We start from the raw sequence: 57,671 nt of genomic DNA, 5'->3' as shown, positions 1-57,671 counted from the left end.
GTCTGGCCGGTCACGGTCAGGCAATCTCCGTGCAGCAGGCCCCGGTCCAGCAGCATCTTCATCAGCGGCTGGATACCGCCAATGGCCACCAGCTCTGACATCATGTAATGCCCGCTTGGCCGGAGGTCCGCCAGCACCGGCACCCGCTTGCCGATCTCTACGAAATCCTCCAGTCCCAGATCCACACCCACCGTGCTGGCCATGGCCAGAAGATGCAGCACCGCATTGGTGGAACCGCCCAGGGCAATCACCACGGTGATGGCATTCTCGAAGGCTTCCCGGGTCATGATGTCGCCGGGTTTGATGTCTTTCTCCAGCAGGTTCAGCACCGCCGCCCCGGCACCCCGGCAATCCGCCGCCTTGGTGTCCGACACGGCATTCTGGGCGGAACTGCCCGGCAGACTCATACCCATGGCTTCAATGGCCGACGCCATGGTGTTGGCGGTGTACATGCCGCCACAGGAGCCGGGCCCGGGAATCGCGGTTTCCTCGATCTGCTTGACCTCAATCAGGTCCAGATCGCCTCGGGCGTAGGCTCCAACAGCCTCGAACACCGAGATAATATCGGTGTGGTTCTCCCCGGGCATGATGGTGCCGCCATACACAAACACCGACGGCCGGTTCAGGCGAGCCAGTCCCATCATGCAGCCCGGCATGTTCTTGTCACAGCCACCAATGGCCACCAGACCATCAAACCCTTCACAGCCGGCCACGGTTTCAATGGAATCGGCAATCACCTCCCGGGACACCAGGGAGTACTTCATGCCCTCGGTGCCATTGGCGATGCCATCGGATACGGTGATGGTGTTAAAGATCAGCGACTTGCCGCCAGCTTCATCGGCACCGGCCGCCGACGCTTCGGCCAGCTGATTGATGTGCATGTTGCAGGGCGTGAGATTACTCCACGTAGACGCAATACCGATCTGGGGCTTCCTGAAATCCTCATCGGTAAACCCGACCGCCCGAAGCATGGCGCGACTGGCCGATTTGCCAATGCCATCGACCACGGGTGCCGAATATTTCCGGCGCTTGTCCTGATTCTTGTTTTGCGTCATGGGAGTCTCCTTTTCAGATGCCTTATCTGACCAGACTCTCAGAAACCATGACATTCGGCAACGGGAAGTCTATTCCCAGGCCTGGTGCAGGCCGGTGGGAAGCCCTGTCCAGAATCGTGGGAGCCATGGATGGCGGAGCCGAGCGTACAGGAACGTATTCACAGCGTATTTTGGACAGGGCTTCCCACCGACCTGCGCTCCCCCGGAGGCAAAAAGCTTTACAGGAAAGATGTATTTCCGACTGACCTGCATCAATGGCTTTACCCGGCGGTGGTCTTAAAATCCCCTGACATACTGACGCCATGGAGGCCTTTCGTGCCATCGCCAACTCAATCAGCACCGGTGGACAACACCGCTTCGGACTGCCCCGATTACCGGCGCTGGTGCGACGGCTATGGTGTTGTCCAGCACAGCGAAGCAACCAGACACCAGGTCAGGGTTCTGGCGGAGCATCTGGTCGCTGCCGGGCACCAGCCGGATGCGGCAACAGTGTATCGCCGGCTTGCGGATCTGGACCGGCTCACCAGCGCCGGGCTCTGGCTGGTGGTTCATATGACCTATGCCCGCCGGGTCGATGTCTCGGGACAGCCGCTGGCACCCCAGGATTTCAAGACCAATCCCGAAGGCCACACAGGCGGCGCGCTGAACATGGTGCCGGCTTATGCCGGTTATCTGGCGCTGAACAATTTGACCGGTCGGACCCGGAGCTGGCTGATGGGCCAGGGCCATTGCGTGGCGGCGGTGGATGCCCTGAATGTCCTCACAGGCAATCTTCATCCAGAACAAGCCGGGCGTTATCGCGGGCCGGACGGGCTCTCGGCGCTGGTGTCCGATTTCTACAGTTACCGCCAGAAGCCGGACGGAACCATGGCGGCGCCGCTAGGAAGCCATGTCAATCCGCATACAGCGGGCGGCATACTGGAAGGCGGCTATCTGGGGTTCGCCGAGCTTCAGTATGCCCATATGCCATTGCCCGGGGAATCGTTAGTGGCCTTCCTGTCAGACGGCGCCGCCGAGGAGCAACGGGGCAGCGACTGGATTCCCCGCTGGTGGCGTGCGGAAGACTGCGGCGCCGTGATGCCGGTGATGATTGCCAATGGCCGTCGCATTGAGCAGCGCACCGAACTGGGCACCCGCGAGGGCCTGGAGCGTTTTGAAGCCCATCTGGAGCATCGCGGTTTTGTACCCTTCCGTTTTGATGGCCGGGATCCGTCTGCCTTCGTTTGTACCCTGTATGAGATGGAGCAGGCACTTGCCGCCAATGGCGAGGCGGCCCAGAGAGGCGAAAGCCGTTACCCGGTGCGGGTGCCCTATGGTATTGCGGAGACGGTCAAGGGCTACGGTTTTTTCGGGGCCGGCAATAATGCTGCCCACAACCTCCCTCTTCCGGGCAACCCACGCATGGATGCCCGTGCCCGGGAACTGTTCAACGAACATTCCGCCCGTTTATGGGTGGCGCCGGATGTGCTCCATAACTGCATTGCCGCGCTGAATCAGCATGCGAAGCAGGCCCGTCCACTTGAGCGGGATCACCCGTTGGCAACCCGGAATCCGCCGGATCCGGTGATTCCAAAACTGCCAGCCAATCCGGACCGAACCTCGCCCATGAAGGCAGTGGATGACTTTTTCCAGGCACTCGTGGCAGAGAATCCCGGCCTGAGGCCCCGAGTGGGCAACCCGGATGAATTGGCCAGCAACCGACTCGGTGGGGTTCTGGACAGTCTGAAACACCGGGTGAACGATCCTGAGAGCGACCAGGAATCGGTCCACGGTAAAATTATCACCGCCCTTAACGAGGAAGCCGTGGTCTCCGCCTGTCTGGCCAACAAGGCCGGGCTTAACCTGGTAGCCAGCTACGAGGCCTTCTGCGTAAAAATGCTCGGCGCCATCCGCCAGGAGCTGATCTTTGCCCGGCACCAGAAAGAGGTGGGCCGGCCGGCATGCTGGCTTGGCCTGCCGGTCATTGCCACTTCCCATACCTGGGAAAACGGTAAGAACGAGCAATCCCATCAGGACACCACCTTCTGCGAGAGCCTGCTCGGCGAAATGAACGATGTATCCCGCGTTCTCTTTCCGGCCGATTACAACAGCACACTCGCCTCGCTGCCATCGGTGTTCAGCGAACGCGGCAAGATAAGCTGCATGGTGATCCCGAAGCGCGAACGGCCCTGCGTCTTTGACACCCGGGAAGCCGAACTGCTGGCACGACACGGTGCCCTGGTGGTGGACGAAGACACGTCTGCCGGCGAGCCGTTGCTCTTGATGGCCAACGGCGCCTACCAGTTGTCTGAAGCTATACGGGCCTGCGAACGCCTTCGGGAAACCGGCACGCCGTTCCGGCTGGTCTATATCCAGGAGCCCGGCCGCTTCCGGCAGCCACGGGATACCATGGAGGCCGAAAGCTGCCTGTCTGAATTTGAACGCGAGCGGCTGTTCCCCCATCGCATTCACCGCCGGGTTGCCCTCACCCACATGCGCCCGGAAGTGTTCCGCGGGCATCTGTATCCGCTGTTCCCGGAGCCTTCACGGGCACGGGTTCTCGGCTACATCAACCGGGGCGGCACCCTGAATGAGGCAGGCATGCTGTTCGCCAATGGCTGCTCCTGGGCCCATACCCTGGCCGCCTGCGCCAGCGTTATGGATAAGCCGCCCGGCGAGTGGCTGTCCAGTGCCGAACTGGCTGCGGTGGAAGGCCGGGGTGACCCGACCATGATTACCCGGGGCCTGCCCTGAGCAGACGTTTTCTCAACGCGGTCTCGATTTCCAGAATCACCAGAAGCGCTACTCCGGAGCCAACAGCAAACCCAAGCATGTCGGGGCTCAGCGCTTCGCTGCCAAAGGTACTGTTGAACCAGGGCAGGTAAGTAAACAACAGCTGTAACAGGACAACGGCTGCAACCGCCAGCAACACGACCGGTGTTCCCAGTACACCGCGCAGGGTAATCGACGCGCTGTCGAGATACCGGACCGCAAACAGGTAAAACATTTCCATCGCCACCAACGTATTGACCGCCAGGGTACGTGCCGTGGTTTCGCTGCCATAATGATGCATGGCCCAGTACCAGGCCGCGAAGATGCCTGCCAGGAATAGCAACGATACAAAGACCACCCGCCAGACCACGAACCCCCGAAGCAGCGATTCATCCCGGGCCCGGGGCGGATGTTTCATGACATCTGGCTCCGCCGGCTCGAACGCCAGGGTCATGGCGAGGACCACCGAGCTGACCATGTTGACCCAGAGAATCTGCAATGCGGAGATCGGCAGGGTCAGCCCCAGAAGCAGGGCAGTGATCAGGCTGATAGATTCACCGCCATTGATCGGCAGCATGAAGGCAATGCCTTTTTTCAGGTTGGTGTAAACGGTCCTGCCCTCGCGCACGGCTGCGGCAATGCTGGCAAAGTTGTCATCCAGCAACACCACGGAAGACGCCTCCCTGGCAGCCTCAGACCCCTTCACCCCCATGGCAATTCCCACGTCTGCCCGTTTCAGGGCCGGCGCATCGTTTACGCCATCACCGGTCATGGCCACCACACCGTGCAGAGCCTGAAGCGCTGTCACCAATCTCAGCTTGTGCTCGGGGCTGGTGCGGGCAAAGACATCCACCTCACCTACAAGCTCACGTAACTGGTTGTCGTCGAGCTGGTCCAGTTCTCTACCGGTCAGCACACGATCGGTATTTTTCAGGCCCAGCTTCCTGGCAATGGCGCCGGCCGTTACCCCATGGTCTCCGGTGATCATCTTGACCCGGATTCCGGCGTCGTGGCAGTCGGCTATGGCCCGGATCGCCTCCTGCCGGGGCGGATCCAGCAGCCCGACCAGCCCCAGCAGTTCTGCCCCCTGGCCCAGATCCTCAATCGTCAGTTCGCTGATACCCCGCTCTGCCGGTTTACGGGCGAGGGCCAACACCCTGAGCCCCCCGGATGCCATCTCGTCAATAACCTGCTCCCAGAGCGCCGGGTTCAGGGCCGTGGTCTCACCGGACTCCGTAACCTCGCTGGCACACATGTCGAGAATGCGCTCCGGCGCGCCTTTGAGGTAGATAACACTGTGGCCATGATGATCGTGGTTCAGCGTGGCCATGAAGCGATTCTGGGTATCGAAGGGGATTTCGTCTTTCCGGGGCCAGTCGGTGGCGCCGCTCTCGACATCAAACCCAGCTTTACGGGCAAACACCGAGAGCGCGGCTTCCATGGGATCGCCGTTGATACGGACCCGGCCGGAATCGTGGTGTACATGGGCATCGTTACACAGCGCCGCTGCCCGGGCCAGTTCATCCAGCAGGGGTGACTTCGCCAGCTGTCCCTGTTCGCTATTTACCGCACCACCAAGGTCATACCCTTCCCCGGTCACCTCCAGCCGAACACCAGACAACACCGCCCGGGTTACCATCATTTCGTTACGGGTCAGGGTTCCGGTTTTGTCGGAACAGATCACCGAGACCGCGCCCAGGGTCTCGATCACCGGCATGCGGCGAACGACCGCCTTACGGCGGGCCATCTGGCGCACGCCGATGGCCAGGGTGATGGTGAGAATGGCCGGCAAACCCTCAGGAATTGCGGCAACCGTCAGCCCCACCACGGCCATGAACAGCTCCCGGAATGGCAGGCCGCTGAACACCAGCCCGCCAAAGAAAATCGCAATGCCGGTAAGAATGACAATAATGGATAGTACCCGGGCGAACTTGTCCATCTGTTCCAGCAGTGGGGTTTTCAGGGTGGTGGTCTGGGCAAGCAGGCCGGAGATCCGGCCAATTTCAGTATTGGCGCCGGTACGAACCACGATGCCGCGACCGGTGCCGGTCGCTACCATGGTGCCGGAGAAGGCCATTCCGGCCTGGTCCCCAAGTGCCGCATCCGAAGGAACCGCCTCCGTCGATTTATCGACAGCCTCGGATTCACCGGTGAGGATGGCTTCATCGATTTTCAGGTTGTGGGATTTTTCCAGACGGAGATCGGCGGGCACCCGGTCGCCCGGCTCCAGCAGTACGGTATCGCCCGGAACGAGCCCGGCGGCGTCAATCTGATGCTGGCCATCGGCCCGCACCACCCGGGCCTTGGGCGCGAGCATGTGGCGGATGGCCGACAAAGCCTGTTCGGCCCTGCCTTCCTGAACAAAGCCCACCAGGGTCTGGATAACGACAACCGCCATAATGACTCCGGCGTCCACCCAGTGGCCGAGGCTGGCGGTAATCACTGCAGCCGATGCCAACACGTAGATCAGGAAATTCCTGAGTTGCCGGCCCAGCCTGGCCCAGGGCCCCTTGGCGCGGGCTTCGGGCAGCGCATTGGGCCCGTACCGGGCCAGTCGGCTCCCGGCTTCCTCTGCAGAAAGCGGACCGGCCGACTGTAGCCGGTTTCTGGCGCCCCCGGGTTCGAGCACGTGCCATTCAGCCTCCTGCTCAAGCTTCGCGCCATTTTTCCGTTCCACGGATTCTGCCATACCGTTTACACCTGCCTGCCCCTGCAATACCGCCATTAAACCCCGGGAACAACCCGGGGCGGCTTGCGCTGCATCAAGGACAGGACAGCTAACAGCAAGGACCGATTCCTTACCCCGCGGCTACGTTCTCGACGGTGCGATTGCCCTGCCCCGGCAACACCCTGCGGGATGAGGTTCGCGGGGCATCAACCTGATAATCCCGAGACTTGATGGTATCCACGAAATACCAGTCCGCCCGCGCCTCTTCCGGGGTAAAGGTCACCACCATATAACCCCGCTGATTCACGTTCAGGTAATCCAGATCATCCACCAGCAGACCAATGGCCTGTTCCGCGCCCGGAATCATGGCGTTGGGTATGCCCAGATACTCCTCAAGCCCTGGCGAGGTGACGGAGGAAGTGGCGAATTCGACGCCAACCTGATCACCGTTCCTGTCCTTCAGGTTATTAGCCCAGGCGTTGTGGGTATCACCGGCCAGCACAACAAGGTTCTTGTCGAGGGCCTTGGCGGTACCCAGCACCACTTCCCGCTCGTACTGGTAACCATCCCAGGCATCGAGGTTGTAGGGCGCAACCGTATTGATTCTGGCCAGCTCACCATCAGTCAGGCTCTGGTCACCCTGCAACGCGCGGACCTTGAGCTGAGCCAGCGCCGCCAGATTTTCCGGCAGGCCTTCCAACTGTTCGGTGGCAATCGCCACCAGCAATTCGGCGGGCAGATTCATCCGACCCATCAGCACCTGCTGGCCCAGGACCTGCCAGGTGGCACTGGAATAACTCAGGGAAGCCTGCAGCCAGAGCAGCTGCTCGGCGCCAAGCAGGGTTCGGTTCGGGCTGCCGACATCGGCAGTAAACCGGGCTGCATCCAGTCCTTCACCGGTAAAGTAATCCATGTAGTCCAGTTGCTGATCACGGCCGATGATACGGGTATCCAGCATGTGCAGATCCACCAGGTTACCAAACCGGAAGGTACGGAAAATGGCCTCGTCACTACCCTCAATCACCGGGCGGATCGGCATCCATTCAAAATAGGCCTTCAGGGCACTGAGTTTGCGCTCGGCAAAATCCCCTTCCCCGTCATTGTGATTCTCCGCGCCTTCCTTCCAGGTGTCGTTGGCCACTTCGTGGTCATCCCAGACCGCGATGAACGGCACCCTGGCGTGCAGGGACTGAAGGTCCTCGTCAGCCCGGTAGATGGCATAGCGCCGGCGGTAATCCTCCAGCTCAATCAGCTCCAGGTTGTTGTTCTCCGGAAAGGTTCGGCCCAGTGCTTCGGCATCACCGGCGCCGTAACTGCTGCTCTCGGAGCTGTATTCGTAGATGTAGTCACCCAGATGCACCACGGCATCGAGATCACTCTGCCTGCCGATCTCACGATAGACGTTGAAGTAACCGGCCGGGTAGTTGGCACAGGACACCACCGCAAGGCGGACGGATTCAACGCTGCCTTCCGGAAGTGTCCGGGTCATGCCGACCGTGGAACGGCTGCCAGTGGCCTGAAAACGATAGTAGTAGGTCTGCCCGGGCGCCAGTCCGCGGACATCCACCTTGATGGTAAAGTCATTGGCCTTTACCGCTTCGGCGGCACCTGAACGGACAAGGCGCTCAAAGGCCTCATCCGTGGCCACCTCCCAGGCCACCCCAACCGGGCGATCCTGGCCTGTCCCTGGCACCGCGCGGGTCCAGAGCACGACGCCGTCGGCGAGCGGATCACCACTTGCCACACCGTGAGTAAAACTGATGGCCCGTTCATCGGAGCTGTCCAGCACACAGCCGGCCAGACCGGTGGATACCACCACCGCCCCCATGCCCATGGCCGATGCCTTCAGAAAGTCCCGTCGCGTTAGTCGTTTCATTGCTATGTCATCCCCTGCGTTCGTCCTTTGTAGCATCGGCTTCCTGCGGTCCGCGCCGTTACTACTCCAACAGAAGAACCTAGTCGGGCTGCGTTAAGAACGCATTGCCAAATTACGACAGGGGGATGGCAAATCACGACAACTGCCCGGGATGTGCGCCAAGTACCACGAGGTGGCGGGTATATACTGGAATAGGTAAAACCGGAGACAAAGTGTGCAGAAACTTGCACAGCGACGTATAATGCACCTTAGCCCCTTAAAAGCATAGCCCCTTAAAAAAGAGTACACCTCAATGTTAGCTCTCGAGACGACAGAATCTGATCAGAGACCTGGCTCACCCGCTGAGGCTATCGGAGCCGCGTTTCGCAGCGCCCGAAATGCGCGTGGCATGTCAGGCGAGGCGCTGGCGTCTGCAACAGGTTTATCGCGAAGGACGATTATCAAGATCGAGCAAGGCGACGAGAGCGTGGCCTTTGGCAGTTACCGGGCAGTAGCTCAATGCCTCAATCTCGACTGGCTTCTGGATGCCTTTTGCACAGACGCCAACAAAAGCTCTCCTCATCTTCCGAGGTACTATTTGTCGGGGGCCTCCGCACTGTCATTGCCCCCCGAAGATGGTCGACCGCCAGCTCTCTGGTACTCCAGCAGTTTGAGCAACCCGAAGAATTGGCGGGTCGCCGGAAAACACCTAACCCATACCGGCGAGCTAATCGGCGTTATCGGTTTGTGGAACGCGACGAAAGCAATCTCCCTTTACGGAGTGACTGTGCCGTGTATGTGGGCCGCGAGCCCGGAACGTGCGGTATTCGACTTGTTAATCCATCACTGCGAGATTAAACGCAAAGCGGTCCCAAACATCCAGGCATCTGACATCGACGATGTTGTTGACCTAGAGCAAGTGATCAACTGGATTGGCCTCTGCAGGGCATTCCTATCCCGGGAGGGTGAAGAGAATATAGGTGACTGGCTCGAAGGCGTTTACTGATGAAGCTGACCAAACAGCAGGGCATACACCAAAAAATCATGCAGGCAATTTGTGAAGTCATCCATGATGAGAACAAACCATTGGTTCTTAAAGGCGGTACGGCTTTGTTGTTGGGATACGACCTGCAGCGGTTCAGTGAAGACCTGGATTTCGACCTTACGATGCCCCTTGAGGGGCATCTGAATGTCAAAAGCATCTGTAAAAGTGCTCTGAAAAAGCTAACAGGACAGGGCATCAGGGTAACTCTCACTGACTTCAAAGACCTGAAGAAAACCGAAACAACACACCGTTGTCGTCCGATTTTTTCTGCAGGAAAGGATGTTCCACCCATTTCGATCAAAATCGAAATATCCTCTCGTTCTGCCCTAAATCCCGAGTGCATCCGATCCATCAACGGCATTAGCGTCTACTCAGTAAGCGAGATCGCGCGCCTAAAACTCCTGGCTGCCCAGGAAGATGAATCACGCCGCTACCGCACAGCCGCACGTGACCTTCACGACCTTGCATTTATTGCCAGTAACTGGGAAGCCGATTTGCCGGCCAACATCGTTGACCAGCTGGAGAACTTCCTTTGCGACCCCGCGTATTTGATGGAACGTTACGCCACTGCCTACGAAGATGACCCGATCCTAAATGGACGCCTGTTTGAGGATCTCAGCATCATAGAAAACTGGATGGACAACAGAGGTGAGGAAGACACCCTCTCGATGTTTAAGCCGAGCTGATAACGCAAGAGCGCCGAAGGGCGCACTCACTCAATGAGGAGGATTTAGGCCTCGCGCTGCAAAACAGTATGATCCGATTCGTATCCAACATATTTGCCATCGCCTGAATGCCGGAGCTTGAAGATATGTTGCATGATAAAGGGCCGCAAGCCCCTGAGGCTGGCGAAAGCCAGACACAGCAAAAAGGGGAGCAGTGCGCTCCCCTTTTTGCCTTGTTATGGCCGGATTACACCGGATCTATCCGCTGATGAAGACCGGCCCTACGCCAAAGTTCCAGAGAATCACGGAACCAACCCGGGTGGAAACCAGGATGACCAGGGCCACGGTGAGCAAGGCGCCGGCGTACATGACCGCCCGCTCCTTCTCGATGCCCATGACAATCGGCAGGCCGTCGTACATGAGCCAGGCGCCATAACACGCAGCAATCAGGAACACGATAGCGTTGAACCAGGGTACCGGATAAAGCAGGGCAAAACCGGCCAGAAACAGTGGCGTGCAGGAATACGCTGCCAGGGCAATGCCGTTGGACGGCACATACTCTTCCTTGGCGCCATAGGTTTTCGCCATCCAGTTGATAGCGTACCCCAGCGCAAAGACACCGACGAGCATGGCCAGATAGGTCAGCACGCTGAGTTGCAATGCGCTGATTTCCGTCAGCTTGATCAGACGCTCATTGCCCACCGTCCAGCCGAAATAGGCTGTCGATATATAGGCACTGATGGGCGCAATGGCTGCCAGGATAAGGACATAGGCAACATAGACCCGGCGTGGTGTTTCATGTTCTTTTCGTATGGAAGCCCATTCTTCACCAGGATGGGTAAAGAGACCGAACGCATGTGACAGGAGCATGGACAACCCCCTTTCCTTGCTGTTGTTGGTATTTTGAAATACGAAAACCGGAAACGGTCGGACCAGCGACCGTCCCTTGTTCTTAACTATAGTCAAGAATGAAAGAGTGCAAAGGAGAATTGACTAAAAAGCGGCCTGATGATCAGGTCAGTCAGGGCGACCGGCAGACAGCGGCCGCCGGACATCAGGAATTGCGGGGGTCGGTCTCGGCAACCCAGGGGTAATCCTTGCGGCTGTCGCGGAACGCCAGGAGGCCTTCAACGCCCGTAAAATCCACAAGATCACGGAAATCCAGCCAGTCCACCATGCAGTGGAGGCAGATCGCCGGGTAGTTCCAGGTCTCGAACTGACCGTCTTCCACCATCGCCGCCAGAGTGCGAAGCGTGGTCATGATCCGCTCGCGCTGAAGGTTGTAGAACATCAGGTCCTGACTGGTATCAATCCCGGAACGTTCAGACAGAAGCATGGTAACCGCGGAGTCATTGGCACCGTCGATCATGGTCAGCTGGTTCTGCTGATCCCAGGTTAGCGGATCCCTGCCCTGCTTGGCACTGATGTAGCGGGCGATGATCCGGGAATCGTAGATTTCCTGGCCACCGTCTTCGAGAACCGGGATTTTCAGGGTCGGGTTGTGGCGTCTGAGTTCGTCCCGGTCTTCACCATAGATGTCGAGATTCAGGAATTCATAGCGCTCTTCATCCAGCAGAATCCGGATGCGCCTGACGTAAGGCGAGGTGGTGGAGCCGATCAGTTTCATGGTTTCTCCGAGTGTTTCCCGCTCAGGATCCCAACAGGGATTCGGGGTTTGTGTATGGGTGCCCGGTAGCTTCAGCCACTTCCCTGTAGGTCACCTTGCCTGCAGCCACGTTGAGCCCGGCCCTCAGGTGCGGATCTTCCTTCATTGCCCGGTCCGGGCCCTTGTTGGCCAGCGCCGCCACGAACGGCAGGGTCACGTTATTCAGGGCCAGTGTCGACGTACGCGCCACGGCGCCGGGCATGTTAGCCACGCAGTAATGTACCACACCATCAACGATATACGTGGGGTCATCGTGGGTTGTTGCCCTGGAGGTTTCGGCACAGCCACCCTGATCAATGGCCACATCCACGATCACGCTGCCCTCCGGCATACGCCGGATCATATCGCGGGTAATCAGCTTGGGCGCCGAGGCACCGGGGATAAGAACACTACCAATAACCAGATCCGATTCCGTCACCGCCAGGTCCAGGGTCCGGGCCGTGGAAAACAGGGTGGTTATCCGGTTGCCATAGAGATGATCCAGAAGCCGCAACACCTCCATATTGCGATCCAGCACCGTGACCTGGGCACCGAGCCCGACGGCCATGGCCACTGCATTCTCGCCGACAACGCCACCACCTACGACCGCAACCCGTGCCGGGCTGACCCCGGGTACGCCACCCAACAGTACACCCCGGCCTCCCATGGCCTTTTCCAGACAGTGAGCCCCGGCCTGAATCGACATCCGGCCCGCCACTTCCGACATGGGGGCCAGCAAGGGTAAACGGCCGGCGTGGTCGGTCACGGTTTCATAGGCAATACAGGTGGCGCCGGATTTCACCAGATCATCGGTCTGAGGCTTGTCCGGGGCCAGATGCAGATAGGTAAACAGCGTGTGATCCGGTCGTAGCATCGCCCGTTCTTCGGCCTGGGGTTCCTTGACCTTGACGATCAGTTCCGCCGTATCGAAGACTTCCTTTCCGGTATCCAGAATCCTGGCCCCCACCTGTCGGTAATCGTCATCGGTAAATCCGATTGCAATGCCGGCCCCGGTCTCCACGAAGACCTCATGGTTATGGCCGCATAGCTCATGCACTGCTGCCGGCGTCATGCCTACCCGGTATTCACGATTCTTGATTTCCTTTGGCACACCGATTTTCATGCACTGCCTCCAAAGCATCCGCCGATTTGCAAGTGTCTGCATGAAGTGTAGTCAAAAGATCCTATACTGGTTTGGCAACTGACTGCACCGGTTTACCGGTTCCGGACGCAGAATTCCGGACAAAACCACCCCAACCCACAAGGAGCAGGAAACATCATGATTACTCTGAAAAAAGCGGCCACAGCCGCAACCCTGTCACTGACTCTCGCAAGCACGCAGGCACTGGCAGAAATGCAGACCAAAACCGTCGAATACAAGGTCGGTGATACCACCTTCACCGGCTACATGGCCTGGGACGATGAGTTCGAGCAGAAGCGCCCCGGCGTTCTGGTGGTTCACGAATGGTGGGGCCACAACGAGTTCGCCCGTGACCAGGCGGAAAAACTGGCTGCGGCAGGCTACACCGCATTTGCCCTGGACATGTATGGCTCCGGCAAACAGGCGGACCATCCGGATACCGCCCAGAAGTTCATGCAAGAAGCCACCAAGGACATGGACCAGGTCAAAGCCCGTTTCATGAAGGCCATGGAGATTTTGCAGAACCATGAAAGCGTTGATGCCTCACGCATTGCCGCACAGGGCTATTGCTTTGGCGGCGCTGTGGTCCTGAACATGGCCCGGATGGGCGTGGATCTGGATGGCGTCGTCAGCCTTCACGGCGCTCTTGGCAGTCCCATTAGCGCTGAACCCGGAGTGGTGAAGGCACGGGTTCAGGTATACACCGGTGGCGCCGACCGGATGGTGCCCTCCGAGCAGGTCGCCGGGCTGGTCAAGGAAATGCAGGATGCGCAAGTCGACCTCACGCTGGTGACTTTCCCCGGCGTTCTGCACTCGTTCACCAATCCTGGCGCAGATAAGCTCGCTAAAGAATTCGGCATGCCGATTGGCTATGACGAAGAGGCCGCTACCCGCTCCTGGAAAGGTACCATGGCGTTTTACGAGGAGATTTTCGCCCTGTAATTCACCGATATCCCTTCGGGAGTTCAAAACCCGGCAAAGTTGTCGGGTTTTTTATGCCTCAGAGTGACGAAGCGATGCTGTTTCGAACATCCGTCATCAAGTCATCAAGGGGTAAATCCCCGGTGGCCACCGGAGGATGGATCACGATTTCAATCTCACCGGGAGTGAAGGCAGCATGCCCCTTGGGAAGCCGCTGGTGGGAGCCCCGGATGGTAACAGGGAGAATCGGAAGCTGGCCATCCTTGGCGATCACAAAACCACCTTTCTTGAACGGCAGCAGCTTCCCGTCCAGAGAGCGTGTGCCCTCCGGAAAAATCAGGATGCCAGTGCCATTGGGCAGTTGGGCAACACCCCGCTTGATACTCTCCAGCGCATCACTGCCCCTGGACCTGTCGATAAACAGGTTGCGGGAAGTCTCCAGTGCCAGCCCGAACAGGGGCACCTTGCGCAGTTCCTTCTTGATTACCCAGCGGTACTGCAACCGGAGCGCCAGCACCAGGGCCGGAGGATCAAAGTAGGAGGCGTGATTGCTCAGAATCACATAACGCTGACCGGGCTGAATGTTTTCCCTGCCACGGACCCGCAGCCGGATACCGCAGACTTTCAGGATCCCCCAGGCATAGATCCGGGTACCGTGAAACGCCGCATCACCGCGCTTTCCGGAAAGAGCGGCGATCACGATCGGCAAAAACAGGATCAGCGTGAGCGATATGGCCCAGAACAGAATCCAGGCAGCTTTGAGCATTCGGAGCATGAAATGATTCCTGTAGGTCTCGACTTCCGTTTTAACGAGCAACAGGGAAACAAAGATTACACAGCGCGGGGAAAATCACAAAACGGATAGCCACGGAAGGATGATTTCAAGATGAAAAAAAGGCAGCCGAAGCTGCCTTTCTGGCGGTTATTCCCGAATCCCTCAGGGATTACAGCGGAACAACGTTCTCCGCCTGGGGACCTTTCTGGCCCTGGGTAACGGTGAACTCAACCTGCTGGCCTTCTGCCAGAGTCTTGAAACCGCTGCCCTGAATAGCGCTGTAGTGAACAAAAACGTCCGGGCCGCCTTCACGAGTGATAAAGCCAAAGCCTTTTGCTTCGTTGAAGAACTTAACAGTACCGGTAGTAGTAGACATACTTAAACTTCCTGAAATCAATCATATTATCTGCCGCCGTACACCCTCGTGGTGCAAGGTCGACGTTTTGCGGAAATACAGAACTCGCGGAATCAGAAACAGGACGGTCACTACACACTGCGGAGGTACGCCTTATTCATGAAATGCTTTACTGAATCTTTCCTACATTTTTAACTCTACTCCTGAATCCGAGACTTGCCAAGGGTATTTTCAAGAAAAAATATAGGTAGTGATACCCATCAGCCCTTCACCAGGCCGAAGGTGTAAATTCCCAATGCAGTCATCAGGATGGAGCCCACCACATGGGCCAGAATACCGGTGATGGCCATGGCCCATTTGCCTTCCTGGATGGCGGCGAACATCTCCAGAGAAAAGGTAGAGAACGTGGTCAGCGCGCCGCACAGTCCGGTAATGGCAAACAGCCGCCACTCCGGCGCCAGGGTGCTGCCATGACTGAAATAACCGATCAGCAGGCCGATCAGCCAGCCACCACTGAGGTTGGCGACCAGCGTACCGTAAGGAATTGCATGGTAGGTGGCATTCAGCCACAACCCCAGGGCCCAACGAAGGTTGGCGCCGATCACGGCGCCAACACTTACTGCAAAAAAAGACAACCACATGTCAGAGCATGTCTCCGGTCAGGCAGGATTGTGGTCAATCACAGACTCCTTGTTGTGCGCAAAGGCATCAAACGGGAAGTCGTCCACAGTCAGCATTTCCAGCACCACGGCTTCGTACTGACGCATGAAGTCCGTCTCTTCCCTGGTGTAAACACCGGCCTCCAGGGCCGCTTCGAACCGCTCTTCCGGATGCAGCGCCGTCATGGGCAGCTCGCCCCTAGCGTAGGCCTTGGTGACCTTCCGGTACAGCTGTTCGGCCTTGTCATAGTCTTTGAGCAGACCATTGTAACGGGCAACCGGGTTCTCCACCGTGCCTTCGCCATCGCTAGTCCAAATGCTGGCGATCAGTTTATTGCGAATCGGCGTATCGGTGGAGATGGCGCGGGCCAGTTTACGGGCCAGATCATCCCCGGGGCTGCCCCAGCGGCGACCCAACGGCATGGTAACAGCGCGCAAGACCAGCGCCACGGCGCGGTTGGGCAGGTTCTGCAGGAACTCATCCAGCGCGTTTTCAGTGCGATGCATCAGCAGGCCCAGACTGTACTCCATCACTTCCTTCTCGCCTTGCACCGGCTGAGTCTCGTGCCAGTTCTTCAGCACCATGGATGCGAGGTACAGGTTGGACAGCATATCTCCCAGGCGCGCCGAGATCAGCTCACGCATTTTCAGCTCGCCGCCCAGGGTGGTCATGGCGGCATCAGAACACAGACCGAAGGCCGCGCTGAACCGGACCACCGCCTGAGCGTATTTCCGGCTGGCACTGTCGAACGGCACATCCGCCCGACCAAGGCCAAGTGCCTGGGTGAAGGCGCGGGCAGCATTGCCGAAGATCAGACCGGCATGACCGAAGATGGCGCCGTCGAACGCCTTGATATCATCGTTATCCTTGGCCGCCAGTTCCTTGAGCACGTAAGGATGACAGCGGATCGCTCCCTGCCCGAAGATCATCAGGCTGCGGGTCATGATGTTGGCACCCTCAACGGTGATCGAAACGGCCGCACCGCTGAAACTGATACCCAGATAGTTGCGGGGGCCGAGGGTCACCGTCTTGCCACCGTGGACGTCCATGGCATCGGTGAGGATGCCTCTCTGGAACTCGGTCAGGTGATACTTGAGAATCGCAGACGGCACCGCCGGCTTCTCGCCTTTGTCGATCATGTTGGCGGTATGGTTAACCGCCGCCTGAGCGATATAGGTCTTGGCGGCAATGCGGGCCAGGGGCTCCTGCACACCTTCCATATCCGCAACCGGCGTGTTGAACTGGCGACGGATCCGGGTGAAGCCACCGGCGGTAGCCACGGAATAGGCAGCCGCACCGGCGGCACCGGAAGGCAGGGTAATACAGCGGCCAACCGACAGGCATTCAACCAGCATGCGCCAGCCCTGGCCCGCCATCTCCACACCACCGATGATGTAATCCAGCGGAATGAATACGTCCGTGCCCTTGATCGGTCCGTTCAGGAACGGGCTGCCGATCGGGCAGTGGCGGCGGCCGATTTCCATACCCTTGATGTCCCGGGGGATCAGGGCGCAGGTAATGCCATAATCCTTGGTGTCGCCCAGCACCCCGTCCGGATCAAACATCCGGAAGGCCAGGCCCACAACCGTGGCGATGGGTGCGAGGGTAATCCAGCGCTTCTCGAAATTGAGCCGGATTCCCACCACTTCCTTGCCATCCACTGTCTGCTTGCAGACGATGCCGGTGTCAGGCAGTGAGGTTGCATCCGAGCCGGCACGGGGGCCGGTCAGGCCGAAACAGGGGATCTCACGGCCATCGGCCAGACGTGGCAGGTAGTGATTCTTCTGGTCGTCGGTTCCGTATTTGACCAGCAACTCACCCGGGCCGAGAGAGTTGGGTACGCCGACAGACACCATCAGTGATTCGTTCGCAGCCAGTTTCTGCAGAACCGCTGTCTGGGCCTTGGCCGAGAACTCCAGGCCGCCGTATTCCTTCGGGATAATCATGCCGAAGAATTTTTCCTTCTTGAGGAAATCCCACAGCTCCTTCGGCAGGTCCGCACGCTCAACCGCCACGTCCCAGGCGTTGCACATGGAGATGGCCTGGGTGCACTGATTGTCCACGAAAGCCTGTTCTTCCTCGCTCAGGCCGGTATAGCGGTTAACCAGCAGGTTGTGCCAGTCCGGACGACCGGTAAACAGTTCGCCATCCCAGCCCACAGTGCCCGCTTCCAGAGCGACTTTCTCGGTATCCGAAACCTTGGGCGCGACTTTCTTGAACATCGCAAAAATGCGGGGTGTCAGCCAGCTCTGGCGGAAACCTGGCAAGCCTGCGGCCGCTGTTGCCGCGGCACCGATAAACAGCACCAGCGCCAGCCAACCGGAGGCAAAGATCAGGGACAGCAAACCGGTCCCTGCCATCACACCAATGGCGGACGTTGCACCGGACTCGCGCCGCATCACAATCAACAGGCCGGCCAGTGCCACTACAAACAGAATGAAAGTCATCATAGGTTCTCTCTGTCATCCATGGTTCAGGAATGTTGAAGACTACAATTTGTTACGTTCACCGTACCGCATCAGAGGATGGCTGACCAGCAAATGCCGCACAGTCAGCCAGTTACAGCCGTCACACCCCGGCTTACGCAGTCACTATCACCCGGATGCCTTCCAGGGCGAGACTGGCATGGCCAATGGCATCCCGGGCCGCCTCGAACTGGCCCCGGAAATAGTCGATTTCCTCTTCACGAATCGCCGGATTTACCCTCTGCAGCGCTTCCAGCCTGCGAATCTCCGGTTCAAAGCTGGCAGCTAGCTGGTCAAGGGCCTGCGCCTTCAGGGGCTCAAGGTGAGGCTTGGACAAACGCTCCACATGATCCACCATGGTTTCAACCTCAGGACGAATCTGCGGCACGATGGCCTGGGCCGTGCGCCGGCGGATGTTTGAGCACAGGTCGTTCAACCGGTCATGGGGCAACGCACCGGATAACTCCTTGCCGTTCACGTCCACCAGCAGTCGCAACGGCGAGACCGGCAGGTAGCGGGTCAGCTGCAGGGCATCCGGGGCGGGACAGTGCACAGTAAACAGCGCCTCCATCAGCAAAGTACCCGCCGGCAGCGCTTTCACAGACAGACTGGCCAGGGCCGCCTTGCCCAGGCCGGAACTGGTGACCGAATCCATCACCCCGGTCACCATCGGGTGCTCCCAGCTCATAAAGGCCAGATCTTCCCGTTCCAGGGCATTCCGGCGATCCCAGGTCACCGTTATGCCGTCTTCCGGCAACTCGGCCACGTGACCGGCCTGGTATTGCTCACCGGGGCGGAGAATGTCGGAATGATCAGCGTGGTCTTCCACACCCACCCCGAGAATGTCGAAGGCCTCCATCATGTAGTCACGAACCCGGACCTCACCTTCTTCTTCCTCAATGGCGGCGATCAGACCTTCAGCCACATCCCGGCGGCAGGAATTGAGTTCAATCAGCGCATCACGGCCGTTCTGGAGCAGCGTTTTCAGACGCTGCGACTCTTCAGCCGTGGCCCTGACCAGCTCAATAGCATCGGTGTCACCCTCGATGGCCTTCTGCCATTGGCTCTGGACAGCCTCCTGAACCGCCACGCCAACCGCACAGCTTTCGGCAAAGGCATTCAAACCTTCGTGGAACCACCGGAACTGAACTTCCTGGCTGGTCCCTTGCAGGTAAGGAATATGGATATCAATGGCTTCGGTCTGGCCGATCCGGTCCAGGCGACCGATGCGCTGCTCGAGCAGATCCGGATTGGCAGGCAGATCAAACAGCACCAGGTGATGGGCGAACTGGAAGTTCCGGCCCTCACTGCCGATCTCGGAACAGATCAGCGCCTGGGCACCCTGTTCACTATCCGCAAAATAGGCCGCAGCCCGGTCGCGCTCAAGAAGGCTAAGGTGCTCATGGAATGCGGCACTGCGGATACCGGCGCGTAGCTGGAGATAGTGTTCAAGGGCCATAGCGGTTTCGGCGCGGGCGCAGATGACGACTGCCTTGGCGGGACGCAGGCTGGCCAGTTTTTTCTCCAGCCAGGCCACCCGGGGATCGTCTGCCAACCATCGTTCCTCAGATACCAACTGCTCGGGCGCCAGTCCCTGCATTCCGGAGACCTGCCCCTTGTAGATATCCGGGCATGGCAAGGGCGCGGGGGCCGGACGACGCTCGGGGAACCCTTGAATCGCCGCCCGGGTGTTACGGAACAGCACGCGGCCGGTGCCATGGCGATCCAGCAAGGCATCAATCACCGACTGGCGGGGGGCATCACCGGCCAGCAACTGATCCAGCTCCTCACCCAGCCAGGCCTGCAGCAGTTTTCGATCGCCCGCGCTTATGTCGGAACGCTCGTCCTGCAGCCTGCGGACCACGTTGTTGATGACCTCGTACTGCTGTTCCTCCTCCCGGAATGCCTCCAGATCGTGAAAACGCGCGGGGTCCAGTAACCGCAACCGGGCAAAGTGACTGGCCACACCGACCTGTTCGGGGGTCGCTGTCAGCAGCAACAGGCCACGACTGATCGCCGAAAGCTCTTCCACCACCTGGTATTCGGGGCTGACTTGCCCCGGGCTCCAGGCCAGATGGTGGGCCTCGTCCACAATCATCAGGTCCCAGTCGGCCCGGAGGGCATCCTCACGGGCCTGCAGGCTGTTCACCAGGAAGTCGAGGCTGCAAAGCACCAACTGGTCGCTTTCGAAGGGATTGACAGAGTCATCGCCGCCGAAGATGTGGTTTACCAGCGCATCGACATCGCTTTCTTCATCTTTCAGGGCGTCGTAGCGGCTCTGGTCCAGGATCGAAAAACGCAGGTTGAAGCGCCGGAGCATTTCCACCAGCCACTGATGCGTCAGGGAATCCGGCACTACGATGAGTGCGCGCTTTGCCCGCCCGGTGTGAAGCTGGTAGTGCAGGATCAGGCCTGCTTCGATGGTTTTGCCGAGACCCACCTCGTCTGCCAGCATAACCCTCGGCGCATGGCGCCTTGCCACCTCATGGGCGATGTAGATCTGGTGCGGCAGATGCTGGGTACGGGCACCGATCAGCCCCTGGGCCGGGGACCCACGCAGGCGATTCATGTGCTGGAGTGTGGCGAACCTCAGACGAAAGGCGCCGTTTCGGTCGAACTGACCCGCAAACAGCCGCTGGTGCGGGGCCGAGAAATTCACTGATCCGGCCAGCTTCACTTCGGAGATTTCGTGCAGGTCAGTGCCATCATCCGCGTGATACATCAGCACGCCACCGAGATCCTCGACCGCGCGCACGATATAACGCTCACCCTCAAAGGTCTCAATTTCCTCCCCGACCTGATAAATGATGCGGGAAAGCGGTGCGTTATCAATTGCATAGGTGCGCTCCTCATCGGCAGCAGGGAATCCCAGGGTAACCCTTCGGCCAGAGATGTCCGTGACAATCCCCAACCCCAGGCCAGTATCACTGTGGCTGACCCAACGCTGACCGATAACAAATTCCGATGTATCCAAGAAACCTCCAGACCGATTAATTTCTGGTCGCGCCGTTCTCGCGCACCCAGTAAGCCGTAGCCCCACACACCGCCGCCGGCACCACAAACAGGTTCAGAACCGGCACCATGGCCGCCAATGCCACCGGCAGGCCAAAGCCGAATGCCGACAACCGCGTATCACCCAGTAGGCGGCGCAATGCCGGGAAACTGACCTTATGATTGTCTGCGGGATAGTCGACATACTGCAGCGCCATCATCCAGCTGTTGAAAACAAACCACAGAACGGCTGCAACCAGGTTAACCACCGGGATCAGACCGATGATCAGCAGGCCGATGGCTCGGGGCAGGTAGTAGAGAATTTTCTGTACCTCGCGCCAGAGCGCGCGTGGAATGTCTTTGATGATCGTTGCCCAGCTGTCATCGGTGTTGACCTCCTGACCGGTCAGATGTTTTTCGGTCAGTTCGGCAAGGTATCCGTAGAATGGGGAGCCGATGAGGTTGGCAACAATCACAAAACCATACGCCAGCATTAACAGAATGACGGCGCCATAAAGAATCCAGAACAGCCAGTCCATTGCCTGGAGCCAGGCCCAGTCCGGCAGCCAACCCATGGCGGCGGCAACCAGGCCGGCAAAAAGCTCGCCCAGGAAGATGAACAGCAACCCGAAGAGCAGGATATTGATAACAAGTGGAATAATGACAAATAGCCGCAGGCCGGGCTGACGAATCAGGCGGAAACCTTCACCCAGATAGCCCAGTCCACGAAAAAAATTACCTTTGAGCATCGCTGGCAGGACCTCCGCTTCCATGACAATGACGGGGCGCAAAGCATATCATGTTGGCAACATTCCCACAGCCCGGCAACTCTCAGGGACTTCCCCGATGGCAACACTGAAACATCGACTGACCAGCCTGCTGAACTATCGCGCACTGTGGCGGGTAGCCTTTGTGATATCCGTGCTGGCCATCGGGTTCCTGGCGACAACGGATAATCCTTATCCCGTGCCCTCGTCATCCAGCGATAAGGTGAACCACCTGGTCGCCTTCCTTGAACTCACCATCCTGACCCGCCTCTCGTGGCCGGATCTCCGGGCCATCTGGTTTGTGCCGGCACTGCTGGCATTTGGCCTGGGTATTGAGGCCATTCAGGCGAACCTGCCATACCGGGACTTTTCCCTGGCCGATCTGGCCGCAGACGCCGCCGGCATCGCCATCGGGCTCCTCCCCTGGCCCGGCATCCGAAAGACTGGAAAACCGGATTTGAGAAATTCACCCGAATCGTTGTGAGATATCTCCTACAAGCACGTGCGATCTTGCAGTGACATCGCGTACGCGGGGGCACTAGCCGACCCTCATGAAAAACCTAACCCACTGATAATCATAATTTATTGCTGGATACCCTCCCGAAGCCGTTAACGGCGAGCGCGCCGTTCACACGATTGTCAATATTCAATTGGTATAGTCTTTACATCAAGGATGACAGGGAAAAGGACGACGCACTGGATGCACCCCGGCATGGACTGCAGGGAGAGGCAGGGATACAGGGACGCCTCGCTTAAGGGATAATTATTCGGACAGCCGGCTCGGATGCCGGCACCACGGAGTGGCTCAGGGATCTGGCAACACGGCGGTTGCCCAAAGCGCAAGGATGCGCCGACCTGTTCCGCGAAAGGGCAACCCCAGGGTTGCCCTTTCTTTTTGTGATCTTCGTGGGCAGGCGACCTTGCAACCCTGCCCCGGTGAGGGTTTTGCCTGGAGGCTTGTTCCGCCGTTCAACTGACACCTGCTCCGCAGCTCCGCTTGAATAAAAGCGGACGCCGGTACAGCGGCCTGGGCCGGAAACAGGGCCCGGCAAGCGGAAAACAGTCATTTCCGCTATACTTCGGCCTTCATCCGACAACCGGTTAAACGCTGAAATGGCAAGCAGACCCGACACCGACGACTACCTTTCCCTGTTCCTGAATGACGTGCCCCTGATGGACGTCCGGGCACCGGTGGAGTTCGCCCGGGGCAGCTTTCCGAATGCGGAAAATGCGCCCCTGATGAATGACGAGGAGCGCCATCGGGTCGGCATCTGTTACAAGGAAAAGGGCCAGGACAAGGCCATTGAACTGGGACACCAACTGGTCTCAGGTGATATCAAGGCTCAGCGCATTGAAGCCTGGAAACACTTTGTCGCCCGCCACCCCGGGGGCTACCTGTTCTGCTTCCGGGGCGGCCTGCGCTCCCGGCTTACCCAGCAATGGATCCACGAGGCCGGCATTGACTACCCTCTGGTAAAAGGCGGCTACAAGGCCCTGCGCCGCTTCCTGATCGACAGCCTGGAAGCCCGGATTGAATCCAGCGAATTCCGCATCCTCAGCGGTCGCACAGGGACAGGCAAGACCCGGGTTCTGAAGCAGCTCCCCAATCCGGTGGACCTTGAAGGCCTGGCCAACCACCGAGGCTCCAGTTTCGGGCGGCAGGTTACTGCGCAACCCTCCCAGATCGACTTTGAGAACCGGCTCGCCGTGGCCATGCTCAAAGCCCATCATCTCATTGGCGGGTCTGTTTATCTGGAAGACGAGAGCCGTCTGGTCGGTCGCTGCGCCCTGCCCGAATCGCTCAGGGCAAGGATGGCCGAATCCCCCCTGATGGTCCTGGAGCAGCCGCTGGAAGAGCGCATTACCATCATTCGCGAAGACTATGTTGAGGGTATGGTCGCGGATTACGTCAACCGGGATGGCGCCGAGGCCGGCTGGCTGAATTTCCGGGACTATCTGCTCAGCGCCCTTGATCGCATTCGTAAACGTCTGGGAGGCGAGCGGCACCAGCAGCTTCGCAGCCTGATGGAGCAGGCGCTTGCAGAACAGCAAGCCGATGGCCGGACAGAAGCCCACAACGCGTGGATCCAGGCATTGCTGCAGGATTACTACGACCCCATGTATGACTACCAGCTGAGCCGGAAAGAGGGTCGAATTCTTGTTCGCGGGGGCCCGGACGCAATTCTGGACTGGGCCAGAGCCGGTTTCGTTGCGTAAGCATGTACCAGAAAAGGCCGGTTGCGATACACGCCCGTCCGGTTTGTCTGCCATGTGAGGTACAGACGAATCAGGTTGCCGCCGGATTTTTCCGATAATCAGACACTTATGAAAAAACACCAATGAACAAGGAGTCCACTATGGAAGACCTGCTTGGGGCTGATGGACGCGCTTCAGAGCTGATCAATCAGGCGATGACCCTGATTATGACTTATGCACCGAAAGTGGTGCTGGCCATCATCACCCTGGTGATCGGCCTCTGGCTGATCAACCGGTTTGTCGGTGTGCTCGACAACAAACTGGGCAAAAAGGATCCGACACTTAATAAATTCCTTTGTGGCCTGATCGGCGCGATCCTCAAGATTCTGCTGTTCATCTCTGTTGCGTCCATGGTCGGCATCGCCACGACCTCGTTCATTGCCATCATCGGTGCTGCCGGCCTGGCGGTGGGTCTGGCCCTTCAGGGCAGCCTCGGCAACTTTGCCGGCGGCGTGCTGATCCTGATCTTCAAACCGTTCAAGGTTGGAGACACCATTGATGCTCAGGGCTATCTCGGCGCCGTGCGGGAAATTTCCATCCTCTACACGATTGTCGACACCTTCGATAACCGCCGCATCGTCATTCCCAACGGCAGCCTGTCCAACGCTACGCTGGTGAACGTCAGCTACTACGACACGCGCCGTTGCGACATGACCTTTGGCATTGCCTACGGCGATGACATCGACAAGGCCCGGGCCGTGATCAAGCAGCTTCTGGACGAGGACAAACGGGTACTGCCGGAGCCTGAGCCGAGAATATCGGTGGGTTCCCTGGGCGACAACTCGGTCAACATCATCGTCCGGCCCTGGACCAGAACTGACGATCTCTGGCCGGTTTACTGGGACATGCACGAGCGGGTGAAGAAAGCCTTTGACAAGGAAGGCCTCACGATCCCGTTCCCACAGCGCGACGTTCATCTCTACAAGAACGAGTGAACCGGTTCGCATTGATACATCTGGTTACTCGCAAACTGCGTAGCCTCAACTAAGCTGACCATTAATGGCGGGGTTTTCCGGCCCCGCCAGGCCATCGGGGCCCGGCAGGCCAACAATCGCAGGCTCCGGAACGCTGTCATTGCTGGTAGGAGGTGGTCACTATGCCGGTACAGCAGTTGAAGGAATTCCTCGAAGAGGCAAATGTGGAATACATGTGCCTCTCTCACCCCCCTGCGTTTACCGCCCAGGAACTGGCCCACCACGTAAAGATTGCCGGCGACCGCGTCGTCAAAACCGTGATCATCGAGCTGGATGGCAAAATGGCCATGCTGGTCATGCCGGCTACCTGGCGCATCCGCTGGGACAGGCTGTCCCGGATTCTCGAGACCGACTTTCTTGATCTTGCCGATGAACAGGAATTCCAGGACCGGTTTCCGGATTGTGAAGTGGGCGCCATGCCGCCATTTGGCAACCTGTTCGGCATGACCGTGTACTGCGCCGAGGCCCTGACCGAACAGCCCGAACTCGCTTTCGCTGCTGGCAGCCATACCGAATCGGTTCACATGAAAACACCGGATTTTCTCACCCTGGTTCAGCCAATGGTCCTGAACCAGGGCTTTACCAAACCCGGAGCCCAGAAGCCCGCCTGGCTGGTCAAAAACCGCCGCCGGCCTGACGACACCGCGAAACAGCGGGTATTCGGCATGGCAGGGTACTGACACTTTTCATGCCGGCTTGATCCCGATCTCTTGTCTGACCGCTGTCATCGCGTAAACTGAGGGCATCAGACAGGAAACCGATATGACTCAAGCCTTTGATATTGTGGTTGTTGGCGCCGGCATGGTCGGAGCTGCCCTGGCCACTGGCCTCGGCCAGAGTGGCTTCAGTGTCGCCGTGGTTGATCGTGCTCCCCCACCCGTCTTCGACCCGCAAGCCAGCCCGGATATCCGGGTATCCGCCCTGAGCGCCGGTAGTGAACGTTACCTCCGGAGCATCGATGCCTGGAACAAAATCCTTAACATGCGGGCAACGCCCTACCAGCGGCTTGCGGTGTGGGATGAAACCCGGTATCCACTTCAAAACCTCGTGCCCCGGAAACTGATTGCAGTTGAATTCGACGCAACGGAACTGGGCGCCCACCATCTCGGCCATATCGTCGAGAACCCGGTAACCCAGCAGGCGCTCTGGCAGACCGCGGAGGCAGAACCACGGGTGACCCTGATTCACGGACACGGCATTTCATCGCTGGCCCTGTCCAGTGAATCGGCCACCGTTACCCTGGACGACGGTCGCGAACTCACCGCAGCCCTGGTGATCGGCGCTGATGGCGCCCGGTCCCGGGTCCGGGATCTCGCCGGCATCGGCACCACCCGGAACCAGTATGGCCAGCAGGCCATGGTGATCTCCGTGCGCTACCAGGGCCCGGTTGAGGACATTACCTGGCAGGGCTTCCACCCCTCCGGTCCCCGGGCGTTCCTGCCGCTGCACAGTGCTGGCCTGGACTTTCCGGGTGAGAGCTGGGGCTCGCTGGTCTGGTACGATGCGCCCGATGAACTGGCCCGCCTGAAGGCACTGGACGACGACGAACTGATGGCCGAAATCCAGTCGGCCTTCCCATCGTGCCTGCCACCGCTGACCCACATCGACGCCCGGGCCTCTTTTCCCATTGCCCGGCAGCACGCCAGGCACTATTTCGCAGGCAGGGTGGTTCTGGCCGGTGATTCGGCCCACACCATCAATCCATTGGCGGGCCAGGGCGTAAACCTCGGTTTCCAGGACGCCCAGGCACTGCAAGGCGTGCTCAGGGAAGCCAGGCGCGCCGGCGACGACCTGGCTGACCGGAAATGGCTGGATCAGTACGAGCAGCAACGCCGCCCGGCCAACCGCCGGATGATGCTGACCATGGATGTGTTCTACCACCTGTTCAGCAACCAGGTTCCGCCGGTGCACCTGCTCCGGAACCTCGGCCTCGGCGCCGCCCGCGCCCTGCCCTTCGCCCGTAACCGGGTTGCCCGCTATGCCATGGGTATCGATGAAGAGTTGCCGCCCGTGCTAAAACAGGTCACCGCCCGGATTCCGGGCCTGAACCAGCGTTAAACCCCGAACCCGACACTCATTACAACTAGAAAGGAGTCACCATGTCTGAGACGATTTTTACCAAGATCATCAACCGGGAAATCCCCGCCGACATTATTTACGAGGACGACATCAGCCTGGCGTTCAATGACATCAATCCCCAGGCGCCGGTGCATTTTCTGGTGATCCCGAAAAAGGCCATCGCCACCATCAACGACCTGACGGAAGCTGACCGCGAACTGGTCGGGCACCTGTATCTGGTGGCAGCGAAGATTGCCAGTGAACAGGGTTTTGCGGATGACGGCTATCGGGTGGTCATGAACTGCGGCGAGAATTCCGGGCAGACGGTGTTTCACATCCACCTTCACGTCCTGGCCGGCAAGCCGCTGGGGTGGCCGCCTTATACCGACAAGATGAAGCAGGCCTGAATGAACACGGGGTCATGAACACGGGGTCAGATGAAAGCTTTCATCTGACCCCAATTTCGACCCCAGCTTTGACTGGACGAAGTCCTAACTCCGATGTTTAACCGATCAGCGACCGACGACTCTTTCGGCCTCTTCCACCGGCGTATGACGAACGTCCTCGCCCTTGACCATGAAGATCACGTTCTCGGCAATGTTGCAAGCGTGGTCACCGACCCGCTCCAGGGCACGAAGCACCCACATGACCGACATACACCGTGAGATGTTGCGGGTATCTTCCATCATGAAGGTCAGCAGGGTACGGGCGGCCGCCTGATACTCCTCATCGACCCGCTTGTCTTCCTTCATGATCCGCAGGGCCTGCTCGGAGTCCAGACGTGCGAAGGCATCCAGGGCATCGTGGAGCATGCTGAGCACGTGGGCACCGATATGGCGGACTTCCACGTAACCACGGGGGGCCTGCCCCTCCTCGGTCAGCTTGATGGCCAGTTTGGCAATCTTCTTGGCCTCATCACCCACACGCTCCAGATCAGCCACCATCTTGATGACCGAGATCACCAGGCGCAGGTCCCGGGCGGTAGGCTGACGGCGGGCGATAATCAGTGTCGCCTCTTCGTCGATCTCTACTTCCATCCGGTCGACTTTCTTGTCGTTGGCACGGATTTCATCGGCCATATGACCATTACCATCCACCAGAGCCTGAATGGCATTCTCAACCTGGACTTCAACCATGCCGCCCATTTTCAGAAACTCGGTTTTGAGCGCCATCAGTTCGTCATTGAACTTGTTGGAGATGTGATCTCCGTACACGTCGTCCTTCTTCGTAGGCATACTGTTGTTCTCCAAAATTCCCCAGGTCCGGAATCAGCCGAAACGGCCGGTTATGTAGGACTCGGTCAGTTCATGTTCCGGCGAGGTAAATACCTTGTTGGTCTCGTTCACTTCCACTAGGTGCCCGAGGTGGAAGTAGGCCGTGCGATGGGATACCCGGGCCGCCTGCTGCATGGAGTGTGTCACAATAACAATAGTGTAGCTCTCCGACATCTCTGCGATCAGCTCTTCCACCTTGGCGGTCGCGATGGGGTCCAGCGCGGAGCAGGGCTCATCCATCAGGATCACTTCCGGGCTGACAGCAATGGCCCGGGCGATACACAGGCGCTGCTGCTGGCCACCGGACATACCCGTTGCGGTGGCATCCAGCCGGTCCTTTGCTTCATCCCACAGGCCGGCCTTGCGCAGACTGTTTTCGACAATCTCGTCCAGATCGGACTTGCGGTTGGCAAGGCCGTGAATACGCGGGCCGTAGGCCACGTTGTCGTAGATCGACTTCGGAAACGGGTTCGGTTTCTGAAACACCATACCGACCCGGGCACGCAGCTCAACCACATCCCGCTTGGGGTCGTAGATGTCATGATCGTCCAGTTGCAAAGACCCCTTCACACGACAGATATCAATACTGTCGTTCATGCGATTCAGGCAGCGTAGGAAAGTGGATTTACCACAGCCTGAAGGCCCGATAAAGGCGATGACCTCATTGCGGGAAATATCCAGACTGATTTTCTTGATCGCACGGGTGTCACCATAGAATACGTCAACATCCCGAAGTTTGAACTTCGGATCGTCAGAGAACGGTTTGCCGACGGTTTTGCCTTCCTCGATGATGGTTTCCGCCGGTTTCTCTTCCTGAATCGGGACAGCTGCCTCTTCCGACTGAGACGCCTCACTGGTAATCGTCGGGTTAATGCTATTCATTGGAATCTCCTCACCACCGGCGCTCAAGACGCTTACGCATCCAGATCGCCAGTGCATTCATACTGATCAGGAAGGTCAGCAGCACCATAATGGCGGCTGATGCACGTTCAATAAAGGCCAGCTCGGGGCTGCCTACCCACAGGAACACCTGCACGGGCAATACGGTTGCGGAGTCGAAGAAGCCGTCCGGCACGTCGACGATAAACGCGACCATACCAATCAGCAGCAGCGGCGCGGTCTCTCCGAGTGCCTGGGCCATACCGATGATTGAGCCGGTGAGCATACCCGGCATGGCCAGAGGCAATACATGGTGCAGAACCACCTGCATCTTGGAGGCGCCAATGCCTTCGGCAGCCTCACGAATGGAAGGCGGCACACTTTTGATGGCGGCGCGGCTCGATATGATGATGGTTGGCAATGTCATCAGGGTCAGTACCAGGCCACCGACCGCCGGAACAGACCGCGGCATGCCGAAAAGGTTGATGAACACCGCCAGACCCAGCAGACCGAAAATAATTGACGGGACAGCCGCCAGGTTGTTGATGTTGACCTCAATAAAATCGGTAAGCCTGTTCTGTGGTGCGAATTCTTCCAGGTAGATCGCGGCAGCCACGCCAATCGGGAAGGAAAGCATGAGGGTCACGAACATCGTGAGCAGAGACCCGACAATGGCCCCGAGAATGCCCGCCTTGGACGGATCCCGGGAGTCACCACCACTGAAGAACACATCATTGAATGAGGTCTCGATGACGTCTCTTTCCAGCAGCTCATCAACCCAGGACTGCTGCCGTTCATTCAGCTTGATCGAGTAGGCCTCATCCCCGGCATGTTTCACATAGACGTCAACATCCGTATGAGTAAGGAAACTCATGGTCTGAGTGGTACCGAGCCAACCGGGATTCTCATTGAGCGCATCACGAAGGTCGACAGACGCGTACGGGTTGATCAGGTCTTTTACCTGCTTCCGATCGTCCTCAGTCGCTCCCGGAATTTCCTTGATCAGCGCCTGAATAAGGGGCTCCACAAAGTCCGCCATCTTCAACTGGCGCTCATCGGTGGCATCGTCCAGGTACATCATTTCACGGTCGAGATTCACATCCAGCGTGATGGTGGTTTTCACAAAGCCGGTATAACCCTTCCCGATGATATCAGTGAACAGGATTACCAGAGCTCCCAGGGCAATAGCGATTGCCAGAATGCCGTAGGCACGGAACCTGCGTTCCTTACGGTACCGGCGCTTGAGTGACTGGCGGACAATCTCCGCCTGTGAACGTTTATCAGTCATACTGTTCCCGATATTTGCGGACAACTTTCAGGGCAATCACATTGAGTAACAGGGTTGCCAGGAAGAGCATGGCACCGAGTGCAAACGCGGCCAGCGTTTTGGCGCTGTCGAATTCCTGGTCACCGGTGAGCAGGGTGACGATCTGAACGGTTACGGTTGTGACCGTTTCCAGTGGGTTAGCAGTCAGATTCGCAGCCAGGCCAGCGGCCATGACCACGATCATTGTCTCGCCAATGGCCCTGGAAACCGCCAGCAGGATGCCACCCATGATTCCCGGCAACGCTGCGGGGAAAATAACCTTCTTCATGGTCTCCGATTGGGTCGCCCCCAGGGCAAGGGAGCCATCACGCATCGCCTGGGGTACGGCGTTGATCACGTCATCTGACAGGGAGGATACGAATGGGATGATCATGATACCCATGACAGCACCGGCAGCCAGCGCGCTTTGCGACGACGCTTCGATGCCAATGGAAGCGGCCAGATCGCTGATAAAGGGCGCAACCGTCAAGGCAGCGAAGAAGCCATAAACCACCGTGGGGATACCCGCCAGCATTTCCAACAACGGTTTGACCACTCCGCGAACCTTCCTGTTGGCGTATTCAGACAGGTAAATAGCAGACAGCAGGCCCACCGGCACCGCAACCACCATGGCAATCGCGGAAATAAGCAGGGTACCGGTGAACAGGGGAATCATCCCGAATGCTCCCTGGGAGGCAACCTGATCAGCACGGAGCGCAGTCTGGGGGCTCCAGTGACTGCCGAAGAAAAACTCCGTAAACGGAACCTTTTCAAAGAAACGGAAGGTTTCGAAGGCCACTGAAAAAATGATGCCGACGGTGGTCAGAATGGCCAGGGCCGCACACGAGAAAAACACCCACTTCAGGATGGACTCTACCTGAGCACGGGCATTCAGGCGCGGCCGGATTCTCAGCCACCCCAGGAAACCGGCCAGAACAGCGACCGTAATCACAAGCGCAGACATCAGAAACTGGCTCTGGGAGCGCAATGCCTTCAAACGCTCTGCGGCCTCGACGATGGGGGCCTCTGCAAATCCCGATGGCAAGGCACCGCTGGCAACGTTGGAGATTTTGCTGAGTAGCAGACTGGCTTCGCCTTCGCTGGCGGGCATCAGGCCTTCCGGCAACCCGCCAATAACGATCAACTGAATGACCTTTCCCTGGAGCGCTGCCCACAGAGCCAGGACGACGAGCGCAGGGATGCCACTCCAAAGCGCAGCGCGGGCCCCGTAATAGAAAGGCAGAGACTTGAGATGGCGAATACCCCCCAATGGCATGGCCAGTGACCGGGACCGCGCATACCCCAGCCCGTAGGCCACAACCGCCAGCACCAGGGTCAGTAAAAGAAGATTAGCGGGTTGCATGAAAGTTCCTGTCTTCGACTTCAGATAGGCGCACAGTCTACAGATTCCTCTCTGAGCTGACACCAGTCGTCCTGACGTACAAAAGGGCGCGAGCCTCATTCGAGACCCGCACCCCTGTTTTACCGGACGGCTGGATTACTTGAGCTCATCCAGGGTCAGGTTGCGCATGTTCTCTGACTTTTCCATCAGGTCCATCAGGGCTTCGCGCGGGGGAACGATCAGGCCAACGTCTTTCAGGTAGCCGTTCTGGCCCATGGCCGCGTTGCTAATAAATTCATCAACGTATTCCTGGATGCCCGGTACCACACCGATATGCGCTTTCTTCACGTAGAAGAACAGGGAGCGTGCAACCGGGTATTCATCAGCAGCGATCGCCTCGGCGGTCGGAACCATGCCATTGAGAGTAGCAGCCTGCAGGCGATCGGCGTTCTCTTCCAGGAAGCTGTAACCGAACACACCGTACATACCGGTGTCGCCGATCAGTTTCTGAACGATCAGGTTATCGTTCTCGCCCGCTTCGATGAAGGCGCCGTCTTCACGGACGCTTTCACAGATGGAGCTGTGCTCATCCTTGCTCAGGCTCGCTGCTTCAGGCAGCTCGTCACAACCGGCGGCCAGGACCAGCTCGTTGAAGGAGTCACGGGTACCGGAGGTCGGAGGGGGACCCATTACACGGATCGGCTTGTTCGGCAGACTGGAGTCAACGTCGCTCCAGTTTTTGTTCGGGTTGGCAACCCACTTACCGTCAACGGGAACCTTGGAACCCAGAGCCAGGAACAGCTGCTCGAGAGTGACATCGAGGTTCTCGGCATTCCTGGAGCTGGCGATAACGATGCCGTCAGAACCAATACGGAACTCGGTGATGTCCTTGACGCCATTTTTCTGGCAAAGCTCGAACTCGGAGGTTTTCATTCGGCGTGAAGCGTTGGTGATATCAGGGTGCTGGGTACCAACACCCTGACAGAACAGCTTCATACCACCACCGGAGCCAGTGGACTCAAGCTTCGGCGTGCTGAAGTCGGTTTTGGTGCCAAAGCGCTCAGCCACCACGGTAGCGAACGGATAAACAGTCGAGGAACCCACGATGCTGATGGTGTCACGGGCCATGGCCGGCGCGGACAGGACGGCTACGGAACCAGCGAGCGCAACAGTCGCGAGTGCTTTATTCAGTTTCATCACGTCAAATCTCCATTATTCGGTTTGGACGTTGTGTCGGATGTGTTTTACCGATGGATGCAGACTAACGGCGCTCTGTGACAACTTTGTTACAGCATCTGAAATATAGTCCGGAATGTTCAAATTTGCTTGCAGCGGCGCCTCAGCCCGCTACCATGCGGGTTACAACAATTCCAGGCTTGCTAAAGGCAGTACTATGACCGCGTATGACGATGACAAACCCACACCCCGTGGTGAACTGGCGCTTCAGGTAATTCCCCTTCCCGTCGATACCAACGCCAATGGCGATGTCTTCGCCGGCTGGCTGGTGAAACAGATGGATATCGCCGCCGCCACCATGGCCGGTCGTATTTCCCAGGGCCGCAACGCCACCGTCGCCATGGACCGGATGGAGTTTCTGTCGCCGTTACGGGTTGGTTCGCAGGTGGGCTGTTATTGCGAGCTGGTCGATATCGGTCGCAGCTCCATGAAGATCAACGTCGAGGTCTGGACTCTGGACCGCACCGCGAAGAATCCCCGCAAGGTAACCGAAGGCCTTTTCGTTTATGTAGCGATCGATGAACACGGCCGGATCCGGGAAGTACCCGAGCAAAGCCTCTGAACTTCATCTCCAGCCATGTAACAGGCGGGCGTAGTTCAATCGCTCCCAGGTTTGAGCGTTCGGGGCGTTTTCCATGGAAAGGACGCCCCGGGCTTCGGCCAGTGAGTCGTAGCCCATTCCGGACAGTCTGCGCGTCATCTCTTCAGTGATCCTGGCCAGAGCCTTGGGTCCCTCAGCCAGCAAGGCTGAGACGACCTGTACAGCAGTGGCGCCAGACAGGATCGCCTTTGCGGCATCGTCGCCACTATGAACGCCACCTGAAACGGCCATCTCAAGGCCTGTCCGACCATACAGCATGGCAACGCCGTGCAGCCGCAGAGGCAGTTCGGCGTTGGTGGACAGCACCACCTCCCGGCTCAGTTCCAGCTCATCCAGATTCATATCCGGCTGAAAGAAGCGGTTGAACAGCACCAGCCCCCGGGCGCCCGCCGCTTCCACGCCAGCGACAAAAGCTGGTAGCGCGGAATAGAAGGGCGACAGTTTGACACTGACCGGGATGGTGACCTGCTCCACCACCGAGCGCACCACATCGGTCTGGCGCTGTTCCAGGGTAGCGGCAGTATCGGACAGGTCAGTGACCAGATCATAAAGGTTGAGCTCGATGGCGGAGGCGCCGGCGTTTTCCAACTCCCGGGCATGCTGGGTCCAGCCCCCGGGGGAAGTGCCATTGAGCGACGCAATCACTGGAACATCCAGCGCGCTTTGCAGCAGTTCCAGGCGTTTCAGGTAGCTGCCGGAACCCATCTCAAACACTTCGGATTCGGGGAAGAACGAGCGTGCCTCGGCATCCATGTTGATGCGGGAATCGATAAAGTGGTGGGCGGCCATCTGTTCCGCCACCAACTGCTCCTCAAACAGCGAATGCATGACTACTGCACCGGCGCCGGCATCCACGCAGGCCTTGAGGGCGTCCAGATCATCGGTCAGTGGGCTGGCACCAACCACCAGGGGCGAGCGCAGGTCGAGCCCGAGCCACTGGATTGTCAGGTCAGTCATGATTGTCTACTCCCTTGTCCTGGTCTGCTGGCGGCTCATGGGGCTCAAAGTGAATGCCCGCCAGTTGCATGTACAGCTCGCGTTGGTCCTTCGCCGCTTCGCTGGCCGCGGTCACCAGTTGCTCATACCGCTGTGGATCCCTGAGTTCCAGCATGCGGAAGCGGGCTTCCTCCTGCATATAGGTCTTCATGGGCACTTTCTGGCGCACGGAGTCCAGTTGTAACGGTGGCAGGCCCTCGTGAATTCGGCGGGGGTCGAAGCGATAGATCGGCCAGGCCCAACTGTCCACCGCCCGGCGCTGCTGGGCTGGGGAATACACCAGATCATAGCCGTGGGCAATACAGGGGCTGTGGGCAATGATCAGTGCCGGGCCATCAAAGCTTTCGGCTTCCTGCAGAGCTTTGGCGGTCTGATTGCTATGGGATTGCATGGCAATCTGGGCAACGTAGACATGGCCATAGCTCATGGCCAGCAGGCCCAGATCTTTCTTGCGGGTTTCCTTGCCGGCGGCGGCAAACTTGGCAACCGCACCCATAGGCGTAGCCTTGGATTGCTGGCCCCCGGTGTTGGAGTACACCTCGGTATCCAGCACCAGCAATTTGAGATTCTGGCCCGACGCCAGCACGTGGTCCAGACCACCGTAGCCAATATCATAGGCCCAGCCGTCTCCGCCAATCACCCACACACTCTTCGGGCACAGTTCATCCGCCAGGCCGGCCAGTTCCTGTGTCTCCGGGCCTTGCTGATCCGCCAGCCAATCACGCAGCCAGCCCACCGCTTCCCGCCGTGCCGCCACGGCGGTCTCGTCGACAGTGGCACAGGGGCCCGTCAGGGCGCCGTAGAGTTCGGGGGGCAGCCGCTCTTTCAGTCCGTCCAGCAACTGTCGGGCCCGGGCCACCAGCTTGTTCAGTCCCATTCGCATGCCCAGACCCAGTTCAGCGGCATCCTCGAACAGCGAGTTGTTCCAGGTCGGCCCCCGGCCATCCGCATCCACCGTGTAAGGCGTCGTGGGCAGGTTGCCGCCATAAATAGACGAGCAGCCGGTGGCATTGGCAATCAGCAGGCGATCGCCCAGCAACTGGGTGAGCAGGCGAATGTACGGAGTCTCGCCACAGCCGGCGCAGGCGCCGGAATACTCAAACAGGGGAATTAACAGCGGCAGCGACTTGAAATCCCGGGGGATACGATCCCGGGGAACGTCCGGAAGGTTGCGCAAGAACGCCAGGTTTTCCGCCTCCGCTTCCCGGTGTTTTTCCGCCGGCCTCATGTTGATGGCCTTACGCTTTGGCTGGGTCCGATCCCTGGCGGGGCAGACCTCTACACACAAACCGCAGCCGGTACAGTCATCCGGCGCCACCTGAATCCGATAGTCGAGGCCCTCCAGTTCCGGGGTATGGGTCTCGGGTACCGCTTCGAAGGTTTCCGGGGCCCCCTGGCCGGCCTCCGGCTCGAAGACTTTGCAGGTGATGGCGGTGTGCGGGCAGATCATCGCGCAGAAGTTGCACTGCACACACAGGTCCGACTCCCAGACCGGAATCTCCTGGGCAATGCTGCGTTTCTCGTACTGGCTGGTGCCGGTCGTCCAGGTACCGTCCGGCGGAAAGGCGCTGACTGGCAGCTTTTCACCCTGCCCATCCATCAGCAGACGGGTGACTTTCCGGACGAAGTCCGGCGCATCTTCCGGAACCCTTGGCGGACGACGGCGGGTTGCCGTCACCGCCTCCGGCACAGACACTTCATGCAGGTTCGCCAGGGCAGAATCCACTGCCTCCACATTGCGACGCACCACCTCCGGCCCACGACGGCCCCAGGTCTGGCGAATGGATTCCTTGATCTGGGCAATGGCCTCATCACGGGGCAGGATATCCGCCAGGGCGAAGAAGCACACCTGCATGACGGTGTTGATACGTCGCTCCAGACCGGCCTTTTCCGCCACCTCAGCGGCATCAATCACGAACAGATGGGCCTTGCGCTCGACCAATACCCGCTGGGCTTCCACGGATAACCGATCCCAGGCCTGGTCCGGAGCCCAGGGCACATTGAGCAGCACCGTGGCGCCCGGAGCCGCATGTTCCAACACATCGAACCGCTCCAGAAACTGCGGCGCGTGGACGGCCACGAACTGGGCCTGACGGATTTGATAGCTGGAGCGGATCGGCAGCGGCCCGAAGCGCAGGTGCGACACGGTGGTAGCGCCGGATTTTTTGGAATCGTAGACAAAGTGGCCCTGGGCAAACAGATCCGTGCCCTCGCCGAGGATCTTGATGCTGGCCTTGTTGCTGCTGACCGTGCCATCGGCCCCAAGGCCGAAAAACAGTGCCCGGCGGGTTTTCGGTGATTCGATATCCAGTTCGCTGTCCACGTCGAGCGACAGGTGCGTCACGTCGTCGCGGACGCCCACGGTAAAGCGGGTTTTCGGTGACGTCTCCTTTAACTGGTCAAAGACCGCGCAGACCATGGCCGGGGTGAATTCCCGGGAGGACAAGCCGTAACGCCCGCCGATCACCCGGGGCAAAATCTCCCGGTCGCCCCGGCTATAGGCCTCCATCAGCGCGCCGCTGACTTCCAGCACAAGAGGCTCGCCCTGGGCACCGGGCTCCTTGGTCCGGTCCAGTACCGCCAGGTGTTTCACGGTCTCGGGCAGCGCCTGCAGGAAACGGTCCGTGGCGAAGGGCCGGAACAGCCGCACCTTGAGGACGCCCACCTTTTCCCCCTGCGCCATCAACCATTCCACAGTCTCGTGGGCGCACTCGGCGCCGGACCCCATCAGGATAACCACTCGCTCCGCTTCCGGATGGCCAAGGTAATCGAACAGCTGATATTGGCGACCGGTGATTTCAGCAAATCGCCCCATGACGGCTTCCAGACGTTCCGGAAATGCCCGATAGAACGGATTGGTGGCTTCCCGGGCCTGGAAAAACGCATCCGGATTCTGGGAAGTGCCCCTTACTACTGGCCGGTCGGGGGTCATCCGGCGGTTGCGATGTTCTTCCACCCCTTCATGAGACACGAGTGCCTGCAAGTCCTCGTCACTGAGCGCCACAATCTTGCCGATTTCATGGGAGGTGCGGAAGCCGTCAAAGAAATGCATCACCGGTACCCGGCTTTCCAGGGTTACCGCGTGGCCAATGGCGGCCAGATCCTGAGCTTCCTGCACCGAGCCCGAGGCCAGTAGCGCAAAACCCGTTCCTCGGGCGCTCATTACATCGGAGTGGTCACAGAAGATAGACAGGGCATGGGTGGCAACACTGCGGGCGGCAACGTGCATGCAAAAAGGCGACAGTTCGCCAGCAATCTTGAACAGATTGGGCAGCATCAGCAGCAGTCCCTGGGAGGCGGTGAACGTGGTCACCAGCGAACCCGCCTGCAGCGCTCCGTGCATCGCGCCAGCAGCCCCGGCTTCGGACTGCATTTCCACCACGCCCGGCACCTGGCCCCAAAGGTTAGGCTTGCCAAGCGCAGCCCAGTCATCCGCGTGTTCACCCATCGCCGAAGCCGGGGTGATCGGGTAGATGGCAATGGTTTCACTCAATCGATAGGCCACCGAGGCCACGGCTTCATTGCCATCCAGGGTATGGAATGCCATCAACACCACTCCTTGTCAAAACTGTCAGACTGCTTTGAGTCTAGGCGGGGCAGCTATCAGCCACAAGCGGTGGGACAGCTTGCCGAACCAAGCTTGCGCAATTCGTCAAAAAGCCCGGCCAGGGCAAGACGCTCACACATCCGCAGAGTTCTGGCTGTCGGGCTGTCGGAATACCGGTAAACCGGCCTACGCCTTGGCCCGGCCCAGCGACCAGAGCCCGAATACCGGGCCGGGCACCAGCAGCAGCGCCACCCAGACCCCCAGGTCACCCCACAAGCCGCTGGTCAGCCAGATGGCCGGCAAGGTGAGCCCGAACCCCACGGCATTCATTACCGCCAGCGACGAGCCTACCGATTCCCGCGGCGCCGTGGCCGCCGCCAGGGCGGAGAACTGCGGCGAATCCGCGACTACCGCAAGCCCCCAGACAAACAGCAAGGCAATCAGGAGCACCGGCGACAGCCCGCTTAACCAGGGGTATACCAGGCAAACAGTTCCTGAAAGCATCAGGGCCCGCCAGGCAACCCATTCGCTCCCCTTGGTACGGCTCAGTCTGCCGCCACCGATACAACCGGCTGCCCCTATTCCGATTACGGCAAAAGCCAGCCAGGGGATGAGCCCGTCATCCGCACCCAAACGCTGCAACTCCCGGCCAATCAGTAAGGGCGTCAGCGTCCAGAAGGCATAAAGCTCCCACATGTGCCCGAAGTAGCCACCGGCGACCGCCCGAAACCTGGGTATACGCAATGCCGCCAGACCCTGACTCAGGGGTATGGGACCACTGATTTTGGGCAGATGCGGCCCGTCACCCAACAGGAACACCATGGCACCTCCAGCCAGCGCCAACACCGATGCCACCAGTAACGGCAACTCCCAGGGCAGGCCGAATGTGGCGCCGCGCATAAGATGAGGCAATGCGGTGCCAAGTGTCAGCATGCCCACCAACCACGCCAGGGCCGCGCCGGCGTATTTCGGTGTCCAGGCAATGACCATTTTCATGCCGAGCGGATAGATACCGGCCAGGCACAGGCCTGTGGCAAACCGCAGCAGGAAATCCAGGGGTGGCAGATGGGCGGCAAAAACAAATCCACCGTTCACCAATGCCCCCAGCAGGCTCGACACCGCAAAAATCCGGCTGGCGCCAAACCGGTCCGCCAGCCCGGTTACAGCGATGGTCAGAGTGCCCACGATAAAGCCGGCCTGGACCGCCAGCGTCAGCCGGCCCAGATCGGTCTCCGTGAGGCCCAGCTCGCCGGAGAGCGATAACCAGACGCCGTTAACGCTGAACCACAGGGAAGTACCGAACAACTGGGCCAGCACGATAACAGGCAGGGGGTAACGTCTTAGCAGGTCGATCATTATTGTTGTCTTTTCTCCCTGGCTCAGGACTTTACCAACCGGTCCAGACGCAAACGTTCTCGATCATCAAACAGTCTGCGGCCACCCCAGGAGACCGCCATCACTGCACCAAAACCGGTGCCTGCCGTGATGATGAGCATCACCAGAATCTGGTATTTCACCGCCACCGCAGGCGGACTGCCCGCCAGAATCTGACCGGTCATCATGCCCGGCAAACTGACAATACCGGCAACCGCCATAGCGTTGATCGAAGGCATCATGCCACTGCGCATGGCCTCCCGCCGGATATCCTCCAGTGCCTGCTGCCAGGTTTGCCCCAGCATCAGCCGGTTCTCGATGACCGCCCGTTGCCGCCAGACCGACTCGTTCAGCCGGTCCAGTGCCAGGCTGACACCGGTCATGGTGTTGCCGAGCATCATACCCAGCAACGGAATGGCGTATTGAGGGGCATACCAGGGGGTTGGGCCGATCACCACGCTCAGCGCCAGCACCGTGACAGTAAAGGAGGACACGAACATAGCCCCGGTACCAATACCAAAGGCCCACCCTCCCTGCAGCCGCCGGCTCTGGCGCGCTACCACTTCCCTGCCCGCGACCAGCAGCATGACCAATGCCATCAGGGCAATCCAGTAGAACCCGGAGGAGGCGAACAGGACCTCCAGCACCAGTCCGATCAGGGCTAACTGGATGACCGTGCGCAAAGCGGCAACCAGCAGGTTGCGGGTAATGCCCAGTCGGGCCAGATACCCGGTCACCGCCAGGGCCAGAATCAGCAGAGCTGCCAGCCCGAGTTTCCACCAGACCAGATCAATCACGTCCATGGACAGGCTCCAGTCTGGCTCCGTAAATCCGGTAGTGTGCATTGGCGACGCGGTGGATCTGCGCCGGGTCGTGGGCAACCCAGAGGGTGGCAATCTGCCGCCGTCGAATCTCCTCAAGCAGCCAGATTTCAATGGTTTCCGTGGTCTCGCCATCCAGATTGGCAGTAGGTTCATCCAGCAACAGCGCTTCCGGTTGCATGGCAAGGGCGCGCCAGAGCGCCAGACGCTGCCGCTCCCCGGAAGACAGCCGGCTGACCGACCAGCCCATCACCTCTGGAGGAAAACCCAGCGCCGGTGGTAGCAGGTCACCAGTCGTACCAGGGAAGTGAGCAGCCACATCATCAAACCACCATTGGCTGTCCGCCGGCACCATCACCACACGCCTGCGCCACTGGTGCGCTGGCAGGGAAAGCTGATCGGTGCCATTGAGCGAGATGCTGCCGCCATGGGGCTCCAGGTCTGCAACGGCACGCAGCAACCGGCTTTTACCGCTGCCGGAAGGCCCGGACAAGCAGACCACTTGCCCTCCGGGCACAGCCATCGATACCTCATCCAGGCTGCCGACACGGACGCCTTCCAGCAATAGTGCCTTCAAAACCGGCTCGCCCGGGCAACTCCGAACCATTCACAAGCCTCCAGGCCGGTCACGACGCTGGTCGTCCGGTTTGCGAGACAGCCACGGCGCGACGATCTGGCAACAGGAGCGACAACATCGCTGCCATTACCACCAACACTGAGGATATCCACAAGCATGCTTCCAGGCCATAAGCCTGATAGACCCAACCGGACAAAATCGTTCCCAGCAGTCGTCCGGCGGCGTTGGACATGTAGTAAAAGCCCACATCCAGGGACACGCCATCACCCCTGGCGTAGGAGACTATCAGGTAGCTGTGCAGGGAGGAATTGATGGCAAACAGCACCCCGAACAGCAGCAGACCGCCGATGACGACAAACTGAGGCGACCAGCCAGCCAGCAGGCCACTGGCAATGGCGGCGGGAATCAACGCCAGGGCAGCCGCCCAGAGCACGGCCGGCTGCTTGCCTTCCCTATTCCCGGTAATCCGGGGCGCGATGGCCTGGATAAAACCATAGCCGATAATCCAGATGGCCATGAAACCGCCCACTTGCCAGAAATCCCAGCCAAATACCGTGTGCAGATACACCGGCAGGGCCACCACAAACCAGACATCCCGGGCCCCGAACAGGAACATGCGCGCGGCGGACAGTACGTTGATCGCCCGGCTCTTGGACAGGATTTCACGGAACTTCGGCTTCGCCTTGCTCTTGCCCAGCTCCCGCCTGAGCAGGAACAGGCTCGCCAGCCACACAAGGCCCAGCGCCACTGCCATGATCACGACCGCACCTTTAAAGCCAGCGGCCACCAGCAACACGCCACCCAGGAAGAACCCCACACCCTTGAGGGTATTCTTGGAGCCGGTAAGAATCGCCACCCACTTGTACAGGGTGCCCTGCTGCTCATCCGGCACCAGCAACTTGATGCCGCTCTTGGCGGACATCTTGTTCAGGTCCTTGGCGATACCGGAGAGTGCCTGTGCGGCCATCACCCAGGGCACGGTGAGCATGGCCGCCGGCACCGCCAGCATGGCCAGCGCGACAATCTGCAGGCCCAGCCCGATATTCATGGTACGGTTCAGGCCCACGCGGGCGCCCAGGTAGCCGCCCACCAGGTTGGTCACCACCCCGAAAAACTCGTAGAAGATGAACAGCAGGGCGATTTCCAGCGGCGAATAGCCCAACTGGTAGAAATGCAGCACCACCAGCATCCGCAGGGCACCATCGGTGAGGGTGAAAGCCCAGTAGTTACCGGTGATAATCAGGTACTGTCGGATGGCGGCCGTCATATCACGCCGAGCCCACCCGGCGCGCCAGTTCGGCGGTGCGGTTGGCGTAGCCCCACTCGTTGTCGTACCAGGCATAGATTTTTACCTGGGTACCGTTGACCACCATGGTGGACAGGGCATCAACGATGGAGGAACGCGGGTCGGTCTTGTAGTCGATGGACACCAGCGGGCGTTCCTCATATCCCAGAACGTCTTTCAATTCACCCTCTGCCGCTGCTTTCAACAGCTGGTTCACGGTGTCGCGATCCGTGGGTGTTTCCACTTCAAACACGCAATCGGTCAGCGACGCATTGGTTAAAGGCACTCGCACCGCGTGGCCATCCAGCCGCCCTTTCAGTTCCGGGAAGATCTCGATAATCGCCGTCGCGGAACCGGTGCTGGTCGGGATCAACGAACTGCCGCAGGCCCTGGCCCGGCGCAGATCCTTGTGGGGCGCATCGATGATGGTCTGGGTGTTGGTGAGGCTGTGAATGGTGGTGATCGAACCGTGCCTGATGCCCAGTTTCTCGTGGATCACCTTTACCACCGGCGCCAGGCAGTTGGTGGTGCAGGAGGCGGCCGTGACGATGCGGTCGTTGGCAGGATCAAAGATGTCGTCGTTTACGCCGACCACGATATTCCTGGCACCTGCTTCCTTCACCGGTGCGGTAACCACCACCCGCTTCACCCCCTGGTCCAGGTACCCCTGCAGGGCGCTGACTTTCCTGTTGACGCCACTGGCCTCAATCACCAGGTCGCAGCCGGACCAATCGGTTTCGCCGATGGTCTTGTTGTGGGTCACGCGGAGTCGCTGCCCCTCGATAACAATCTCCGTACCATCGGCAGAGGCGTCATGGCGCCAGCGGCCATGGATGCTGTCAAAATTGAGCAGGTGGGCCAGGGTGCCGGCATCCGCACCCGGATCGTTGATGGCGACAAATTCCATCTCCGGCCACCCCCAGGCAGCCCGCAAGGCCAGGCGACCGATGCGGCCAAATCCGTTAATTCCGATTCTGATCTTGCTCATGATGTGCTCCTGAAGGGTCTGGTCAATCCAGTAAACAACGTAATGACTACAGGCACTGGACAGCCGGCCGTTCCGCCATGGCCTGCAGCCGCTCCAGCGGGCTCTTAATCAATGCGGTATTGCTGGTGGCCGTTTCGTCCAGCACCCGAACCAGCCACGAAGGCAACTGTGGATTCAGCGAATAGTAAATCCACTGCCCCCGGCGCTCCGTTGTCAGCATGCCAACCTCCCGCAGGGTCGCCAGGTGCCGGCTGACTTTGGGCTGGGAGACGCCAAAGGCTTCGGTCAGCTCGCAGACGCAGAGTTGTTCCTGGTTCCGGATAAGCAGCAGCGCAGCCAGGCGGAAGTCATCGGCCAATGCCTTGAACACCGCCACCGGGTCATAACTGAACGGTTTTGACCCGGTTTCTTTCTGATGGACGAGGGCAAAAAGTGCGATACGCTCTTTGATTTCCTTGAGCGTCAGGGCAAAGGTCCCGTGGCGGTTTGCCGGAACCGGGTCGGCAAAATCCCAGGCAATCGGCTGGGCCGGCTGGCACAGGGTGCCGCATTCGTGGGCGGCTTTCTCGCAGAGAGTAATGACGTAATCCCAGTCGCTCCCCTGCACATCCGCCAACCGCTTGCTGTGCAGACCCTCCGTGGAGATGCCGGCTTCCTCCAGAACCTGCAATGCCATAGGGTGCGGACTGGTTGGCTCGGTACCGGCACTGGCCACCTCAAACCGGTCCCCCGCCACGTCCCGGAGCAACGCTTCCGCCATCAGTGAGCGGGCACTGTTGGCGGTGCAGACGAACAAAACGCGGCGCTTCATATCTTCAATTCCGTATATTTGAGTTGCCACATATATATTTTAATGCATAATAGAATCTCCAGCGCACCGAGTAAAGGGGGACCTCACATTAAAATGGACAACACCAGGGAAGTTAGGGTGACGCCGTCCTCCGAAGGCATGGACCTTTTCGGGCGGTACCTGTCAGTCTGGGTGGCCCTGGCGATCATCGCCGGCGTGGCCCTGGGTCAGCTGACACCGTCGGTACCAGAGACCTTGTCCCGCTTTGAATACGCCCAGGTGTCCATCCCCATCGCCATCCTGATCTGGGCGATGATTTTTCCGATGATGGCGCAGATCGATTTCAGTGCCGTGGTCGGCGTGCGCAAAGAGCCCAAAGGATTGGCCATTACCACCATCGTGAACTGGCTGATCAAACCGTTCACCATGTTTGCCATCGCCTGGTTCTTCCTGACGGTGGTGTTCGAGCCGTTTATTGCCCCGCAACTGGCCAGCGAATACCTGGCCGGCGCGATTCTTCTGGGTGCCGCGCCCTGCACCGCGATGGTGTTCGTCTGGAGCTACCTGACCAAAGGCGATGCCGCCTACACCCTGGTGCAGGTGTCACTGAACGACCTCATCATGCTGTTCGCCTTTGCACCCATTGTGGTGTTCCTGCTTGGCATTTCCGATATTCAGGTGCCCTGGGATACCGTGTTCCTGTCGGTGGTGCTGTACATTGTAATACCGCTGACCGCCGGCTACCTGACCCGCCGCACGCTGATTGCCCGCCACGGCCAGCGCTGGTACGACGAGGTGTTCATGAAGCGCCTTGGGCCGGTCACGCCAGCAGCGCTGATCGTCACCCTGGTATTGCTGTTTGCCTTCCAGGGCGAAGTGATTCTGAACAACCCCCTTCACATTGTGCTGATTGCCGTGCCGCTGATCGTACAGACCTTCCTGATCTTCTTCCTGGCCTACGGCTGGGCCAGACTGTGGAAAGTGCGCCACTGCATTGCGGCACCCGGCGCGATGATCGGCGCCAGCAACTTCTTCGAACTGGCCGTAGCCGCCGCCATCGCACTGTTCGGCCTGCAATCCGGCGCCGCCCTGGCGACGGTGGTTGGCGTGCTGGTGGAAGTGCCGCTGATGCTGATGCTGGTGCGCATTGCCAACAAGACCCGGGACAGGTTTCCTGCGTGAATTGATCAACATCAGAAGGCACATTCGATCAGGTTGAGCCAGGAACCATGCTTGGGCGTGTGAACATACTCATAATTCCGGCTCACAGTCGGCGCCTTGCCCGGAACCGGCGGCAAGTCGGGAGCCGTCAAACCAATCGCTTGCACCCCTGGCTTCTCATCGACACTGACCGTGTAAATCGGATTCGGCCGGGTATTCGGGGTAACTGCCCTCAGGCTGGACGGGGAGAGCGCCCTGCGCGCGGCCACTCTCAATTGACTGGCCGGCCACCGCTCACGCCGGGGCGATGCGCCGACCGCTGTCCGGGTCGAAGAACACCACCTTCTTCATGTCGAACATCAATTCGGCGGTTTCACCCCACTCCACCGGGTGCTCCGGGTCGATCCGGCAGTGCACGTTGGTGTCGTTCAGCTGAATCAGCGCGATGACGTCCGGGCCCGTGGGTTCGGTCACTTCGATGGTGAATTCGCCCCTGGCCACGAGGGTCTGGTCGTTTTTCTGATCCTGGGGCTGGGTGATGTGCTCCGGGCGGATGCCCAGAATCACGTCCCGGCCCACGCGGTCGGCTAGAAATTCCGGTACCGGCAGTTTGATGGCCCGTCCGCCGTTACCACGTACCTCCGCCTGCAGACCGCTTTCTCCCTGCTCCACAGTCACCGGCACAAAACTCATGGCCGGTGAGCCCATGAAGCCGGCCACAAACAGGTTCTCCGGCCGGTCGTAAACCTCTTTCGGTGTACCCAGCTGTTGCAACTCACCGTCCTTGAGCACGGCAATCCGGTCCGCCAGGGTCATGGCCTCGATCTGATCGTGGGTTACGTACACAATGGTGGTTTTCAGGCGCTGGTGCAGTTTCTTGATCTCGGTACGCATTTCCACCCGCAGCTTGGCGTCAAGATTCGAGAGCGGCTCGTCGAACAGGTAAATGCGCGGCCGGCGGGCCAGGGCCCGGCCCATGGCCACCCGCTGCTGCTGACCGCCGGAGAGGTTCGCCGGCTTCTTGTTCAGCAACTGGGAAATCTGCAGCAGGTCGGCCACCCTTTCCACTTCCTGATCAATCTCGTGCTTCGGCAGGCCGCGGATCTTCAGGCCAAAGGCGATGTTCTCGCGCACCGACATGGTCGGGTACAGGGCGTAGGACTGGAACACCATGGCGATGTCCCGGTCTTTCGGCTCCATGCTGGAGATATCCTTGCCGTCGAGCACGATGGCACCGTCGGTGATGGTTTCCAGGCCCGCGATGGTGTTCATCAGGGTGGATTTGCCACAGCCGGACGGGCCGACAAGTATCAGGAATTCCCCGGAAGCGATGTCGATATCGATGCCCTTGAGGGTTTCCTCGGCAACTCCCGGGTAGGTTTTGCGGATGCTCCGCAGTTCCAGTTGAGACATTGTTGTTGTCCTCTCAGGTCAGCCTTTGACAGATCCGGCGGTCAGCCCCCGGATGAAGTATTTGCCGGCGACGATATAGACCACCAGCGTCGGTAGCGCCGCAATCATCGCCGCAGCCATATCCACGTTGTATTCCTTCACCCCGGTACTGGTGTTTACCAGGTTGTTAAGCGCCACGGTGATGGGCTGGCTGTCGCCACTGGCAAATACCACCCCGAACAGGAAGTCGTTCCAGATCTGGGTGAACTGCCAGATCAGCGACACCATGAAAATGGGCGTGGACATCGGCAGCAGGATGCGGAAGAAAATGGTGAAGAAGCCGGCACCGTCCAGCCGGGCGGCCTTGATCAGGGCATCTGGAATGGCCACGTAGTAGTTCCTGAAGAACAGCGTGGTAAAAGCCACCCCGTAGATCACATGCACCAGAACCAGACCAGCAGTGGTATTGGCCAGGCCAAGTTTGCCCAGGGTTGCGGCCATGGGCAGCAGAACCACCTGGAACGGCACGAAGCAGCCGAACAGCAGCATGCCGAAGAACAGGTCGGAGCCCTTGAACTTCCACTTGGACAGCACATAACCGTTGAAGGCGCCCAGCAGCGTGGAAATGAGCACCGCCGGCACGGTCATCTTGAACGAGTTCCAGAAATACCCGCGTATGCCCTCGCACTGGACACCGGTGCAGGCCTCGGACCAGGCCTTGGTCCAGCCGATGGTGGTCCAGTCCGTGGGCAGCGCCATCAGGTTGCCGGTGCGAATGTCCATGGGCGTCTTGAAGCTGGTCACCAGCATGATGAAGAGCGGGATCAGATACACCAGCGCGGCCAGAAGCAGGAGCCCATAGATGGCCACGCGGCTGGGACGAAAGCCCGGGCGAACCACATCAGTCATGGCGTTTCTCCCTCAGTTCCGAGTACAGGTAAGGCACGATCAGCGCCAGTATGGCGCCCAGCATCAGCATGGCACTGGCCGACCCCAGGCCCATCTGGCCCCGGGTGAAGGTATGGGCGTACATGAACACCGCCGGCAGATCGGTGGAGTAGCCCGGACCACCGGCGGTCATGGCCATGACCAGATCAAAGCTTTTGATGGCGATGTGGGCCAGTACCATCACCGCACTGAAGAACACCGGCCGCAGGGAGGGCAGGATGATTTTCCAGTAGATCAGCGGCAGGCTGGCGCCATCGACCCGGGCGGCCCGGATAATGGCAGAATCCACCCCACGAAGCCCCGCCAGGAACAGGGCCATAACGAACCCGGAGGCCTGCCAGACAGCAGCCATCACGATGGTGTAGATGGCCATATCCGAACTCACCAGCCAGTCGAAACTGAATGACGTCCAGCCCCAGTCATGCATCAGCTTCTCCAGCCCCAGACTGGGGTTCAGGATCCACTTCCACACGGTGCCGGTGACAATCATCGACAAGGCCATGGGATAGAGGTAGATGGTGCGGATAGCGCCTTCCTGACGGATCCGCTGATCCAGAAAAATAGCCAGCACCACTCCAATAACCAGGCAACTTAGAATGAACAGGCCGCCGAAGATGCCCAGGTTGACGGAGGCAGTCAGCCAGCGGTCATTGGCCATCAGCTTGGCGTACTGATCGAAGCCGACAAAGTCGTACACCGGCAGGAAGCTGGAACTGGTGAACGAGAGCACGCCGGTCCACAGCATGAAGGCGTACACGCCAATGCCTACCAGAACAAAGGTGGGGGCCACCACCAGCTTCGGCAGCCAGCGCTGGAGCCCGTCCAGCAGACGCGACGGCGCCCTGGCCACTCGCGCGGGATGATATTGGATCTGTTCCATGGGGGTTCTCCGGAAGCAGCGACGGGGCCACCGACGCGGTGGCCCCGGTCAGATCACAGTGCGGCCTGGATGGCAGCCGCCAATTGATCGGTGGCCTCGGCCGGGTCCGGGTTGTCCGAGTTGGCGAAGTTGGTCACCACATCGAAAATCTGACCCTGCACGTAGCTGGTGTTGGCCAGGCCATGGGCGAAGCTGGGCACCAGCCCGCCGGTTTTGGCGGTGGCCCTGAAGGCGTCCATGGAGTCCTGGGCGCAGGCGTCGAAATCCGACATGTCCATGTCCGTGCGCACCGGGATGGAGCCCTTGGCCTTGGTGAAGACGGTCTGGAACTCCGGCGACAGGATGGTGCGGGCCAGGTCCTTCTGGGCCTTCACGTTGTCCTCGTTATTCAGCTTGAACATGGCGAACGAATCCACGTTGAAGGTAAAGTCACCCGAGGTGGCCGGCGCCGGAGCGCACAGGTAGTCCTTGCCTGGCGTCAGGCCGGCGGCAGTGAATTCACCCTTGGCCCAGTCACCCATGATCTGCATGGCTGCCTCGCCCTTTATCACCATGCCGGTGGCGGTGTTCCAGTCCCGGCCCGCGGCGTTGTCGTCCACGTAGCTCATCACCTTAGCGAACCTGGCGAAGGTCTCTTCCATTTTCGCGCTGTTGATTACGTCCATGTCGTTGTCCACGAACGCCCGGCTGTAGTCCTTCGGCCCGAGTACCGCCAGTGCCACCGCTTCGAACACGGTGGCGTCCTGCCAGGGCTGGCCACCGTGGGCCAGCGGAATGATGCCGGCGGCCTTGAGCTTGTCGGCGACGGTGAAAAACTCGTCGAGGGTGGTGGGCACCTTGGCGTCCACCCTGGCCAGTACCTCCGGGTTCACCCACAGCCAGTTGACCCGGTGCACGTTTACCGGCACCGCCACGTAATGGCCTTCGTACTTCATCACGTCGGCAATGCGTGGGGGAATGAGCTGGTTCCAGTTTTCCTGAGCGGCAACGTCGTCGAGGCTGGTCAGGAAGCCCAGCTTTGCCCACTCCCGGATGTCCAGGCCCTTGATCTGGGCGGCGGCGGGCGGGTTGCCGGAAACGGCGCGGGTCTTGAGCACGGTCATGGCAGCCTCACCGCCACCGCCGGCCACCGCGAAGTCTTTCCAAGTGTGGCCCTGCGCAACCATCATTTCCTTGAGGGCGGCGGCCGCGCGCGCTTCGCCACCGGAGGTCCACCAGTGCAGGACTTCCACTTCACCGGCCTGGGCATTACCCAGGGGCATCAGGGCGGAAGACAGCGCCAGGGCGCCAAGGGTACGGGTCATGCGGTTCATACAGACTCCTTGTTATTTTTGTCAGCGACGACCGGCAGCCAGGGGCCAATCGGTCAAGAATCACTCAACGAGTATAGGGCAAGGGGCTGGCCGGCTAAGTATCAAACTGAAAACCCGATGTGACAGGCTTGTTACATAGCGGGCGCGGCCCCGTAGGGCGGTCCGGGACACGGCGGATTAGCGGCGGGGCAGGTCCAGGGTTACCCGCAGGCCGCCGCCGGGGCGGTTGTCCACGGTCAGTTCGCCGCCATGATTGTGGGCAATGTTGCGGGCAATGCCCAGGCCCAGGCCGTGGCCCTCCTGGTGCTGGCAATCGTGCCGGTAATAGGGGTCAAAGATCCGGGGCAGCGCGGCCTCGGGGATACCCGGCCCCCGGTCGTCCACCCGAATCCACAGACGGTCGGCGGAGTCCTCCAGGGTGATCACCGCCCGCTCGCCGTACTTGACGGCGTTGTCCAGCAGGTTGCCCAGGCAGCGGGACAGGGCCAGCGGCTTGCCCCGGTACGGCAGGCTGTGGCCCCGCACCGTCACCAGCGACTGGTCGCCGTCCCGGTAGGCCTCGGCCATGCGCGCCACCAACCGTTCAATGTCCACCGGCTCCACGTTCTCGTGTATGTCGGTGTCCTTGAGGGACTGCAGCGCGCCCTTCACCAGCAGTTCCAGCTCCAGCAGGTCATCCTCCAACCGGCCCCGCATGGCGTCGTCCTGGATCAGGTCGGCCCGCAGGCGCAGGCGGGTGATGGGGGTCTGGAGGTCGTGGGAGATGGCCCGGAACATCTGGTCCCGGTCACCGATGAAGCTCTGCAGGCGTCGACGCATGGTGTTGAAACCACGGGTAACGGCAACGATTTCAGCACTACCCTGCTCACTCAACGGCGGCTGTTTTTCATCCAGAGGCAAGTCTCGCGCTGCTTTGGCAAGCGTGCGCAGGGGGCGGGTCTGCTGACGCACCAGCCAGGCCAGCACCGGAAACAGAATGCCAATCATCACCAGGATGAACAGAATCTGCTGGCCCGGAATGCTCTCGTCCTCCAGCGAGACATAGGGCGCCGGCAACAGAGAGGCAAGATATAACCACTCCCCGTCGGCGACCTCAACCTGGGTGACCAACACCGGCGGTTTGATGGGCTCAAGAGTCAGCGCATAGTGCGCCCAGCTCCTTGGCAGGGCATCCAGTGGCAGCTCGGCATTCAGAATCCGCAGATCATCCGGGTGAACGAAATCAACATGCAAATTCACGCTATTACCCAACCGACTCCTGAGAACCGAAAGTACCTCCTCTCTGACTAGTTGCTTGCGCTCACTGTCGGGCAAGGCTTTCATGTCGATGCGTCTGTCGTTGAGCGAAACGAAAAACCGGGAGCCTCCCATGTCCCGCAACTGGTCGAGAACAATGTGTCGGTACTGCAAGGGCAGAGACTTGAAGAACTGTGTGGTGGCCGCCGCCGAATAGGCCAGGTTACGGGTAGTACTGACCAGACCTTCAATCTGATGGGCCCGGAAAGTGCCGACCCAGACCAGACTTGAAACCACCTGGGCAACTCCCATGGCCAGCAATGTCAGCAGCAGGATCCGCCCCAGCAAGGACGATGGCACCAGCCGCCATGACCGGCGTGGTTTGCCTTCTCCCCTGCGGTTACTCGCTGGCATGTCTTACCGAAGCGGCCAGAACATATCCCGCTCCCCGGACTGTTTTTATCAATTTTGGATTTCGCCCATGATCACCGAGACGCTGGCGCAAGCGGCTGACCGCCACATCCACAACCCGATCCAGGGGCATGGACTCGCGCCCCCGGGTTACATCGGAAATGGTGTCCCGGTCCAGCACTTCGTTGGGGTTGGCCAGAAACAACTGCAGCAGTGCAAAATCGGCTCCGGAAAGGGGGACCGTCTCGCCATCTTCCGAGATCAATTCGTGGGCAAGTGTGTCGAGGCGCCAGCAATCAAAGAGTAGGAACCGAGGGTTGTCAGATCGGGCAAAACTCGCTCTTCGGAGCAAGGCCTTGACTCTGGCCTGCAGCTCCCGGGCGCTGAATGGTTTGGCGAGATAGTCATCAGCGCCCAGCTCAAGACCTACCACCCGGTCGGTTTCGTCGGAACTTGCTGTCAGCATGATGATGGGCACTCTCGACTGTTCCCGTATCCGCCGGCAAAGGGTAAAGCCATCGTCACCGGGCAGCATTACATCAAGCACAATAAGATCGACATGGGCGGAATCCAGTTGGGACTGCATCTGTTCGCCATCCGCTGCGGTCAGCACTCCGTACCCCACACGGGTCAGGTGCTCCTCCAACAACTCCCGGATAGCGACATCGTCGTCAACAACCAGAATCAATGCCTTACTATCATTCATGGATTTGCATTCATGGACTTAACTTTTTTGTTATTCATGCGACAAGAGTACGCCCTGAAATTGTAAAGCAAAAACCCTGTTTGGGCGCCCGGGAATAGAAAACAGCGAATGCCTTGCCTTGCGACGCCTCCGTCTCCTTAAAACTGATAAATCAGCCTGAGGCGATTATTGAAAAAGGTAGGCTGACCATTCCAGCCCACGACACCCAGATTGTTGCTGACCGAGAGCCCTTCAAGATTCGGGTTCACTCCCGCCAACTGGTAGGTGAAGCCGACATCGAAACCGTAGCCGATCTGTCCCTTCTTGATAACCGCGTTGGCGGGGTAACCCTGGCTGCCACTGAAATCGTAATAATTGCCGTTGAATCCATAAGCGGCTTTGTGCCAGACATAACGGGTGAACATGGACAGGTTGTTTGTGACAGAGCCACTTAATCGGACACCATAAGCTCTTCCGGGGCCACTGTTTTCGATGCCCGCGTTCATCGTATCATCGAATAAGGTCCCGCTGAGGTCAGAATAGGGGTGAACGAAACCACCATTGCGGAAAGTGCCCTTATTGACCGGAGAATACTGCGCCAGTATTGATGCTTTCCAGTTCGGCCCCTGCACACCGAGTTTACCGCCATAGATAGCAGCGTCGATCTGACCAAGCGCCGCCGAGCCTGAATCCGTTTCATGCAGCGCCTGCAAGCGCACAAAGGGGCGAAGTCCATTGCGTGCAAGCGGTGGAAGTTGGTAACCCGCCTCAACGTATCCCATTTTCGCAATATTGAAAAAATTGTAGAACCATGCCTGCCCGAGCAGCCCCCCCGCCGAAGTTTGCTGCTGATACTGCAGCCCGGCTGTCAAAAGGCCGGGTTGCGCGCCGACCGGGTAGCCAGTTGTATTGCGATTACTCCATTCGTCCGTGAAGCGACCAAGCGAACGCGTGAACCGGCCGAAATACAGTTTCATATCGGGAGTTGAAGAACCCGCATCATAAGCAAACGGCATGTATTGCGACACTTCATATTGCGAATTTCTGACCTCCTGCGGACCGTGTTTCTGAAAAGAATCGAACAGCGAGAGAGTTCCTGAAACTCCGTAAAAAGATCTTGGCAGGAGGGTATACATATCGGTGTTGGCAAAGGGAGTATTAATCAATTGTCTCCCGGCACGCACACGCAGACCCTGCCCCTGATACTGCAGAAAACCTTCGGTGAGCTGGTTCAGGTCCTGAGGCTGCCCGAGGAGCCCTTTATAGACGCCGTCATCGTAACTGACCAACGGATGCGTCGTGAAAAGGGAGGTATGGGCACTGAAGCCATAAAGACTCCCGGTGGACATGGATATGTCGCCGCCATACGCTGTGCCACGACGGTCAAAAGACTGACCTTGCTCCGCCACTGTCCCCTGCGGCACAGGGTAGGGAGCGTTACCGGAGTTGCGGCGACGAAAATCGTAGATACGAAGATTGCCCGATATGCTGGCGTCGTCGACAATGCTGGACTTGAAAGCGTCCCGAAATGTCTCTGCGTGGCCGGGCGCGGCAAAACCAAGACCAAGGATGACACACAGTGTGACGAGATTCGTGGGGGAAAAACAATGCCGACGTGCGGGATTATCATTAGTAATTGCACAGGCAGGTGAAAATAGTCGTTGTTGCTCGAACATGCCTTCTCCTTTTGTTTTTATGAGATTTTTTTGTAATTTGACTGCAGCTTGCAGTGAGCATCCGCGGCAGTGTGCCGACGATGGCAGCGGCTTTCTCAGCCAGGACCAACCGCGAATTTCACTATAGGCGGGAACATTTCCGGGAGAGGTATCAAAGTGTAAGACGAATGCAACACCCTGGTTACATTGGTCAGACCGGCCAGAGGCAAGGGGCTTTTAGGGGGGGGTAAGCGTTCGGGTTTGCCTGCTCAGACAAGCCTGGAAGGCATCTTTCTGTCTCGACATCCGGCTTGTTGGGATGTGTGTGGGTACCCGGGAAAATCTTGTTCAGTCGGCGCTGGCATCAAACGCATCATCTGTTCAGCCACCCCCCACCCTGCTAATATCGCGCCCACATTTCTGACGCACTGAACCGAACGGAACCTACCGAATGGACGTTTTCCAGGCCCTTTTCCTTGGCCTTCTCCAGGGACTGACCGAATTCCTGCCCATATCCAGCTCGGCCCATCTGATCCTGACGCCGGTTTTCTTTGGCTGGGATGATCAGGGCGTGGGCTTCGACCTGTCTGTCCATTTCGGAACCCTGCTGGCCGTAGTGCTCTATTTCCGGCAGGATGTCTTCGGCATCGCCCGAGACGGGCTGATTTCCGTTAGCCGGCGCAAGATCGTTGGCCAGGGCGCCCTGGCCTGGTACCTTATCATCGGCACCATCCCCGCGGGTCTGGCTGGCCTGGCCTTGCTGGACATGATCGACAACGAGCTGCGGGCCGTGGAAGTCATCTTCTTCACCACCCTGTCCTTCGGCCTTTTGCTGGGTATTGCCGACTGGCTACCCACACGCCAGCGCACCCTCGACAAGCTCAACTGGAAAGACGCACTTCTGGTCGGCATCGCCCAGGCCATGGCCCTGGTGCCCGGCACCTCCCGCTCCGGCGTCACCATCACCGCCGGCCTGTTCCTGGGCATGACCCGGGAAACCGCCTCCCGGTTCTCCTTCCTGCTGGCCATTCCGATTATCGTGCTGGCATCTGCCGTGAAGCTGCTGGAAGTGGCAACCTCGGATGTTGTCGTGGACTGGAGCGGTTTCCTGATCGGCGGCATCACCTCTTTCCTGATGGCCATAACCGCCATTCATTTCTTCCTGAAGTGGCTCAACACGGTTGGCATGTGGCCGTACGTGATTTACCGGGTGATTCTGGCCATCGTCATCTATGCGGTTCTGATGCGCTAAACACCCTCCTGAGGCAATAAAACCGTTCGGCGTGTTGCGCATGCCAAGGCTTTCAGGATCGTTGAGAGACAGGTACTGCTGGTGGATACCCGGGCTCACATGAATAGAATCTTGAGCCCGATCAGCACAATCACCACGCCGCCGACAAATTCCGCTTTGCCCTCAAGGAAGGTGCCACTGCGGGTACCGATATAGACTCCGGCTACACTGAAGAGCAACGTGACCACACCAATAACCAGGAAAGCCTGTAAAGGCGCAACATCCAGCAGGGTCAGGGCAAATCCGGCCGCCATGGCATCAATGCTGGTGGCAATGGCCAGCATCAACATAACCCGATGGGTGATGATTGCGATGTCCTCTTCTACCCCTTCGGAAAATGCCTCATAAATCATCTTGCCACCAACAAGCGCCAGCAGGATGAACGCAATCCAGGGCGCATAGACCTCAACCCAGCCAAGCACACCCTGACCGCCCAGGTAGCCGATCAGTGGCATCAGCCCCTGAAACACCCCAAAATACAGCCCCGCCATGACGGCGAGCGATGATGCTTTTTTCTTGTGCTTGGAACCCAAGCCAATCGACACGGCGAACGCATCCATACTCAGTGCCACGGCCAGCACCAACACTTCAATCATGCTCTTCAAGCTCCAGTTGCAGTAACGGGTAACGATCTGTCAGCAGACTTCCAGCGGCGCATAGGCCAGCACCAGCCATTTGGCGCCGTCATCAAAGTTCACCTGCACCCGTGTATGGTGCCCGGTTCCCTCTGAATTCATAACGATACCCTCGCCGAACTTCGGATGGCGCACCCTCTGCCCCAGGCTGAAGCCGGACTGCTGCGCCGAGTCCTGGGCGAACAGACTTTGGTTTGGCCGCTCAACCATGGCCGGGCGGGTGACGGTGTTGCGTAAGCGGACTTCCTGCAGGCAGCCACCCGGGATCTCCCGTACGAACCGGGACAGGGCGTTGAACTTTTCCTGGCCATACAGGCGGCGGGATTCAGCGTAAGTGAGCACCAGTTTTTTCATGGCCCGGGTAATACCCACATAGGCCAGGCGCCGTTCTTCTTCCATGCGGCCGGGTTCTTCCAGGGACATGCCGTGGGGGAACAGGCCTTCCTCCACACCGGCCAGGAACACCAGCGGAAATTCAAGGCCTTTGGCGGAGTGAAGGGTCATAAGCTGGACGCTGTCTTCATGGTCTTCGGCCTGGGATTCCCCGGCGTCCAGCGCCGCCTGGGCGATGAATTCCGCCAGGGGATCAACGCCATCCTCTACTTCATAATCAGACAGTGCGTTGACCAGTTCCTCCAGGTTTTCCACCCGGGCCTGGCCTTTCTCGCCTTTTTCGCTGGCGTGATAGTCTTTCAGTCCACTGTCTTCAATGGTCTGCTTCATCAGGCCATGCAACGACGCATCGCCTGCCATCTCAGACAACCCTTCGATGATGGCAATGAATGACTGCAGCCCGGTTTTGGCCCGGCCTTTCACCTGCCCGGCTTCCAGCAACCGTTCGGCGGACTCCCACAGGGAAATGCCCTGCTCCGTGGCGTATTCCCGAAGCTCTGCCAGGCTCTTGGCACCAATGCCCCGGGGCGGCACGTTGACCACCCGCTCGAAGGCCGCGTCATCGCGCCGGTACTGCACCAGTCGCAGGTACGCCAGCGCATTGCGGATTTCCTGGCGATCGTAGAACCGCAGGCCGCCGTAAACCCGGTAGGGAATGCCCTGGCGCATCAGGGATTCTTCCAGCACCCGGGACTGGGCGTTGGAGCGATAGAGAATCGCCGATTCACTGCGCAGGTTGCCGTCCTGTACCCAGGCGGAGATGCTGTCGGCGATGTAGTTGGCTTCGTCCTGTTCGTTGAAGGCCGCGTACAGGCTGATCGGTTCACCCTCCGGGCCGTCGGTCCACAGCTCCTTGCCCAGCCGGCCCTGGTTGTTGGCGATCACCGCGTTGGCCGCTTTCAGAATCATCTGTGTGGACCGGTAGTTCTGCTCCAGACGCACCAGCCGGGCATTGGGAAAGTCCCGCTGGTACTGCTGGATGTTCTCCACCTTGGCACCCCGCCAGCCGTAGATGGACTGATCGTCGTCCCCCACCACCGTCATTGGCACCCGATTGCTGGCGAGCACCTGTAGCCAGGCGTATTGAATGGTGTTGGTATCCTGGAACTCGTCCACCAGGATGTGCTGGAATCGGCTCTGGTAATGGGCCAGAAGCTCCGGCCGATGCAGCCAGAGCTCGTGGGAACGCAGCAGCAGCTCACCGAAATCCACCAGACCACCCTGCTGACAGAGCTTTTCGTACTGGCGGTAGATTTTCAGCATGATCGACAGGAAATGATCACCCGGATTCTCCTGGATATGATCCGCCCGCAGCCCTTCGTCCTTCTGGCTGTTGATGAACCACTGGGCCTGCTTGGGCGGCCACTTGCTCTCGTCAATCTGGTTTTCCCGCATCACCCGCTTGATCAGCCGCAGCTGGTCGTCGCTGTCCAGTACCTGGAAGTTCTCCGGCAGGCCGGCGTCTTTCCAGTGCGACCGCAACAGCCGGTGGGCAATACCATGGAAGGTTCCGAACCAGAGGCCGCGGGCAGGAATCTGCATCATCTGCTCGATGCGATACCGCATTTCCTTGGCGGCCTTGTTGGTGAAGGTCACCGCCAGGATGCC

General features: G+C 59.3%; 47 protein-coding genes and 1 pseudogene (2 of these 48 cut by a window edge). 13 read left to right on the top strand and 35 right to left on the bottom strand.

Annotated features, from left to right (window positions below):
* A protein-coding gene (gene ilvD / locus AC13C0_RS13390) for a dihydroxy-acid dehydratase (protein WP_303286027.1) crosses the window boundary here: on the bottom strand, nt 1-1,055 show its 5' portion. 634 nt of this gene lie to the left of the window's left edge; 1,055 of the gene's 1,689 nt are visible here — the first part of the coding sequence; it begins with the start codon at nt 1,053-1,055; its stop codon lies beyond the left edge, outside the window.
* Between the two features lie 315 nt (nt 1,056-1,370).
* Here ilvD and AC13C0_RS13385 point away from each other — a divergent pair, with 315 nt between their 5' ends.
* Nucleotides 1,371-3,788 (top strand): phosphoketolase family protein, encoded by a 2,418-nt coding sequence (locus AC13C0_RS13385; protein WP_341580790.1) that lies wholly within the window; start codon nt 1,371-1,373, stop codon nt 3,786-3,788.
* Here the strand turns inward: AC13C0_RS13385 and AC13C0_RS13380 are convergent.
* Nucleotides 3,769-6,495 (bottom strand): cation-translocating P-type ATPase, encoded by a 2,727-nt coding sequence (locus AC13C0_RS13380; protein ID WP_117620363.1) that lies wholly within the window; start codon nt 6,493-6,495, stop codon nt 3,769-3,771. The two genes, AC13C0_RS13385 and AC13C0_RS13380, sit on opposite strands and share 20 nt — an antisense overlap.
* Nucleotides 6,496-6,604: 109 nt before the next feature.
* On the bottom strand, nt 6,605-8,350 hold the full coding sequence (locus AC13C0_RS13375) for an alkaline phosphatase D family protein (protein WP_482954540.1): 1,746 nt from the start codon (nt 8,348-8,350) through the stop codon (nt 6,605-6,607).
* A 292-nt stretch (nt 8,351-8,642) separates the two neighbouring features.
* On the opposite strand from AC13C0_RS13375, the gene AC13C0_RS13370 reads away from it, so the two are divergent.
* Both AC13C0_RS13370 and AC13C0_RS13365 read left to right on the top strand, forming a co-directional pair.
* Nucleotides 8,643-9,335, top strand: a complete 693-nt coding sequence (locus AC13C0_RS13370) for a helix-turn-helix domain-containing protein (RefSeq protein WP_117618664.1) — start codon at nt 8,643-8,645, stop codon at nt 9,333-9,335.
* Entirely contained in the window at nt 9,335-10,060 is a 726-nt protein-coding gene (locus tag AC13C0_RS13365) for a nucleotidyl transferase AbiEii/AbiGii toxin family protein (protein ID WP_227539261.1), read from the top strand. The genes AC13C0_RS13370 and AC13C0_RS13365 overlap by 1 nt, the downstream gene beginning before the upstream one ends.
* A gap of 237 nt (nt 10,061-10,297) precedes the next feature.
* Here the strand turns inward: AC13C0_RS13365 and AC13C0_RS13360 are convergent, their stop codons facing one another.
* The 3 genes from AC13C0_RS13360 to ald form a co-directional block, all read right to left on the bottom strand.
* Nucleotides 10,298-10,909, bottom strand: a complete 612-nt coding sequence (locus AC13C0_RS13360; protein WP_117618665.1) for a Yip1 family protein — start codon at nt 10,907-10,909, stop codon at nt 10,298-10,300.
* A gap of 184 nt (nt 10,910-11,093) precedes the next feature.
* On the bottom strand, nt 11,094-11,666 hold the full coding sequence (locus AC13C0_RS13355; RefSeq protein ID WP_117618666.1) for a glutathione S-transferase N-terminal domain-containing protein: 573 nt from the start codon (nt 11,664-11,666) through the stop codon (nt 11,094-11,096).
* A 22-nt stretch (nt 11,667-11,688) separates the two neighbouring features.
* Nucleotides 11,689-12,807, bottom strand: a complete 1,119-nt coding sequence (gene ald, locus AC13C0_RS13350; protein ID WP_117618667.1) for an alanine dehydrogenase — start codon at nt 12,805-12,807, stop codon at nt 11,689-11,691.
* Between the two features lie 156 nt (nt 12,808-12,963).
* Here ald and AC13C0_RS13345 point away from each other — a divergent pair, with 156 nt between their 5' ends.
* Nucleotides 12,964-13,767 carry a dienelactone hydrolase family protein gene (locus AC13C0_RS13345; RefSeq protein WP_162893716.1) on the top strand — a complete coding sequence of 268 codons (804 nt, stop codon included), beginning with the start codon at nt 12,964-12,966 and terminating at the stop codon, nt 13,765-13,767.
* A gap of 58 nt (nt 13,768-13,825) precedes the next feature.
* On the opposite strand, the gene AC13C0_RS13340 is transcribed toward AC13C0_RS13345, so the two are convergent.
* From AC13C0_RS13340 to cysZ, 6 genes are all read right to left on the bottom strand, one after another.
* Nucleotides 13,826-14,521: a lysophospholipid acyltransferase family protein gene (locus AC13C0_RS13340; RefSeq protein WP_117618669.1), complete on the bottom strand. Its 696-nt coding sequence runs from the start codon at nt 14,519-14,521 to the stop codon at nt 13,826-13,828.
* 169 nt (nt 14,522-14,690) lie between these two features.
* Nucleotides 14,691-14,897 (bottom strand): cold-shock protein, encoded by a 207-nt coding sequence (locus AC13C0_RS13335; protein WP_044389091.1) that lies wholly within the window; start codon nt 14,895-14,897, stop codon nt 14,691-14,693.
* A gap of 239 nt (nt 14,898-15,136) precedes the next feature.
* Entirely contained in the window at nt 15,137-15,517 is a 381-nt protein-coding gene (crcB, locus tag AC13C0_RS13330; RefSeq protein WP_117618670.1) for a fluoride efflux transporter CrcB, read from the bottom strand.
* 18 nt (nt 15,518-15,535) lie between these two features.
* Complete coding sequence (locus AC13C0_RS13325; RefSeq protein ID WP_341580793.1) at nt 15,536-17,986, bottom strand: acyl-CoA dehydrogenase; 2,451 nt, start codon at nt 17,984-17,986, stop codon at nt 15,536-15,538.
* Between the two features lie 130 nt (nt 17,987-18,116).
* A complete protein-coding gene (gene rapA, locus AC13C0_RS13320; RefSeq protein ID WP_482954539.1) occupies nt 18,117-20,975 on the bottom strand; it encodes an RNA polymerase-associated protein RapA in 2,859 nt (952 codons plus the stop codon).
* A gap of 16 nt (nt 20,976-20,991) precedes the next feature.
* The gene (cysZ, locus tag AC13C0_RS13315) at nt 20,992-21,741 is read right to left on the bottom strand and encodes a sulfate transporter CysZ (RefSeq protein WP_117620365.1); all 750 of its coding nucleotides are present in this window, start codon (nt 21,739-21,741) and stop codon (nt 20,992-20,994) included.
* Nucleotides 21,742-21,838: 97 nt separating this feature from the next.
* On the opposite strand from cysZ, the gene AC13C0_RS13310 reads away from it, so the two are divergent.
* From AC13C0_RS13310 to AC13C0_RS13285, 6 genes are all read left to right on the top strand, one after another.
* On the top strand, nt 21,839-22,243 hold the full coding sequence (locus tag AC13C0_RS13310) for a VanZ family protein (protein ID WP_117618673.1): 405 nt from the start codon (nt 21,839-21,841) through the stop codon (nt 22,241-22,243).
* A 629-nt stretch (nt 22,244-22,872) separates the two neighbouring features.
* Nucleotides 22,873-23,976, top strand: coding sequence for a tRNA 2-selenouridine(34) synthase MnmH (gene mnmH, locus AC13C0_RS13305; protein ID WP_482954538.1), 1,104 nt, complete (start codon nt 22,873-22,875; stop codon nt 23,974-23,976).
* 140 nt (nt 23,977-24,116) lie between these two features.
* A complete protein-coding gene (locus AC13C0_RS13300; RefSeq protein WP_117618675.1) occupies nt 24,117-24,950 on the top strand; it encodes a mechanosensitive ion channel family protein in 834 nt (277 codons plus the stop codon).
* Nucleotides 24,951-25,111: 161 nt separating this feature from the next.
* On the top strand, nt 25,112-25,669 hold the full coding sequence (locus tag AC13C0_RS13295) for an aminoacyl-tRNA deacylase (RefSeq protein WP_117618676.1): 558 nt from the start codon (nt 25,112-25,114) through the stop codon (nt 25,667-25,669).
* An 82-nt stretch (nt 25,670-25,751) separates the two neighbouring features.
* Nucleotides 25,752-27,047, top strand: coding sequence for an FAD-dependent monooxygenase (locus tag AC13C0_RS13290; RefSeq protein WP_117618677.1), 1,296 nt, complete (start codon nt 25,752-25,754; stop codon nt 27,045-27,047).
* 41 nt (nt 27,048-27,088) lie between these two features.
* Nucleotides 27,089-27,454: a histidine triad nucleotide-binding protein gene (locus tag AC13C0_RS13285; protein WP_117618678.1), complete on the top strand. Its 366-nt coding sequence runs from the start codon at nt 27,089-27,091 to the stop codon at nt 27,452-27,454.
* Nucleotides 27,455-27,559: 105 nt separating this feature from the next.
* On the opposite strand, the gene phoU is transcribed toward AC13C0_RS13285, so the two are convergent.
* The 5 genes from phoU to AC13C0_RS13260 all read right to left on the bottom strand — a co-directional run bounded on the left by phoU (nt 27,560) and on the right by AC13C0_RS13260 (nt 33,048).
* Nucleotides 27,560-28,282, bottom strand: coding sequence for a phosphate signaling complex protein PhoU (phoU, locus tag AC13C0_RS13280; protein ID WP_117620366.1), 723 nt, complete (start codon nt 28,280-28,282; stop codon nt 27,560-27,562).
* 33 nt (nt 28,283-28,315) lie between these two features.
* Complete coding sequence (pstB, locus tag AC13C0_RS13275) at nt 28,316-29,203, bottom strand: phosphate ABC transporter ATP-binding protein PstB (protein ID WP_117618679.1); 888 nt, start codon at nt 29,201-29,203, stop codon at nt 28,316-28,318.
* A gap of 10 nt (nt 29,204-29,213) precedes the next feature.
* Nucleotides 29,214-30,488 carry a phosphate ABC transporter permease PstA gene (gene pstA, locus AC13C0_RS13270; RefSeq protein ID WP_482954537.1) on the bottom strand — a complete coding sequence of 425 codons (1,275 nt, stop codon included), beginning with the start codon at nt 30,486-30,488 and terminating at the stop codon, nt 29,214-29,216.
* Entirely contained in the window at nt 30,481-31,869 is a 1,389-nt protein-coding gene (gene pstC / locus AC13C0_RS13265; RefSeq protein WP_482954536.1) for a phosphate ABC transporter permease subunit PstC, read from the bottom strand. The genes pstA and pstC overlap by 8 nt, the downstream gene beginning before the upstream one ends.
* A 135-nt stretch (nt 31,870-32,004) precedes the next feature.
* Entirely contained in the window at nt 32,005-33,048 is a 1,044-nt protein-coding gene (locus tag AC13C0_RS13260; protein WP_482954535.1) for a substrate-binding domain-containing protein, read from the bottom strand.
* Between the two features lie 193 nt (nt 33,049-33,241).
* Here AC13C0_RS13260 and AC13C0_RS13255 point away from each other — a divergent pair, with 193 nt between their 5' ends.
* Nucleotides 33,242-33,646, top strand: coding sequence for an acyl-CoA thioesterase (locus tag AC13C0_RS13255; RefSeq protein WP_117618683.1), 405 nt, complete (start codon nt 33,242-33,244; stop codon nt 33,644-33,646).
* Nucleotides 33,647-33,649: 3 nt separating this feature from the next.
* Here AC13C0_RS13255 and AC13C0_RS13250 read toward each other — a convergent pair whose 3' ends face one another.
* The 8 genes from AC13C0_RS13250 to AC13C0_RS13215 all read right to left on the bottom strand — a co-directional run bounded on the left by AC13C0_RS13250 (nt 33,650) and on the right by AC13C0_RS13215 (nt 44,084).
* Complete coding sequence (locus AC13C0_RS13250; protein ID WP_341580797.1) at nt 33,650-34,642, bottom strand: dihydroorotate dehydrogenase-like protein; 993 nt, start codon at nt 34,640-34,642, stop codon at nt 33,650-33,652.
* A complete protein-coding gene (gene nifJ / locus AC13C0_RS13245) occupies nt 34,635-38,228 on the bottom strand; it encodes a pyruvate:ferredoxin (flavodoxin) oxidoreductase (RefSeq protein WP_482954534.1) in 3,594 nt (1,197 codons plus the stop codon). Before nifJ ends, AC13C0_RS13250 begins: the two co-directional genes overlap by 8 nt.
* Nucleotides 38,229-38,414: 186 nt before the next feature.
* Nucleotides 38,415-39,584 (bottom strand): MFS transporter, encoded by a 1,170-nt coding sequence (locus tag AC13C0_RS13240; protein ID WP_482954533.1) that lies wholly within the window; start codon nt 39,582-39,584, stop codon nt 38,415-38,417.
* 23 nt (nt 39,585-39,607) lie between these two features.
* A complete protein-coding gene (locus AC13C0_RS13235; RefSeq protein ID WP_117618687.1) occupies nt 39,608-40,405 on the bottom strand; it encodes an ABC transporter permease in 798 nt (265 codons plus the stop codon).
* Nucleotides 40,392-41,030, bottom strand: coding sequence for an ABC transporter ATP-binding protein (locus AC13C0_RS13230; RefSeq protein ID WP_117618688.1), 639 nt, complete (start codon nt 41,028-41,030; stop codon nt 40,392-40,394). The genes AC13C0_RS13235 and AC13C0_RS13230 overlap by 14 nt, the downstream gene beginning before the upstream one ends.
* Before the next feature lie 19 nt (nt 41,031-41,049).
* Complete coding sequence (gene arsJ, locus AC13C0_RS13225) at nt 41,050-42,267, bottom strand: organoarsenical effux MFS transporter ArsJ (protein WP_117618689.1); 1,218 nt, start codon at nt 42,265-42,267, stop codon at nt 41,050-41,052.
* Nucleotide 42,268: 1 nt separating this feature from the next.
* Nucleotides 42,269-43,273 (bottom strand): ArsJ-associated glyceraldehyde-3-phosphate dehydrogenase, encoded by a 1,005-nt coding sequence (locus AC13C0_RS13220; protein WP_117618690.1) that lies wholly within the window; start codon nt 43,271-43,273, stop codon nt 42,269-42,271.
* 46 nt (nt 43,274-43,319) lie between these two features.
* Complete coding sequence (locus AC13C0_RS13215) at nt 43,320-44,084, bottom strand: metalloregulator ArsR/SmtB family transcription factor (RefSeq protein WP_482954532.1); 765 nt, start codon at nt 44,082-44,084, stop codon at nt 43,320-43,322.
* Nucleotides 44,085-44,177: 93 nt separating this feature from the next.
* Between AC13C0_RS13215 and arsB the strand changes: the two genes are divergently transcribed.
* Nucleotides 44,178-45,245, top strand: coding sequence for an ACR3 family arsenite efflux transporter (gene arsB, locus AC13C0_RS13210; protein WP_117618692.1), 1,068 nt, complete (start codon nt 44,178-44,180; stop codon nt 45,243-45,245).
* A gap of 41 nt (nt 45,246-45,286) precedes the next feature.
* On the opposite strand, the pseudogene AC13C0_RS13205 reads toward arsB, so the two are convergent.
* From AC13C0_RS13205 to AC13C0_RS13170, 8 genes and pseudogenes are all read right to left on the bottom strand, one after another.
* A pseudogene (locus AC13C0_RS13205) lies at nt 45,287-45,442 on the bottom strand (IS630-like element ISCARN21 family transposase); the annotation flags it as partial.
* Between the two features lie 76 nt (nt 45,443-45,518).
* On the bottom strand, nt 45,519-46,637 hold the full coding sequence (locus AC13C0_RS13200) for an ABC transporter ATP-binding protein (protein WP_117618693.1): 1,119 nt from the start codon (nt 46,635-46,637) through the stop codon (nt 45,519-45,521).
* Nucleotides 46,638-46,655: 18 nt separating this feature from the next.
* Entirely contained in the window at nt 46,656-47,525 is an 870-nt protein-coding gene (locus tag AC13C0_RS13195; protein WP_117618694.1) for a carbohydrate ABC transporter permease, read from the bottom strand.
* A complete protein-coding gene (locus tag AC13C0_RS13190; protein ID WP_117618695.1) occupies nt 47,518-48,444 on the bottom strand; it encodes a carbohydrate ABC transporter permease in 927 nt (308 codons plus the stop codon). Before AC13C0_RS13190 ends, AC13C0_RS13195 begins: the two co-directional genes overlap by 8 nt.
* Before the next feature lie 53 nt (nt 48,445-48,497).
* Entirely contained in the window at nt 48,498-49,757 is a 1,260-nt protein-coding gene (locus tag AC13C0_RS13185; protein WP_117618696.1) for an ABC transporter substrate-binding protein, read from the bottom strand.
* Nucleotides 49,758-49,934: 177 nt separating this feature from the next.
* A complete protein-coding gene (locus AC13C0_RS13180) occupies nt 49,935-51,407 on the bottom strand; it encodes an ATP-binding protein (protein ID WP_117618697.1) in 1,473 nt (490 codons plus the stop codon).
* On the bottom strand, nt 51,394-52,110 hold the full coding sequence (locus AC13C0_RS13175; RefSeq protein ID WP_117618698.1) for a response regulator: 717 nt from the start codon (nt 52,108-52,110) through the stop codon (nt 51,394-51,396). Before AC13C0_RS13175 ends, AC13C0_RS13180 begins: the two co-directional genes overlap by 14 nt.
* A 137-nt stretch (nt 52,111-52,247) precedes the next feature.
* Complete coding sequence (locus AC13C0_RS13170) at nt 52,248-53,765, bottom strand: hypothetical protein (RefSeq protein WP_162893717.1); 1,518 nt, start codon at nt 53,763-53,765, stop codon at nt 52,248-52,250.
* 430 nt (nt 53,766-54,195) lie between these two features.
* Between AC13C0_RS13170 and AC13C0_RS13165 the strand changes: the two genes are divergently transcribed.
* Complete coding sequence (locus tag AC13C0_RS13165) at nt 54,196-54,996, top strand: undecaprenyl-diphosphate phosphatase (protein WP_117618701.1); 801 nt, start codon at nt 54,196-54,198, stop codon at nt 54,994-54,996.
* 95 nt (nt 54,997-55,091) lie between these two features.
* Here the strand turns inward: AC13C0_RS13165 and AC13C0_RS13160 are convergent, their stop codons facing one another.
* Together AC13C0_RS13160 and uvrD are read right to left on the bottom strand one after the other, a co-directional pair.
* Complete coding sequence (locus AC13C0_RS13160; protein WP_482954531.1) at nt 55,092-55,631, bottom strand: manganese efflux pump MntP; 540 nt, start codon at nt 55,629-55,631, stop codon at nt 55,092-55,094.
* 39 nt (nt 55,632-55,670) lie between these two features.
* Nucleotides 55,671-57,671 carry the 3' portion of a DNA helicase II gene (gene uvrD, locus AC13C0_RS13155; RefSeq protein ID WP_482954530.1) on the bottom strand. It continues 165 nt past the right edge of the window, so only the last 2,001 of its 2,166 coding nucleotides appear in the window; the start codon falls outside the window, past its right edge — the gene reads right to left on this strand; it ends in the stop codon at nt 55,671-55,673.

Source organism: Marinobacter sp. B-21 (assembly GCF_056857895.1).
The sequence above is the reverse complement of the archived record's forward strand: the minus strand, read 5'-3'. Positions and strand labels throughout refer to the sequence as shown.

Bases quoted from the DNA above. Each gene is read 5' to 3' on its own strand.
- mnmH (WP_482954538.1), top strand. From the start codon at position 22,873: ATGGCAAGCAGACCCGACACCGACGACTACCTTTCCCTGTTCCTGAAT.
- AC13C0_RS13255 (WP_117618683.1), top strand. From the start codon at position 33,242: ATGACCGCGTATGACGATGACAAACCCACACCCCGTGGTGAACTGGCG.
- arsB (WP_117618692.1), top strand. From the start codon at position 44,178: ATGGACAACACCAGGGAAGTTAGGGTGACGCCGTCCTCCGAAGGCATG.
- AC13C0_RS13370 (WP_117618664.1), top strand. From the start codon at position 8,643: ATGTTAGCTCTCGAGACGACAGAATCTGATCAGAGACCTGGCTCACCC.
- ald (WP_117618667.1), bottom strand. From the start codon at position 12,807: ATGAAAATCGGTGTGCCAAAGGAAATCAAGAATCGTGAATACCGGGTA.
- AC13C0_RS13235 (WP_117618687.1), bottom strand. From the start codon at position 40,405: ATGGACGTGATTGATCTGGTCTGGTGGAAACTCGGGCTGGCAGCTCTG.
- AC13C0_RS13200 (WP_117618693.1), bottom strand. From the start codon at position 46,637: ATGTCTCAACTGGAACTGCGGAGCATCCGCAAAACCTACCCGGGAGTT.
- AC13C0_RS13295 (WP_117618676.1), top strand. From the start codon at position 25,112: ATGCCGGTACAGCAGTTGAAGGAATTCCTCGAAGAGGCAAATGTGGAA.
- AC13C0_RS13340 (WP_117618669.1), bottom strand. From the start codon at position 14,521: ATGCTCCGAATGCTCAAAGCTGCCTGGATTCTGTTCTGGGCCATATCG.
- AC13C0_RS13290 (WP_117618677.1), top strand. From the start codon at position 25,752: ATGACTCAAGCCTTTGATATTGTGGTTGTTGGCGCCGGCATGGTCGGA.
- AC13C0_RS13230 (WP_117618688.1), bottom strand. From the start codon at position 41,030: ATGGTTCGGAGTTGCCCGGGCGAGCCGGTTTTGAAGGCACTATTGCTG.
- nifJ (WP_482954534.1), bottom strand. From the start codon at position 38,228: ATGGCATTCCATACCCTGGATGGCAATGAAGCCGTGGCCTCGGTGGCC.
- AC13C0_RS13160 (WP_482954531.1), bottom strand. From the start codon at position 55,631: ATGATTGAAGTGTTGGTGCTGGCCGTGGCACTGAGTATGGATGCGTTC.
- AC13C0_RS13185 (WP_117618696.1), bottom strand. From the start codon at position 49,757: ATGAACCGCATGACCCGTACCCTTGGCGCCCTGGCGCTGTCTTCCGCC.
- crcB (WP_117618670.1), bottom strand. From the start codon at position 15,517: ATGTGGTTGTCTTTTTTTGCAGTAAGTGTTGGCGCCGTGATCGGCGCC.
- AC13C0_RS13170 (WP_162893717.1), bottom strand. From the start codon at position 53,765: ATGTTCGAGCAACAACGACTATTTTCACCTGCCTGTGCAATTACTAAT.
- AC13C0_RS13190 (WP_117618695.1), bottom strand. From the start codon at position 48,444: ATGGAACAGATCCAATATCATCCCGCGCGAGTGGCCAGGGCGCCGTCG.
- AC13C0_RS13195 (WP_117618694.1), bottom strand. From the start codon at position 47,525: ATGACTGATGTGGTTCGCCCGGGCTTTCGTCCCAGCCGCGTGGCCATC.
- AC13C0_RS13240 (WP_482954533.1), bottom strand. From the start codon at position 39,584: ATGATCGACCTGCTAAGACGTTACCCCCTGCCTGTTATCGTGCTGGCC.
- cysZ (WP_117620365.1), bottom strand. From the start codon at position 21,741: ATGCTCAAAGGTAATTTTTTTCGTGGACTGGGCTATCTGGGTGAAGGT.
- AC13C0_RS13380 (WP_117620363.1), bottom strand. From the start codon at position 6,495: ATGGCAGAATCCGTGGAACGGAAAAATGGCGCGAAGCTTGAGCAGGAG.
- AC13C0_RS13335 (WP_044389091.1), bottom strand. From the start codon at position 14,897: ATGTCTACTACTACCGGTACTGTTAAGTTCTTCAACGAAGCAAAAGGC.
- pstB (WP_117618679.1), bottom strand. From the start codon at position 29,203: ATGAATAGCATTAACCCGACGATTACCAGTGAGGCGTCTCAGTCGGAA.
- AC13C0_RS13215 (WP_482954532.1), bottom strand. From the start codon at position 44,084: ATGAAGCGCCGCGTTTTGTTCGTCTGCACCGCCAACAGTGCCCGCTCA.
- AC13C0_RS13250 (WP_341580797.1), bottom strand. From the start codon at position 34,642: ATGACTGACCTGACAATCCAGTGGCTCGGGCTCGACCTGCGCTCGCCC.
- AC13C0_RS13285 (WP_117618678.1), top strand. From the start codon at position 27,089: ATGTCTGAGACGATTTTTACCAAGATCATCAACCGGGAAATCCCCGCC.
- AC13C0_RS13375 (WP_482954540.1), bottom strand. From the start codon at position 8,350: ATGAAACGACTAACGCGACGGGACTTTCTGAAGGCATCGGCCATGGGC.
- AC13C0_RS13180 (WP_117618697.1), bottom strand. From the start codon at position 51,407: ATGCCAGCGAGTAACCGCAGGGGAGAAGGCAAACCACGCCGGTCATGG.
- AC13C0_RS13325 (WP_341580793.1), bottom strand. From the start codon at position 17,986: ATGATGACTTTCATTCTGTTTGTAGTGGCACTGGCCGGCCTGTTGATT.
- AC13C0_RS13165 (WP_117618701.1), top strand. From the start codon at position 54,196: ATGGACGTTTTCCAGGCCCTTTTCCTTGGCCTTCTCCAGGGACTGACC.
- AC13C0_RS13220 (WP_117618690.1), bottom strand. From the start codon at position 43,273: ATGAGCAAGATCAGAATCGGAATTAACGGATTTGGCCGCATCGGTCGC.
- pstC (WP_482954536.1), bottom strand. From the start codon at position 31,869: ATGCAACCCGCTAATCTTCTTTTACTGACCCTGGTGCTGGCGGTTGTG.
- AC13C0_RS13365 (WP_227539261.1), top strand. From the start codon at position 9,335: ATGAAGCTGACCAAACAGCAGGGCATACACCAAAAAATCATGCAGGCA.
- AC13C0_RS13355 (WP_117618666.1), bottom strand. From the start codon at position 11,666: ATGAAACTGATCGGCTCCACCACCTCGCCTTACGTCAGGCGCATCCGG.
- AC13C0_RS13310 (WP_117618673.1), top strand. From the start codon at position 21,839: ATGGCAACACTGAAACATCGACTGACCAGCCTGCTGAACTATCGCGCA.
- AC13C0_RS13175 (WP_117618698.1), bottom strand. From the start codon at position 52,110: ATGAATGATAGTAAGGCATTGATTCTGGTTGTTGACGACGATGTCGCT.
- phoU (WP_117620366.1), bottom strand. From the start codon at position 28,282: ATGCCTACGAAGAAGGACGACGTGTACGGAGATCACATCTCCAACAAG.
- AC13C0_RS13360 (WP_117618665.1), bottom strand. From the start codon at position 10,909: ATGCTCCTGTCACATGCGTTCGGTCTCTTTACCCATCCTGGTGAAGAA.
- pstA (WP_482954537.1), bottom strand. From the start codon at position 30,488: ATGACTGATAAACGTTCACAGGCGGAGATTGTCCGCCAGTCACTCAAG.
- AC13C0_RS13300 (WP_117618675.1), top strand. From the start codon at position 24,117: ATGGAAGACCTGCTTGGGGCTGATGGACGCGCTTCAGAGCTGATCAAT.
- AC13C0_RS13345 (WP_162893716.1), top strand. From the start codon at position 12,964: ATGATTACTCTGAAAAAAGCGGCCACAGCCGCAACCCTGTCACTGACT.
- arsJ (WP_117618689.1), bottom strand. From the start codon at position 42,267: ATGACGGCCGCCATCCGACAGTACCTGATTATCACCGGTAACTACTGG.